Source organism: Vibrio sp. PSi01 (assembly GCF_054960695.1).
Genome location: NZ_JBHNYN010000014.1, coordinates 1 through 57,671 on the forward strand (window position 1 = coordinate 1; position 57,671 = coordinate 57,671).

The 57,671-nt window shown below is 45.1% G+C and carries 39 protein-coding genes and 1 pseudogene (1 of these 40 running past the window's edge); 17 read left to right on the forward strand and 23 right to left on the reverse strand.

The window, feature by feature from the left end:
• Window positions 1-685: 685 nt before the first annotated feature.
• On the reverse strand, window positions 686-1,600 hold the full coding sequence (locus ACFI6G_RS16685) for a Tim44 domain-containing protein (RefSeq protein WP_010439568.1): 915 nt from the start codon (window positions 1,598-1,600) through the stop codon (window positions 686-688).
• Between the two features lie 196 nt (window positions 1,601-1,796).
• Between ACFI6G_RS16685 and ACFI6G_RS16690 the strand changes: the two genes are divergently transcribed.
• The 3 genes from ACFI6G_RS16690 to ACFI6G_RS16700 all read left to right on the forward strand — a co-directional run bounded on the left by ACFI6G_RS16690 (window position 1,797) and on the right by ACFI6G_RS16700 (window position 5,459).
• Window positions 1,797-2,387, forward strand: a complete 591-nt coding sequence (locus ACFI6G_RS16690) for a TetR/AcrR family transcriptional regulator (protein WP_010439565.1) — start codon at window positions 1,797-1,799, stop codon at window positions 2,385-2,387.
• 17 nt (window positions 2,388-2,404) lie between these two features.
• A complete protein-coding gene (locus ACFI6G_RS16695) occupies window positions 2,405-4,279 on the forward strand; it encodes an MFS transporter (protein WP_102282546.1) in 1,875 nt (624 codons plus the stop codon).
• 259 nt (window positions 4,280-4,538) lie between these two features.
• Window positions 4,539-5,459 (forward strand): YeiH family protein, encoded by a 921-nt coding sequence (locus ACFI6G_RS16700; RefSeq protein WP_010439560.1) that lies wholly within the window; start codon window positions 4,539-4,541, stop codon window positions 5,457-5,459.
• 214 nt (window positions 5,460-5,673) lie between these two features.
• Here ACFI6G_RS16700 and ACFI6G_RS16705 read toward each other — a convergent pair whose 3' ends face one another.
• Together ACFI6G_RS16705 and ACFI6G_RS16710 are read right to left on the reverse strand one after the other, a co-directional pair.
• Entirely contained in the window at window positions 5,674-5,838 is a 165-nt protein-coding gene (locus tag ACFI6G_RS16705) for a hypothetical protein (protein WP_010439557.1), read from the reverse strand.
• A 106-nt stretch (window positions 5,839-5,944) separates the two neighbouring features.
• Complete coding sequence (locus ACFI6G_RS16710; protein WP_010439555.1) at window positions 5,945-6,823, reverse strand: LysR substrate-binding domain-containing protein; 879 nt, start codon at window positions 6,821-6,823, stop codon at window positions 5,945-5,947.
• A gap of 193 nt (window positions 6,824-7,016) precedes the next feature.
• Between ACFI6G_RS16710 and nagE the strand changes: the two genes are divergently transcribed.
• Window positions 7,017-8,462, forward strand: a complete 1,446-nt coding sequence (gene nagE / locus ACFI6G_RS16715; RefSeq protein WP_016800941.1) for an N-acetylglucosamine-specific PTS transporter subunit IIBC — start codon at window positions 7,017-7,019, stop codon at window positions 8,460-8,462.
• A gap of 146 nt (window positions 8,463-8,608) precedes the next feature.
• Here nagE and menE read toward each other — a convergent pair whose 3' ends face one another.
• The 6 genes from menE to ACFI6G_RS16745 form a co-directional block, all read right to left on the reverse strand.
• Window positions 8,609-10,042, reverse strand: a complete 1,434-nt coding sequence (gene menE / locus ACFI6G_RS16720; RefSeq protein WP_102370973.1) for an o-succinylbenzoate--CoA ligase — start codon at window positions 10,040-10,042, stop codon at window positions 8,609-8,611.
• Between the two features lie 89 nt (window positions 10,043-10,131).
• Window positions 10,132-11,139 (reverse strand): o-succinylbenzoate synthase, encoded by a 1,008-nt coding sequence (gene menC / locus ACFI6G_RS16725; RefSeq protein WP_102370972.1) that lies wholly within the window; start codon window positions 11,137-11,139, stop codon window positions 10,132-10,134.
• Between the two features lie 72 nt (window positions 11,140-11,211).
• A complete protein-coding gene (menB, locus tag ACFI6G_RS16730) occupies window positions 11,212-12,078 on the reverse strand; it encodes a 1,4-dihydroxy-2-naphthoyl-CoA synthase (protein ID WP_010439547.1) in 867 nt (288 codons plus the stop codon).
• 102 nt (window positions 12,079-12,180) lie between these two features.
• A complete protein-coding gene (gene menH / locus ACFI6G_RS16735) occupies window positions 12,181-12,981 on the reverse strand; it encodes a 2-succinyl-6-hydroxy-2,4-cyclohexadiene-1-carboxylate synthase (RefSeq protein ID WP_010439545.1) in 801 nt (266 codons plus the stop codon).
• Window positions 12,982-12,990: 9 nt separating this feature from the next.
• The gene (gene menD, locus ACFI6G_RS16740) at window positions 12,991-14,715 is read right to left on the reverse strand and encodes a 2-succinyl-5-enolpyruvyl-6-hydroxy-3-cyclohexene-1-carboxylic-acid synthase (RefSeq protein WP_016767087.1); all 1,725 of its coding nucleotides are present in this window, start codon (window positions 14,713-14,715) and stop codon (window positions 12,991-12,993) included.
• The gene (locus tag ACFI6G_RS16745) at window positions 14,712-16,019 is read right to left on the reverse strand and encodes an isochorismate synthase (protein WP_016767086.1); all 1,308 of its coding nucleotides are present in this window, start codon (window positions 16,017-16,019) and stop codon (window positions 14,712-14,714) included. The genes menD and ACFI6G_RS16745 overlap by 4 nt, the downstream gene beginning before the upstream one ends.
• A gap of 296 nt (window positions 16,020-16,315) precedes the next feature.
• Here ACFI6G_RS16745 and ACFI6G_RS16750 point away from each other — a divergent pair, with 296 nt between their 5' ends.
• The 3 genes from ACFI6G_RS16750 to ACFI6G_RS16760 all read left to right on the forward strand — a co-directional run bounded on the left by ACFI6G_RS16750 (window position 16,316) and on the right by ACFI6G_RS16760 (window position 19,700).
• Window positions 16,316-17,548 carry a pyridoxal phosphate-dependent aminotransferase gene (locus ACFI6G_RS16750; RefSeq protein WP_016767085.1) on the forward strand — a complete coding sequence of 411 codons (1,233 nt, stop codon included), beginning with the start codon at window positions 16,316-16,318 and terminating at the stop codon, window positions 17,546-17,548.
• Window positions 17,549-17,717: 169 nt separating this feature from the next.
• The gene (gene yfbR / locus ACFI6G_RS16755; RefSeq protein ID WP_010439536.1) at window positions 17,718-18,302 is read left to right on the forward strand and encodes a 5'-deoxynucleotidase; all 585 of its coding nucleotides are present in this window, start codon (window positions 17,718-17,720) and stop codon (window positions 18,300-18,302) included.
• Between the two features lie 54 nt (window positions 18,303-18,356).
• Entirely contained in the window at window positions 18,357-19,700 is a 1,344-nt protein-coding gene (locus tag ACFI6G_RS16760; protein WP_102341070.1) for an anti-phage deoxyguanosine triphosphatase, read from the forward strand.
• 32 nt (window positions 19,701-19,732) lie between these two features.
• Here ACFI6G_RS16760 and ACFI6G_RS16765 read toward each other — a convergent pair whose 3' ends face one another.
• Window positions 19,733-20,332, reverse strand: a complete 600-nt coding sequence (locus ACFI6G_RS16765) for a tRNA-uridine aminocarboxypropyltransferase (protein WP_010439531.1) — start codon at window positions 20,330-20,332, stop codon at window positions 19,733-19,735.
• 9 nt (window positions 20,333-20,341) lie between these two features.
• Between ACFI6G_RS16765 and rrtA the strand changes: the two genes are divergently transcribed.
• A complete protein-coding gene (gene rrtA, locus ACFI6G_RS16770) occupies window positions 20,342-20,878 on the forward strand; it encodes a rhombosortase (RefSeq protein WP_102269979.1) in 537 nt (178 codons plus the stop codon).
• Window positions 20,879-20,897: 19 nt separating this feature from the next.
• Here rrtA and ACFI6G_RS16775 read toward each other — a convergent pair whose 3' ends face one another.
• The 8 genes and pseudogenes from ACFI6G_RS16775 to ACFI6G_RS16810 form a co-directional block, all read right to left on the reverse strand.
• Window positions 20,898-21,197: a ComEA family DNA-binding protein gene (locus ACFI6G_RS16775; RefSeq protein ID WP_010439527.1), complete on the reverse strand. Its 300-nt coding sequence runs from the start codon at window positions 21,195-21,197 to the stop codon at window positions 20,898-20,900.
• Between the two features lie 244 nt (window positions 21,198-21,441).
• Window positions 21,442-23,307: a peptidylprolyl isomerase gene (ppiD, locus tag ACFI6G_RS16780; protein ID WP_046209524.1), complete on the reverse strand. Its 1,866-nt coding sequence runs from the start codon at window positions 23,305-23,307 to the stop codon at window positions 21,442-21,444.
• A 221-nt stretch (window positions 23,308-23,528) separates the two neighbouring features.
• The gene (locus tag ACFI6G_RS16785; protein WP_012604504.1) at window positions 23,529-23,822 is read right to left on the reverse strand and encodes an HU family DNA-binding protein; all 294 of its coding nucleotides are present in this window, start codon (window positions 23,820-23,822) and stop codon (window positions 23,529-23,531) included.
• A 170-nt stretch (window positions 23,823-23,992) separates the two neighbouring features.
• Complete coding sequence (gene lon, locus ACFI6G_RS16790) at window positions 23,993-26,344, reverse strand: endopeptidase La (RefSeq protein WP_010439506.1); 2,352 nt, start codon at window positions 26,342-26,344, stop codon at window positions 23,993-23,995.
• A gap of 132 nt (window positions 26,345-26,476) precedes the next feature.
• Window positions 26,477-27,757: an ATP-dependent protease ATP-binding subunit ClpX gene (gene clpX / locus ACFI6G_RS16795; protein ID WP_010439502.1), complete on the reverse strand. Its 1,281-nt coding sequence runs from the start codon at window positions 27,755-27,757 to the stop codon at window positions 26,477-26,479.
• An 81-nt stretch (window positions 27,758-27,838) separates the two neighbouring features.
• The gene (clpP, locus tag ACFI6G_RS16800) at window positions 27,839-28,465 is read right to left on the reverse strand and encodes an ATP-dependent Clp endopeptidase proteolytic subunit ClpP (protein ID WP_004736080.1); all 627 of its coding nucleotides are present in this window, start codon (window positions 28,463-28,465) and stop codon (window positions 27,839-27,841) included.
• 105 nt (window positions 28,466-28,570) lie between these two features.
• A complete protein-coding gene (gene tig / locus ACFI6G_RS16805; protein ID WP_010439497.1) occupies window positions 28,571-29,869 on the reverse strand; it encodes a trigger factor in 1,299 nt (432 codons plus the stop codon).
• A gap of 294 nt (window positions 29,870-30,163) precedes the next feature.
• Window positions 30,164-30,346: pseudogene (locus ACFI6G_RS16810) on the reverse strand (hypothetical protein); the annotation flags it as partial.
• A gap of 162 nt (window positions 30,347-30,508) precedes the next feature.
• Between ACFI6G_RS16810 and ACFI6G_RS16815 the strand changes: the two are divergent.
• The 3 genes from ACFI6G_RS16815 (at window position 30,509) to ACFI6G_RS16825 (ending at window position 34,054) form a co-directional block, all read left to right on the forward strand.
• Window positions 30,509-32,341 carry a sensor histidine kinase gene (locus ACFI6G_RS16815; RefSeq protein WP_016784701.1) on the forward strand — a complete coding sequence of 611 codons (1,833 nt, stop codon included), beginning with the start codon at window positions 30,509-30,511 and terminating at the stop codon, window positions 32,339-32,341.
• Between the two features lie 111 nt (window positions 32,342-32,452).
• The gene (locus tag ACFI6G_RS16820; protein ID WP_010439492.1) at window positions 32,453-33,802 is read left to right on the forward strand and encodes a sigma-54-dependent transcriptional regulator; all 1,350 of its coding nucleotides are present in this window, start codon (window positions 32,453-32,455) and stop codon (window positions 33,800-33,802) included.
• Between the two features lie 78 nt (window positions 33,803-33,880).
• Window positions 33,881-34,054, forward strand: a complete 174-nt coding sequence (locus ACFI6G_RS16825; RefSeq protein WP_016767079.1) for a hypothetical protein — start codon at window positions 33,881-33,883, stop codon at window positions 34,052-34,054.
• A 33-nt stretch (window positions 34,055-34,087) separates the two neighbouring features.
• Here the strand turns inward: ACFI6G_RS16825 and ACFI6G_RS16830 are convergent, their stop codons facing one another.
• The 3 genes from ACFI6G_RS16830 to ACFI6G_RS16840 form a co-directional block, all read right to left on the reverse strand.
• Window positions 34,088-35,449 carry a TRAP transporter large permease gene (locus ACFI6G_RS16830; protein ID WP_004736074.1) on the reverse strand — a complete coding sequence of 454 codons (1,362 nt, stop codon included), beginning with the start codon at window positions 35,447-35,449 and terminating at the stop codon, window positions 34,088-34,090.
• Between the two features lie 2 nt (window positions 35,450-35,451).
• Complete coding sequence (locus tag ACFI6G_RS16835; RefSeq protein ID WP_016789153.1) at window positions 35,452-36,207, reverse strand: TRAP transporter small permease; 756 nt, start codon at window positions 36,205-36,207, stop codon at window positions 35,452-35,454.
• 65 nt (window positions 36,208-36,272) lie between these two features.
• Window positions 36,273-37,268, reverse strand: coding sequence for a TRAP transporter substrate-binding protein (locus tag ACFI6G_RS16840; protein ID WP_016788636.1), 996 nt, complete (start codon window positions 37,266-37,268; stop codon window positions 36,273-36,275).
• Window positions 37,269-37,624: 356 nt separating this feature from the next.
• Here ACFI6G_RS16840 and ACFI6G_RS16845 point away from each other — a divergent pair, with 356 nt between their 5' ends.
• Complete coding sequence (locus ACFI6G_RS16845) at window positions 37,625-38,032, forward strand: thioesterase family protein (RefSeq protein WP_016767075.1); 408 nt, start codon at window positions 37,625-37,627, stop codon at window positions 38,030-38,032.
• Window positions 38,033-38,052: 20 nt separating this feature from the next.
• Here ACFI6G_RS16845 and ACFI6G_RS16850 read toward each other — a convergent pair whose 3' ends face one another.
• Window positions 38,053-38,886 (reverse strand): 4'-phosphopantetheinyl transferase family protein, encoded by an 834-nt coding sequence (locus ACFI6G_RS16850; RefSeq protein ID WP_016789154.1) that lies wholly within the window; start codon window positions 38,884-38,886, stop codon window positions 38,053-38,055.
• A 529-nt stretch (window positions 38,887-39,415) separates the two neighbouring features.
• Between ACFI6G_RS16850 and ACFI6G_RS16855 the strand changes: the two genes are divergently transcribed.
• From ACFI6G_RS16855 to pfaD, 5 genes are read left to right on the forward strand one after another with little or no spacing between them, the layout of a single operon-like run.
• Window positions 39,416-39,607, forward strand: a complete 192-nt coding sequence (locus ACFI6G_RS16855) for a hypothetical protein (RefSeq protein WP_022570833.1) — start codon at window positions 39,416-39,418, stop codon at window positions 39,605-39,607.
• Entirely contained in the window at window positions 39,607-47,442 is a 7,836-nt protein-coding gene (locus ACFI6G_RS16860) for a phosphopantetheine-binding protein (RefSeq protein WP_462710357.1), read from the forward strand. Before ACFI6G_RS16855 ends, ACFI6G_RS16860 begins: the two co-directional genes overlap by 1 nt.
• On the forward strand, window positions 47,442-49,484 hold the full coding sequence (locus tag ACFI6G_RS16865) for a PfaB family protein (RefSeq protein ID WP_016789156.1): 2,043 nt from the start codon (window positions 47,442-47,444) through the stop codon (window positions 49,482-49,484). Before ACFI6G_RS16860 ends, ACFI6G_RS16865 begins: the two co-directional genes overlap by 1 nt.
• Window positions 49,481-55,429, forward strand: a complete 5,949-nt coding sequence (locus ACFI6G_RS16870; protein WP_462710358.1) for a hotdog fold thioesterase — start codon at window positions 49,481-49,483, stop codon at window positions 55,427-55,429. Before ACFI6G_RS16865 ends, ACFI6G_RS16870 begins: the two co-directional genes overlap by 4 nt.
• Window positions 55,430-55,459: 30 nt before the next feature.
• Window positions 55,460-57,097 (forward strand): eicosapentaenoate synthase subunit PfaD, encoded by a 1,638-nt coding sequence (gene pfaD, locus ACFI6G_RS16875; protein ID WP_010439468.1) that lies wholly within the window; start codon window positions 55,460-55,462, stop codon window positions 57,095-57,097.
• A gap of 97 nt (window positions 57,098-57,194) precedes the next feature.
• On the opposite strand, the gene hflX is transcribed toward pfaD, so the two are convergent.
• Window positions 57,195-57,671, reverse strand: partial view of a GTPase HflX gene (gene hflX / locus ACFI6G_RS16880; protein WP_010439465.1) — the final stretch only. It continues 891 nt past the right edge of the window; the window shows 477 of its 1,368 coding nt (coding positions 892-1,368); its start codon lies beyond the right edge, outside the window; the stop codon is at window positions 57,195-57,197.

Genomic DNA, 57,671 nt, shown 5'->3' on the forward strand with positions numbered 1-57,671 from the left:
GCCGGCACTGCCTTCGATGGTTCGAATCCGTCTCCCTCCACCATATTCTCCTTAATTGGAAAATCGAAAAGCCAACTCATTGAGTTGGCTTTTTTCGTTTCCGAGCTTTATATCTTTCTAAACGCATCTTTCTAAACATTGCCCTCAACTTCCTAAACACTAACCCACTACTACAAAAAACTTGATCAGTCTGACTCATTCGGACATCAGTGCTCCCATACTTAAGCATGACGCTCACAAACCAGATAAGCAGCGCAACCTAAGTAGTTTGTAGAAACTTGCTCTTTGCATTTACTCTCAATGTCCTGTTTCTGATGCACCGTGATCTCAGGCGCCAATACGGATTTAAAGAACTTTGTCATTACTCATTACATCCAGATGAAATCAGTTAGTTAGTTAGTCTCAGGTTAATCCAATATTTGAATAAGATACATCTCTTATATTTGTCTTGATGACACTCTTCCTCTACTCATGTTATTTCTCTGTTCCGCATGTTTCGTCATATTGGTATTGCTCCGTGAATCTAAAACTCTCCCCCTCTCAAAAAAAGCTTAAAGCCAATTTCCCAGACGCAACTTACAGATACATATTATTAGGCGCAAAAAAGCCCCTACAGATTTCTCCGTAGGGGCTTTCAATAATCAAAGTAATATCTAGTTAACTCATTTTTAGTTAACTATCGAGATTAACCTTGAATACCAACAATTAGCCAAGGCGCATTGTCAGTAGTTAGATCGCGTTCTAAATGCCAGATATCAGTGATATCTTCTTCGATGCCATCCGCTGTATCACGGTAACGACCACTAAACTGAAGGCTTAGCTGTGCTTTGCTACCATCGTGGTCTGCACGAACGATTTCAGCATCAACGTACATTACGTCTGTGTGCTGATCACCCTCTAGCTTGTTACGCTCAGCTTTCAGATCTTCAAATAAGCTTGGAGATACGTACTCTTCAATCGTGTTAAGCTCGTTGTGGTTCCATGCACCTTGCAGTGTACGGTAGTGCTCACGAGAGCCATTGATGAAGGCCGCTTGATCAAAACCCGGTGGGTAATTATGCGGAACATCGCTTTGAGCACCAAAGCCAAAGCCGCCAGCAGCACCTTGTGGTTGAGATTGAGGTTGTGCTTGCTCGAAGTTATGAACATTTGGCTGTTGCTTAGGTTGCTCATACTTGTTCTGACCCATACCACCGAATGCTGGCTGTTGGCCACGTCCATTCTGCTGATTCATTGAGCCCTGCTTGGCCCCCAACATTCCACGCAGGAATTTAAACGCTAGGAAAGCGATTAGACCCATAATCAGAATATCCATAAACTGGATACCTTCAAATGCGCCGCCAAAGAATGCAGCTAAAAGACCACCGGCAAGTAAACCACCTAGTAGACCGCCCATAAGGCCTTTCTTGCTAGAGTTAGCTGCTGTGTTCTTACCCGTCTGATCTTGTCGGATCGAGTTAGTGTTTTGTTGTTTTGGTGCTGGAGCCGTTTTGAAGCTTTTGCCAAATGACTTACCACCACCAAACTTTTTCGCTTCCGCGATTGGCGTCACCGCGACTGTTACCAACAGGATCGCGACTAGTGAGAAAAATCGTTTCATTATTATCCTTTATAGGGTTCTTTATCTTTCGACACCTTAATCATACTCGTTAACAAAGAACAATGAAATATTCACGGCGTTTACACATGTATCATAATATTGCTGCTATTAATTGGTTACTTAATTAGCGAAGGGATTGACGGCAATCGGGGGCAGCATTAAAATATTGAACGATGTTCATTTATAGAAAGTACTCATGGCAAGAAGAAACGATCATACTCGCGAACAATTAGTGCAATTAACTTTAAAGACAGTGACCGACTTCTTAGCTGAGCACTCCTACCACGAGTTAAGTCTACGTAAAATTGCCAATATGATTGGCTACGTTCCTAGTACCCTAGTTAATGTATTTGGTAACTACAACCTATTGCTCTTGCATGTTGTTGCGCAAACCCTAGACGAACTCGCTGCCGAATCCGCATCTGTCGTAGAACAATCGAGCAATCCTCAACAAGCATTGTTTAACCTTGCTTACTGTTATCACGACTACGCACAAAAGCACCCTCACCGCTGGCAGCTTATCTTCGAACACAACATGAATGGCGAAAACCTTCCTGAGTGGCAATCGAACCGAATCGATCGAATGACTGGCATGTTAGAACAATTACTTATAGCGATCGCACCAGAGCACACAGAAAGCGAAGTGGTTAAAGCGAGCCGTGTATTATGGTCAGGTGTGCATGGAATTACGCTACTTAGCGTTGATGACAAGTTTTTCGCGTCAGAGCCTATTGATGGTAAAGAGTTGATTAATAACCTAATCTCAAATTACTTGACCAACTGGTAATCATCCAAGGAAAGACAATGAACAACAGCAGCCACTCTTCGCTGTTAACGCAAAAAAGGTTCCTACCCTATTTTATCACCCAGTTTCTAGGAGCCTTTAATGACAACATATTCAAAAATGTGCTGTTGTTGTTTGTTGCCTTTGCGAGCATAGACACTCTTCCTATTTCCAGTAATTTATTCATTAACTTAGCTGCTGGCCTTTTTATTCTGCCCTTCTTCTTATTTTCTGCTTTAGCTGGCGTACTGGCTGATAAATACGAAAAATCTTGGTTTATCCGTAAAGTTAAGCTCCTTGAAGTACTAATAATGTCATTGGGTGCGGTCGGATTTATCTACGAAAGCTACGGTATACTGCTTTTGCTTCTGTTTCTAATGGGAACACAAAGTGCTTTCTTTGGCCCGGTGAAATATGCCCTGCTTCCTCAACAGTTAGAGACAAAAGAACTAGTAACCGGCAATGCGTTAGTCGAAACAGGCACATTCTTAGCGATCCTGATTGGCACTCTAGGCGCGGGGGTTATCGCGTCAGAAGAGAGCTCAAAGCTTATTGCCGCTGTGTGTATTGTTTTGTTTGCTGTTCTTGGGTACGTATCAAGCTGCTTTATTCCTGAAGCGCCAAGCAATGCTCCAGATCTAAAAGTGAAATGGCAGCCAGTGAAACTAACTCGCACCACACTGGCTATTGCTAAAAAAGATCGCCCTACTTTCCAAGCATTAATGTCTATTAGTTGGTTTTGGTTCCTTGGTGCAGCTTACCTAACTCAGTTCCCCAATTTCACCAAGCTGCATTTAAATGGCACAGAAAGCTCCGTTGCGTTTTTACTGGCGCTGTTTTCGGTAGGTATTGCGATAGGGTCTTTGGCTTGCGATAAACTATCTAATCATCGAATTGAAATCGGTATCGTGCCAATAGGCAGCCTTGGTATCTCAATATTTGGCTTGTTGATGGCAATATCGATTCCCGAATCACTGCCTGATTTTAGCTCTTTCCACCAATTCGTGACGTATTCTGAGCTGTGGCCACTATTTTTTCACCTCTTATTATTAGGTATATCAGGTGGTATCTTCATCGTTCCGCTTTATTCCTTAATGCAGTTGCGTGCCAAACCAAACGAGCGTGCACAGGTGATCGCAGGGCTCAACATCTACAACTCACTATTCATGGTGGGAAGCGCCGTTCTCGGTATCATCTGCCTAACTGTTCTTGAACTTTCGATTCCGCAACTGTTTGTATTACTCGCACTGTTTAACACGTTAGTTGTGTTTTACCTTTTCTATCAAGTACCTATCTATGCGTTCCGTTTTTTCACATGGGTAGTCACTCACACCATGTACCGTGTAAAGCATAAGAACCTACATCACCTACCAGAGAAAGGTGGAGCACTCATCGTATGTAACCATGTGAGCTATATGGATGCATTATTATTGAGTGCCGTTTGTCCTCGCCTTATCCGTTTTGTAATGGAAGAAGACTATGCAAAGCTTCCACCATTGCGACGCTTCTTGAGACGAGCTGGAGTTATTCCTATCTCATCAACAAATCGTAGTTCGATGCGTAATGCCTTCAAAGATGTTGAAGATGTACTGCGTGAAGGGCATATCGTCTGTATTTTCCCAGAAGGAAAGCTTACTTCAGACGGAGAAGTCGCCGAATTCATGCGTGGTATGGAACTCATCATCAGACGCTCTCCAGTCCCTGTCATTCCAATGGCACTTAAAGGATTGTGGGGCAGCTACTTCAGCCGTTTCAAAGGAAGAGCGTGCAAAGGCTTACCAACCCGTTTTTGGACGAAGCTAGAGATAGAAGCTGGCGAACCTATTCTACCGAAAGATGCAAATTGCGAGACACTCCGCCAGGCTGTTACAGATCTTCGAGGCTCAAACCGCTAAGTTAAGTAAACTAAGCAGCGATTAGTTGAATGATTAAATAGTTAATATCGCTAAATAACGAGTTCTCTAGACAACATTTATGAAGCCGCATCCAACCGAGTAACATCCAGCCGCATCTATATCGATGGAAGAGTATATCCATGAACAAGCGTTAAGTTTTACTTAACGTTTGTTCAATTCATTTAGACTTACTTACCATTGAGTTAAGCGTATAGTCTTCCAATACGCTGCCATAACCATAAATGACAACCTAAATATAATGAATTTAAAAAAGTCTGTTCCATTTTATATTGCTGCTCTATTTTGCTTAACCCCTTGGGTAAGCTCACCGACTGCGCTTGTTATTGGCTTCCTATTGGCGAGTCTAGGCTTGGTACCTGAGCACTTAGAAGTCGGCAAGTTAACGAAGAAGCTATTGGCCTACTCGATTGTTGGTTTAGGTTTTGGCATCCAGTTTGAAAAGGCACTGGCGGTAACAGGTGATGGCATTGGCTTGATTGTCACAACGATCATTGGCACGTTGGTCATTGGGTGGTTCTTAGCAAAACGTATGGGATTGGATCGCACCACGGGCTACCTTATCTCTTCTGGTACCGCTATTTGTGGTGGTAGCGCTATCGCAGCGGTCGCTCCTGCAATCAAAGCAGACGATGAGCAAATTGGCTTGGCATTAGCCACTGTGTTCGTATTGAACTCAGTCGCTCTGTTCTTATTCCCTATGATTGGCCATGCTCTTGAGCTAAGCCAGCAAACTTTCGGTACATGGGCGGCAATCGCAATTCATGATACTTCTTCGGTTGTCGGTGCAGCATCGGCGTATGGCGAAGAGGCACTCACGACAGCAACAACACTCAAGCTAGCTCGTGCACTTTGGATCATCCCAATCGCGCTGATCAGTGCAATGATTTTTAAGAACGATCAAAAGAAAATTACAGTCCCTTATTTCATTTTCTTCTATTGTGCCGCTATCGCCGTTAGCGACTTATTGCCGCAATTTGAGATGGTCTACCAGGGAATTTTTGATATATCTAAACGTGCACTCGTAGTGTGCCTGTTCTTGATCGGTTGTGGTATCTCAGTTGAGAAGCTCAAAGCAGCAGGACCAAAACCGTTAATGTTTGGTATTACGATGTGGGTAATGATTTCTACTGGGTCATTAGCGTGGTTAACACTCGTCTAATGCGAAGGGAAACGCTATCTATTGGTTAGCTTGCAACAAGCTAACGAGAAAAATAAAAAGGCAAAGCTCCAATGGGCTTTGCCTTTATCGTTTATTTCCTAAGTATCTATGGTTGCTTAAACATCTTTTGTTAATTAGGCACCTGTTGTTAATTAAGCATCCATTGTTGCTTAAGGATCTAATGTTACTTAAGTATCTGTGCTCGAAGCAGTCACTAATCAAACAGGGGCTTATCACTCTTTTTGCTCTCTTTTTTCATCAAAACAAGCACTACAACCAATACAAATGCGGTAAGCTCAGCTAATGATCGAGTCAATCCCGACGATGTTACTGCTTGGCCTATCTGCAGTAAGACCGCAACAATGAGGGCGATTTTCATAATAAGACCTTATTCTATAATCCGTTCTTTATAGGGCTTATTATGATGGATGGTTATAAAGATAATAAATTCTGTTTTGAACTATCTAATTGCTAAATTAACTAAACTAGTCCGATTGACCCTCTAACCACTTAATAAAAGTTCTGACCTTAGGCCGTTTTTCAGTGCCTAACGGACAGATTAAATCATATCCTTTGTCTGTATCCATACTCGGATAAGGCGTGATCAGTTCACCCGTCTCTATATATTGCTTAACAAAGTGATAGCGTCCCATCGCAACACCAATATTGTACAGTGCACTCTTTACACCCATATCTCGATGACTCACGCAATAAAACTGATCATACAGATCAACATCCAAACCGTTGTGCTTAATCCATCGTTGCCAAACATCGGACCCCAATGCATGTATAAAATTAATCCTATGTAACGACTCTACTCCATCATCAAAGATATTGTGTTCAGCAGCATAACTCGGTGTACATACCGGTATGTACTTTTCACCAAACAAGCGTTGTCGGTGCATATCTTTGAGGTCTTCAGCACCATAATAAATAGCAACATCTAAGTGGTTTTGATGAAAATCCTGCTCCTCTTGCGAGAAAATGTTGAGATTAAACTTAGGGTATCTCTGTTTAAAATCAGCCAGTCTTGGCAATAACCAACTGTTAGCAAATGCAGGGCTCGTACCAATATTGATCTGTCCGTACAAGTCTGTGTTAGTAATGTCTTCAATCTCACCAAAAATAGAACTTAACGACTTCGACAAGGTTCGTTTAAAACGCTGACCTTCTTCAGTTAACGCAAGCTTACGAGTTCCTCGCACAAACAAATTAAAACCGAGTTCTCCTTCTAATACTTTAATCCGATGGCTTACTGCACCTTGCGTGAGATGTAATTTTTTCGCCGCCAGTGTGAAGCTCATGTTCTCGGCAGCGACATTAAAAGTATGAAGGTTTCTCAGTAAAGATTGATGGTTAGCCATACGAACTCATGCATTAAAAATTTTAATTCATACTACTACCCGTTTCGTTTGTTTGCATCAAGAAATAAGTTTCTAATACCCACAGTTGCTTAAAATCCTGCTTCGATCAACATTTGGTTCCACGCTTTGACGATCAGGAACATTAAAAAAATTAATTACAAACTTAGGGGTACATATGAATATACTCGGGTATATGCAAAAAGTAGGTAAGGCATTAATGGTTCCAGTCGCCACACTGCCAGCTGCAGCAATCCTTATGGGGATCGGCTATTGGTTGGATCCTGTGGGATGGGGTTCAGAAAGTATTTTAGCCGCATTCTTGATCAAATCTGGCGGTGCTATCATCGACAACATGGCGGTTTTATTCGCGGTAGGTGTCGCATTTGGCTTAAGTCGAGATAAAAATGGCTCTGCCGCATTATCTGGTTTTGTGATGTTCCTTGTCGTCACCACACTTCTTGCTCCGGGCTCTGTTGCTCAATTAATGAATGTTGAACTCAGTGAAGTGCCTGCGGCATTTGGCAAAATCAGCAACCAATTCGTGGGCATCGTTGTTGGTATCATTTCTGCTGAAATCTATAATCGTTATTCAACCGTAGAACTTCCTCAAGCATTAGCCTTCTTCAGCGGTAAACGTTTGGTTCCTATCCTGACTTCAATCGCAGGTATGGCTCTCTCTTTTGCTCTGTTATACATCTGGCCAGCTGTGTACGACTCTTTAATCGTTTTGGGTATTAAACTCGAAGGTATGGGGGCTGTGGGAGCTGGTCTATTTGGCTTCTTCAACCGTCTGTTCCTATCAGTTGGTATGCACCACGCTCTTTATCCTGTGTTCTGGTTCGACGTTGTAGGCATTAATGATATTCCAACCTTCTTAGGCGGCGCACAATCTATCGCTAACGGTACGGGCATTCCGGGTAAAACAGGCATGTACCAAGCGGGCTTCTTCCCAATCATGATGTTTGGCTTACCCGCTGCGGCATTAGCGATGTACCACTGCTCCGATGCGGAAAACAAGAACCAAGTATTTGCAATCATGCTTGCAGCGGCCATGGCTTCATTCTTCACCGGTATCACAGAGCCGCTAGAGTTCAGTTTCATGTTCCTAGCACCAGTATTGTTCCTATTGCACGCAGTATTGACAGGTCTATCGCTTTACATTTCAGCAAGTATGGAATGGATGGCAGGGTTCGGCTTCTCTGCTGGTTTCGTTGACCTAGTACTATCAAGCCAAAACCCACTAGCAACTAACTGGTACATGCTCTTAGTTCAAGGTGTTGTATTCTTCGCGCTTTACTACTGCATTTTCCGCTTCGCTATCATTAAATTCAACCTGCGAACCCCGGGACGTGGTGAAGAGATGGAAGCAGAAAAAGAGCTAGAAACTCCAGAAGCACTGGCTAACCTAACCAATGGCTACATTGAAGCCGTCGGCGGTGCAGACAACATTCTAGAAGTAGATAACTGTATTACTCGCCTACGCTTAACTGTAAAAGACTCAGGGGCAGCTGATAGTGACAAACTGAAGAAACTAGGTGCGGCAGGTGTGGTACCTGTTGGTAAAGGTGGCCTACAAGTTATCATTGGCCTAGGTAAGGTCGATAAGGTCGCTGAACAAATGAAGAAGGCTCTTGCTTAAGTTAAGCAACCAGATGGAAAGATAAAAAACCTTAATGACCAGATGAAATACTAAGAATTTGTGACGGCTTCACCACCGTCACAACCCCCTGAAGCGCAATTACGACTAGTCACCGTGTATTGCGCTTCATTTTATTGTTCTCAGTTCTATTTAGAACGTATCTGCTGTAACCACTGTGCCAACACTGTGCGCGAAACCTTAATACCTTGCTGTTCTTGCTCTGGCATATGGTAGTACTCGACAGGAAATTTGAACCGTTCAAGACGGCCATTTAATTGCTCGGCAAACCATTCTTTGGGTGGTAAATCCGTACAATCTAGAATAGCGACAGGTCGAAATCCGAATTCATCGTCTTCAATTGGAACGATAAACGCCTGATTGATTGCAGATAATTGATTAAGTGCTCGCTCAATTTCTTCACAGTGAATATTCTCACCTCCAGAAATAAATTGATTATCTGCACGGCCAATAATCGACACTTGTTCGCCAACCCACTCACCAAGATCTTTACTGTCGAACCAACCTTGGTCATCCACCAGTGGCGTTAAGTCACCTTGATAGTAATAACCAGAAGCAAGTGTATTACCGCCAATATAGATACGTTGATCTTCAATCTTCAATTGGCGTTGGTCGAGAACAAAGCCTGCCGTTTTGGTGCCATCGATGGGTTTCGCGGTCACTGTCGAAGCCGCTTCTGTCATGCCATATCCAAGCCAAGTTTCGATACCCATTTGTTGAGCTTCAAGCCCTAGCGCTTCTGGGATATGGCTCCCACCTAACAACACATGAGTTAAATTAAGTGCTTGTTTACTCTTCAGTAATCGATGTAGCTGAGTAGCCACTAATGAGGCATGACTGCAACCTTCGATGTCTGTCTCAAGCTTACCTGACCCTATTTTGATGCAGCCACCAGCCGCCAACCAACGATGGACAATCGCTAATCCCGATACGTGGTACATCGGCAAGCTAAGTAGCCATGTATCAGCTTGTTCAAAGTGGAAAACGTCGAGTAAGCCCTGAGCTGAACATAAGTGTTGCTGCAACGTGTGCGCCACCGCCTTCGGGTTTCCGGTAGAGCCAGAAGTGAATACGATGCTCGCTAAAGATTGAGGACCAAAGTGTACGTTTTCCGGTGTTTTTGGTTTGTCATCATCATCGACCTTAACTTCGTTCAAGCAAGGCAACGTTACCAATATAGTCTTGAGTTCAACAGCATCAAAATGATCTAGCCCACAGCTATCTAATAACCACAGGTATCGCCTATCTGATTGGCCATAAAGGGATTCAAGCTTCTGCGTTAAACGAGCTTTCGGCTGAGGCATGGTAAACGCACAAACCACACCTAAATTTAAGGCCGCAAGATACACTGGAATCACTTCAGCTTGGTTCTTACCGGCAATCGTCAGTACATCACCTTTAGATAGGCCTTGTTGAGACAACTGTTGTTGGTACTCACTCACTAACGTTGATACTTGCAGCCAAGTGCAATTTCGGTCAGGAGTCACTAACGCTGTTTGATGTGGGTTCTGTTGCGCCCACTGTACCCAGAACGGGTGATGAATAGATTGTGGGCGCATCATAGAATAACCGAAAAATAAATGAAGAACCGACCGAGCTAATTAAATCGCCATTCAACTAGCTCGTAAAACGTACCGCACAATAGCTTTGTCTAAGAAGACCAAATCAATTGCTGCTGCTCAAGAGTTAAAACTGGAAGCTCACAACCTGGCCAAGAGACTTCTAGTTGCTGCTGATACAAGCCAATCGTATCAAGTCCCGGTACTTCGTTTGGTAGATACTGCTGGGCCAAACGAGCAATCTGCGTCAGACCTAGACTAGACTCTATACTTGAACTCAATATAGGTTTAATCCCAAGTTGCTGTGCTCGCTCAATGATTGCTACACAACGCTCTACAGAACCAATAAGAGTTGGCTTGATCACTACAGCTTTAACACCAGTTAGGTCACTTAGATCAAACTCTGGGCTTCTTACCGCTTCTTGTAATGTTTCATCCCACGCAATTGCCACACCATGGTCGATAGCAAATGCCAAGCTGTCTTCAGGTTTCAGGCAAGGCTCTTCAATAAAGCTAATGCGTTGACGCAACGACGGCGAAATGTACTTAATAAATTGCTTCGCTTTTTCTGGCTTCCACGCACGGTTAGCATCTAGCCTCAAACTTAAGTCAGGAATTGATTCAAGGAATAAGCTCACCAGCATGCCATCACGAATGGCTTCATAAAGGCCCACTTTTACCTTGGCAACCTTCTCGCCTTTCATCCCATTGAGAACAGGAATCAGCTCATCCGGATCTCCTGTGCACAAAGGCGCAGCTTGATAATTACCTTCAGCGTTGAGATCACCGCGTAACTCCATCATCGCCATTGAAAGGCCAAACGCGACAGAAGGATATAGCTCTTCAAACGACGTTTGAGGATTATTGTGGCTCCAAAGCTCTAATTCGTGTTGAAGCTGGATGCCAGCTTGTTCGACATCTTCTTGGCTAAAGCCCGGTAACGGAGCAACTTCGCCAAAACCCGATTTACCATCGCACTCAAGTTGGATGATATAACCCATTCTTTCGCTCAACTTATTATCACGAAGTATCACACCGCTATCCATAGGCAATTGATAACGATAGAGTTTAGCTTGGCGCTGAGAATTCACTGAGTTCATTAGATTTCCTAAAAAACGAGAGCATTAAACAAAACGAGCCGCTATTAGCGACTCATTCTGAAGAGGAAAAGACTATGGATTACGCGGGAATTTGTCGAAATCAGGTCGACGTTTCTCGTTGAATGCGTTTCGGCCTTCTTGACCTTCCTCTGTCATGTAAAACATCATTGTTGCGTTACCAGCTAGCTCTTGAAGCCCAGCTTGGCCATCACAGTCCGCATTGAGTGCCGCTTTTAGACAACGCAGCGCCATTGGGCTGTGTTGAAGTACTTCACGACACCAACGAACGGTTTCTTTTTCTAGATCAGCAACAGGTACAACTGTGTTTACTAGGCCCATGTCCAATGCTTCTTGAGCATCGTAGAAACGACACAAAAACCAAATTTCACGCGCTTTCTTCTGGCCAACGATACGAGCCATGTAAGAAGCACCCCAGCCGCCGTCGAATGAACCCACTTTAGGACCCGTCTGACCGAACTGCGCGTTTTCAGCTGCAATAGTCAGGTCTGCCATCATGTGAAGAACGTGACCGCCACCTACTGCCCAGCCGGATACCGCTGCGATAACCGGTTTTGGACAAGTACGAATTTGGCGTTGAAAATCCAATACGTTCAAGTGGTGAGTACCTGAATCATCTTGATAGCCGCCGTAATCACCACGGATACTTTGGTCACCACCAGAACAGAACGCTTTCTCACCAAGACCTGTCAAAATGATTACGCCAACCTTCTCGTCGTAACGAGCGTCAGCCAGTGCATTGATCATCTCTTTTACGGTTTGTGGACGGAACGCATTGTGCACTTGAGGACGCGCAATCGTGATTTTCGCAATACCGTCGTCAGATTTGTGGTACTGAATATCTTCAAATTGACTGCTTTCATCGCGCCAGTTAACGGCTGCGTAAAGTTCTTCTTCTGTGATGCCTACTGTTTTAGCCATGGTGATTCCCATTGTTCTATTAGAGACCACGACTATCGAATAGTCGTGACGGTGTTGCTTTGCTTTTGATAGTGCTTTATACGAGATAATTGCTCAGTCAAATTAGCGACGACTGGCGATGCATTCAATAATCAGGTTCGAAAACAGCTCTGGTTGTTCAAAATGAACATTATGACCCGCGTAATCAACCTGACTATATTCAAAGCCACTATTATCAGCTAGCTCCATGAATTTACGATCTTTTTCACCACACACATAATGCAATTGATGCTCATGAGATTTTAATGTGGCACGTAAATCTGGTTGCTTAGCTAATGAAGTCGATAACAACATATTTGCTACGGATACTCCAAGGTTACCACTACGCTTTATGACCAAAGTTTGTCTTTGCTCATGATTTAGTGAAGAAAAGACGCTTTGTTGATACCAATCGTCTAAAACATCTTCAATCGACTGCTGTGCAAAGCGAACCGCCCATTGCGTATCATGTACTAACCTTTGCGCTCTTTCTTCATCACACTCCAAACCAAAATTGCCACCTTCGATGATAACTTTTTCTAGGTTAAGTGTTTCAAAGCAAGGGCTTGTCACCCCATACATAGCGAGCCTACCTCCCATCGAGTAACCAATAACCACGATAGGATAGTCTGCAGGAAGATCGTTAAGAGCAAGCTGAGAAGTAATGCATTGAACGATTTTCTTGCAGCAATGGTCAAAGCCTACCGGGTCGATAAAGCGACTTTGTCCGTGCCCGGGCAAATCTATGCAAAGACGAGGAAAGTCCTCTAGGAATGGATGACATGCGCTCCAATCATCCCCGCTTCCGAGTAAACCATGTAAAAAAACAAGCAAAGGTTTATCAGAAGATACTTTTGAAGCTGGGTAATAATTGGAGTAAAGCATGTAAAGTCCTTAGGCTAGTGCCTCGGTGAGCATTGAACTGAATTGTTTCAGTAAAGTAGACGCTTGTTCGGGAGGCGTCTTAACTTCCACGATCAAGGTACCTTGACCTTGTTCGAAATGTTGTTCGATGATTGTTTGATACCCATTCAAGGTTTCAGGCGCAGCATAACCGAGCTGGAATTGCGCAGCGGCATGTTCAAAACCGAAACCATGAGGCATTTGATATAGAGATTGTTTTTGTTGCTCAGGAACGGGCAACAAGTCAAAGATCGCGCCACCGTTATTATTGGTCACAACAATAACCATCGGCGTTACATTGTGAGTAAGCAGAGCCAGTGAGTTGAGGTCATACAACAAAGAAGTATCACCAATCAACATCAATAAGGGATTCTGGTTGGCTTTCACTACACCCGCAGCTGTAGCCACCAAGCCATCAATGCCCGATGCACCACGATTACTGTAAACTTGATTCGCAGATATTGATGACAGCATATCCACCAGCCTTACCATCAAGCTGTTTCCCACAAACAACTCTCTGTCTTTAAGTCTAGTCGACAAATCAACGGCAACGCTCAGCTCGGTCAGTTGGTCGTTGTTAGATATCTGTGCCAGCGCCAATTGTTGAACGGTATTCGCGATTTCTACCAAAGGTGCCGCCCAACCTGCATGTTGACCTAACAAGGTAGGTAAATGCTGCTCGGACACCCACGATTCTATATCTGCACCAATGTGAGTTTGAGGCAGATGATCTTGATTGATACGGTGTGTATCTGGTGACACAACAATGTATTGAGATGCATCGAACAATACAGCTTGCCACTTAAGCCATTGGTTGAGCCGCTTGGATACAATGCGCTCACCGAACTGAAGGATGAAATCACATTGGTTAAGTTGTTCTTTCGCTACGTCAATCTGCATCCACAGATCATAATGCTTCCAATCACTTGTGATACCTGATTGAGGGTCGCAGAATACCGGCCATCCCAAAGTAGAAGCGAACTGCTGTACTTTCTTCGCCGCTTTTTTGTCAATAGAGCCAATAATCACGACACCTTTGCGTGTCACATAATCGCCAGGCGCGACTGGGTGAACATTAAAATGATTTGGCAGACAAGTATTAGAATAAGGGCTTGTTGAAGTGTTCCACCCCACTACACTCTTTGTGTAGTCAGCATATATCTCAGCACTGTTGGCTGAATAAAGTGGCTCTGGAAACGGGCAGTTGATGTGAATGGCTCCGCCGACACTGCGTTGTTTAGCGAGTGCTTTATCAACGGATGTCAGAAGCCAATTCAAAGAAATTCGTGTCGTTGGGCTTGGGAGATTTAAGGCCGTTTCAACATGGGAAGAAAAAATCCCCTGTTGTTGAATAGCTTGGTTGGCACCACAATCGACTAAATCAATTGGCCGATCAGAAGTTAGCAAAATAAGCTTCTCTCGTGTCAGCCCAGATTCAGCCGTCGCTGGCAGCAAGTTTGCAACAGCAGTACCAGAAGTAACAATCACTGCAACTGGCTTATCGCTGGCTTTTGCTAAGCCCAGCGCAAGAAAACCAAGACCACGTTCATCAAAATGCGTGTGTAAGGTTAACTTAGGATTAGCTTCAGCTTCGAGAGTTAACGGTGTTGAGCGAGAGCCCGGCGCAACACAAACATGTTCAACACCGTTGCGTGCTAGCTCTTCAAGTAGCGTGTTACACCAAACTCTATTTAATACGGCTTGGTCGTGATTCATGACGCCACACCCAAGGGTGGGTGGTCTGAAATCAAACTCAGGAGAGTCGACATCTTCTTGTTCAACTCTTGCCACTCATGTTCGGCAACCGATCCTGGCACGATCCCCGCGCCCGCAAACAGTTGTACTTGATCGTTTACAACCAAAGCACTTCGAATCGCGACACAAAATTCTGCTCGTCGATGGCTGATATAACCAACTGAACCCGCATACCAACCCCTCGCAAATGGTTCATGTTCAAGAATGAAGTCCATCGCCTCTTTACGCGGTAAACCAGCAACCGCCGCAGTCGGCTGCAATGCAGCAAGCAACTGCACACCGTTGATACCATTATTAAGTTGAGCGTGAATATTACGCTTCAAATGCTGCACCTTACGCAGACGCACAAGACGGGCATCTTTTTCAACATGCACCGTTTGGGAATGAGGCGTCAAACGCTCAATGATATCGTCGACTACATATTGGTTTTCATTGAGGTTTTTGCTGTCTTGAGAAAGCCAATTGGCTAGCTCCATATCCTCGGTTGCGTTCTCCCCACGACCAATAGTTCCAGCAAGTGCTTCGGTATCAAGCTCCGTACCATGTCGGCTATATAAACGCTCTGGCGTCGAACCGATAAAGCTGTGTTTCGAATCCAACACCAACATAAAGTGAAAGCTGTGATGATTCTGCAGATAACTGGCTTTAAGTAATTGCGCAGCACAAATCGGCGCATCAAGCTGCAACGTGGTTTTACGAGCCAAAACGACTTTCTTGTACTCTTCATCGCTGATGCCCTTCAGGACTTTATCGACCAAGCTGTCCCACTGTTCTCTTTCTGGAACATGTTGAATCTGTTCGATATGCGCAGATAAAGGAGCCAATATCGCCGCTTCAACCGAAAGCTTGTTCAAAGCATTAATAGCAGCGACACGATCAGGAGACAAATTAACGGCTAACGACCATGTATCGTCAAAACGGATCAATTCAACCTGAGGAAGGAAGAAAAACGATTCCATACAACGACGGTTCTTTGCGGTATGTCCATCAAACGAACGTCCGCCCCAAATTCGTTGGTCTTCGCCAAGAATAGCGTATGCCGGAGCGGGATCGGAAAAAGTATGCAGTTGACCGAGTGCGACGACCTCTTCACGAGTGTCACGCGACTGCCAGTAGAACTTAGGAAAGAGCGGTTGAGCATGAAGCCATTCAATGAATGCAAACGATGGTTTTTGCGTTAGAACTTCAACACAACGAACTTCGCTTGCTTGGGCATTTTGTACTCGCTCAATCAAAGCGGAGATAGTTTGCTGGAAATGTGACAAATCGACCTCGTTCACATCTAAATTATTATTATATTAGTTTGATACTTTATGGGCAGCACCCACTTAGATCAAGAATGTATAAAATCTTTTGAACATTCCTGTGATTCTAAGCGATTCAGCGTATTTATTCATCTTAGCGAACAACCACAAAAGCGATTAATTAAAATTTAGATAATAGCGACAAAAAAAAGACCAAACGTGACACTGAAATGCGACATTCATCAGATTTTTATTCTATCAAACCCCATTTTGCGGTACTTTAATAAAGTATTTAAATTAATTTCAGGAAATCGGCAATGCAAAATATCGGGATGTCGTCAAAACTCAACAGCGTATGCTACGAAATCAGGGGGCCTGTACTCAAACATGCTAAGCGCATGGAAGAAGAAGGGCATAAAATACTGAAACTTAATATTGGTAACCCCGCCCCATTTGGTTTTGACGCCCCTGATGAAATCCTTGTTGACGTTATCCGCAACCTGCCGACATCTCAGGGTTACTGCGACTCAAAAGGCATCTATTCAGCCCGCAAAGCGGTTGTTCAGCATTATCAAAAAAAAGGTCTGCGTAACCTCGATGTAGAGGACGTTTACATTGGTAACGGCGCGTCAGAGCTTATCGTTATGTCTATGCAGGCGCTACTTGATAATGGTGATGAAATCTTAGTTCCCGCTCCGGACTACCCACTATGGACAGCATCTGTTGCGCTTTCTGGTGGTACACCGGTTCATTACCTATGTGATGAAGATGCCGATTGGTATCCAGACCTAGATGATATGCGTGCGAAGATCTCACCAAAAACTCGCGGTATCGTTCTTATCAACCCGAACAACCCAACGGGCGCGGTATACAGTCGTGATTTCTTATTACAAGTTGTTGAGATTGCTCGTGAACACGGTTTGATTATTTTTGCCGACGAAATCTACGACAAAGTACTTTACGACGGTGCTGTACACACATCAGTGGCTACACTTGCTGAAGATGTATTAATGGTCACTTTCAACGGCCTATCTAAAGCTTATCGCGTATGTGGTTTCCGTGGTGGTTGGATGTTCTTAACCGGTCCAAAACACATCGCGAAAGGCTACGTTGAAGGGCTTGAGATGCTCGCCTCTATGCGTTTGTGTGCCAACGTACCAATGCAGCATGCAATACAAACCGCATTAGGTGGCTATCAAAGCATCAACGAACTGATTCTTCCGGGTGGTCGATTGCTTGAACAGCGTGATCGTGCATGGGAACTGATCAACAAAATCCCTGGCGTTTCTTGTGTGAAACCAAAAGGCGCGATGTACCTGTTCCCTAAGATCGACACCAACATGTACAACATCAAAGACGATCAGAAATTCGTGCTCGATTTCCTTAAGCAAGAGAAGGTGCTATTAGTTCAAGGTACTGGCTTCAACTGGCCGAAACCGGATCACTTCCGCATCGTGACTCTACCGCACATCGAAGATCTAGAAATCGCGATTGGTCGTCTAGAGCGCTTCTTGCAGACTTACAGCCAAGATGACATCACTAGTGATTAATGAACCCAAAGAAAAATGACTACAATTTACTGTTTTAAAAGACTTTAATTTGTATTCATTCGCTTCTATGCTTAAGAGGCTCCTGTTTAGGAGCCTTTTTTGTACCCGCTGTCTCGCACTATTTGTGAGAAAACTATTGCGAGTGGAGCACAGTTTAGAAAGGACGATTATGAAACAAAGCCATTTCTTTGCCCATCTAGCACGCATGAAGCTTATCCAGCGTTGGCCTCTCATGCGTTCAATCTCAAGCGAAAACATTTCAGAGCATAGCCTACAGGTTGCGTTCGTCGCGCACGCCTTGGCATTGATCAAAAACAAAAAGTTTGATGGTCAACTCAACGCAGAGCACATTGCACTGCTTGGCATGTACCACGATACCAGTGAAGTGCTCACTGGTGATTTGCCCACGCCGGTTAAGTACTACAACCCGGACATCGCCCAAGAGTACAAAAAGATAGAAGCAGCAGCAGAGCAAAGACTGCTTTCGATGTTGCCAGAAGAATTCCAAGATGACTTCGCCCCTTTCTTAATCTCTGGAACGGCAAGCAAAGAAGAACAAAGCATCGTCAAGCAAGCAGACACCATCTGTGCTTATCTAAAATGCCTTGAAGAACTCAGCGCGGGCAACCACGAATACGAGCAAGCCAAACGTAGATTGGAAGAGACTCTCGAACAACGTAAAAGCCCAGAAATGGATTACTTTCTCACCACCTTTGCACCGAGTTTTGAATTATCACTGGACGAAATCAGCTAGCTAGGTATAACTTGAGTGTAATTAGCTAAACAAATCAAATTGATAGGTGCTATTTTGACTTCTCTACTCGAACCACCATTTGAACTCGAACAAGAATGGCAACATAGAAACGACGATGAACATAAAATAAGACGTGATGACCATCGTAGTCCGTATCAACGCGATCGTGCGCGGGTGCTTCACTCTGCGGCTTTCCGTCGCCTACAAGCCAAAACTCAGGTACACGGTACCACCGTCAACGACTTCCACCGCACTCGCCTTACTCACTCTCTTGAGGCCGCTCAGCTTGGGACAGGTATCGTCGCTCAACTGAAGAAAAAGCAGCCAGAGTTTCGAGTTCTATTACCCTCGGACAGTTTGATTGACTCACTGTGTTTGGCGCACGATATTGGCCACCCACCTTATGGGCATGGCGGTGAAGTCGCACTCAACTACATGATGCGCGACCACGGTGGTTTTGAGGGTAATGCCCAAACGTTTCGCATTGTCACTCAGTTAGAACCTTATACCGAACATCACGGTATGAACCTATCTCGACGCACTTTGCTGGGGTTGATCAAATACCCTTCACTGCTTAGCGAAGTTCAAGCCAAGACTCAATCTCAACCTGTTAAACACCAACGACAGCTCCGAGCGCGAGATTGGATGCCAGCAAAAGGTATTTATGACCACGATGAAGAGTTATTCAACTGGGTACTTGAGCCACTTTCGAGTAACGACCGACAGCTTATAAAGCAAAAAAGAAAGTCGCACACCGAGCCACTTGAGCACAACAAGACTAAATATAAGTCGCTCGACTGTTCCATCATGGAGTTAGCTGACGACATCGCATATGGCGTACACGATTTGGAAGATGCGATTGTGCTAGGTTCAGTGACTAAAGCTCAATGGGTCGATTCTGCATACCCTCAGCTCAGAGAAATGGCTGACCCTTGGATTTGTAAGCACTTAGATTCAATTACAGAGATGCTATTCTCGGGCGAACAGTATCGTAGAAAAGATGCGATTGGTGGGATAGTCAACGCACTGTTGACCAGTATTTCGATTAAACGCGTTGATGAAAGCTTTGAGAACGTACTTTTGGCTTACAATGCAGTGCTTGAACCAAGCATGGACGGCACGCTCGATAAGCTGAAACACTTTGTCAGCGAGTTCGTTATTCAAGTGCCTCAGGTTCAGGTCATCGAATACAAGGGCCAGCAGATCATCATGGATATGTTTGAAGCATTCAGTGCTGACCCTGAACGTTTGTTACCACTGCCAATCAAGAAGCAATGGCTACAACATCAAGACGATTCAAGAAAGATGCGCGTGATTGCCGATTACATTTCGTCAATGACTGATGATCTTGCGCAGAAAATACATCAGCAATTATTTTCAGCTCATACAGAGTTTTAAGTGCTCAATCACTTAAATATCGGGGGAACAGCTTAATCTAAATAGTTTTTCTCGAAGACACCTGGTGGCATTTGATTGATTTGAAACTGAATCATTTGGTCAAATGCCGTTAACAGAGGGCTAAAGTCTCGGTCATTTTCTAACAAGCGCAACAGATGATAACCCGCTTCTACTGTGGATAGACTGTTTTCACTGGGTGCTTTGCGAATTCGATAGTTACCCTTGAGGTCTTTCGGCAAGTGAACCGTTTTTAACGCATGCAAGTTACTCGATACCTGCCACATTTTGAACGCCTTCTTCCACGTCCCATCCAATAAAATTACACGTAGCTTTTTATTTGAATAAGTTACCGACTTAACAGGAACAGAATGTTCACTCGGGTATAAAATCACGTGCTGATAATGTTCATCGGCCAGCAATATGTTCAGTTGCTCGTTGTTAGAAAAGTCTTCACCGACAAACGTCACACTGTTATTTAGAGATAACGAGAGGATACGCGCAGTTCCCATCGGACGATGCTCTTCTGATGGGTGTTGAAGAATGATAAGCTCAACATTTGATTCGAGTGGTGTAACCCACTGACAAATACAAGCTTTCAAAGCCTTGCTGCATTGGGGGCAATAACGAGACATGGATTTAATGTGTACCCTGTATTAATTTTCACTTCACTTTTATGCGTCTTATTCCAATTTGAGCCAATACAAGCTTGGGTCGTTTGGGATAGCAATGCGATTGCCGAGGGGCAATGGTGGCGAATCCTAACAGGAAACTTTTCACATACCAACTACTCGCACCTTCTGATGAACCTAGCAGGCTTATGGATCATCAGCTATCTGTTTCAACCGAGTAAAAAACCGCTTGCTCTTGCTATGCTTGTGATTAGTTTAGTGACTGGGGTCGCTTTGTTGTTTTCGAGTATTCAGATCTATGTTGGCCTATCTGGCACTTTGCATGGGTTATTTGGCTTATTCGCTCTCAATGAAGCGCTGAGCGGCAGGAGGTCCAGCTGGCTCCTAGTGTTGGGATTAATAACTAAGATCGCTTGGGAGCAGCTTATTGGCCCTTCGAGCACGACTGGCGAACTGATTAATGCTCGAGTAGCCATTGAAGCCCACCTAGCAGGTGCTATCGCTGGAGGCTTCATGGCTATGGCGTTATGGCTATCGAATAAAAAGTAACCCTCAATAACCCGCCAAATTAAAGTTGAATTCGCTCACGATTCTTTTCAACCGTAGCCTCGCCAATACCTTTCACATTGACCAAGTCACTGGGTTTTGTAAATGCACCATGCTTATCCCGATAATCGACAATCTCTTGGGCTTTTTTGTCACCCACACCAACAAGTAATGCTGATAATTCCTCAGCCGTAGCTTTATTGATGTTTACGGTGATTTCAATGCCGTCGTACAACTCTGCCTTAGTCGGACTATCAGCAAACACTCCAGCACTCAGAGTAATTAGAAATGAAAGAAGTAATGTTGAATATATTGTTCGCATAAACCGTTCCTTTGTTCAAAAAAGGTAACTTATGCATTTACCGCGGCAGATAACACAATCACCAGATAAAAATAAAGCGGGTCACCTAAGTGACCCGCTTTGTTATACATCTTGTTTTCATCAGATTGTTTGTTAGCTCACAAATCTGATTTATCGGATAAACCTAACTTGCAAAGCAAAAGCCTTGTTTTGACTGACAGTAGTAAGAGACCAAAGTCATCTTGCTAGCCAGTTTAAGCTAACCTTAATGACCTTGACCTACTACGTAGTATTCAACATCTGCGTTTTCACGAAGTACGTTTAGTACGTTGGTCAGGTCTTGTTGGTTGCCAACTCGTTCCAGTTGAGCACCAATTTGAGTGCTGTAAGCTGGGTCGATTTCAGCCGTTACTTTAGAAAGTTCTACAACAACGATGTTACCGTCTTGGTCTTTAGATTGGCCAAACACCGCTTGACCGCCTTCAGGCTTCGCTAGAGCGAATACAGAAGCTGCCAATGGAGAGTTACGGTCAATTGTTTCAAGTTCAGTGAACTCAAGGTTGTTATCCGCTAATACTGCTTCATTGCCTTGCTTAAGTTCGTTCACTAGAGAAACACCTAACTCAACCGCTTGCTGCTCGGCTTGTACAGCAGACAGCGCAGCCACAACTTGATCCTTCACTTGTTCTAGAGGAAGAACTGTTTCGTCACGAGTCTCTTCTACACGAACAACAATCACGTGTTCAGGAGCCACTTCGATAACTTCAGAGTTTAGGCCGTCTTCTTTCACTTCTGGGCTCAAGATAGCTTGCATAACAGCAGGCGTCATCAATACTTCTGGTGCATCTACTTGAGAGATGAAATCAGTCGTTGTGATCTTAGCGTTAATTGCTTCTGCAGAGTCATCTAGAGAGTCAGGGAATTCAAACGCTACTTTCTCTAATTCAGTTTGCTGTTCGTAGAACTGGTCTACTGCGTGCTGGTCTAGAAGCTCTGTCTTAATCTCTGCCGCTACTTCAGAGTAAGGCTGAGCTTGAGATGCTTTCAGTTCGTCTAGCTTGATGATGTGGTAGCCAAAATCAGATTTAACTAAACCCGTTGTATCACCAATATTCTGAAGAGCAAAAGCGGCTTCTTCGAATGCTGGGTCCATAACATCACGTTCGATCCAACCTAGGTCACCACCAACTTCAGCACTGCCGAAGTCATCAGATTTTTCTTCCGCTAACGTTGCGAAATCAGCGCCTGCGTTGAGTTCGTCCAGGATGGACTGCGCTTTCGCTTCATCGTCGCCTTGAACTAGGATGTGACTAACTTTACGCTGCTCTGAAGTTGAGTACTTATCTAGATGCTCTTCATAGTATTTCTGAGCTTCTTCATCACTCACTTTAAGCTGCGACTTAAGTGCTTCGGCTGAAAGTTCGATGTAAGACACCTTAGCTTGCTCTGGACGAGTGTAAGCTAATGGGTTTTCAGAGTAGTACTGTTCAATCTGCTCGTCGGTAAGCTCAATGTCTTTCGCTAAATCAGCAACAGAAAGCGTCACAGTACGAATATCACGAGTTTGAGCAATCAGTTTGCTTTGAGTATCGATTTCGCCTTGAAGAACAAATTCACTGCCTTGAAGTGCAGTAACAAGTTGATTACGCATTAGGTCACGACGCATGTATTCAGCGAAGCTTTCTGCGCTGAAACCTGCACGACGTAGTGCTGATTGGTAAACTTCTTGATCGAATTGGCCAGCCGTTTGGAACTGAGGCATTTCTAGAATCATGGTACGGATTTGAGAATCGCTGATTCGTAGACCTAAAGACTCAGCTTGCTGCTCAAGTAGAACATCGTTGATCATGCGATCAAGGACTGATTTACGGAAAGACTCTACGTATGCAGGGTCTGCAAGCATTTGAGCGAAGTAATCGCCAAGTTGAGATTGCATGCGATTACGTTCGTTTTGGTAAGCTTGTTCAAACTCGCCACGAGCAATTTCTGTGTTGCCAACTTTAGCTGCTGCGTTGTTACCGCCACCGGTGATGTAGCTGCCTACACCTGCGAATACGAATGACAGGATAATCAACCCAAGGATAATTTTTACCGCGATGCTATTCACGCCTTCGCGTAATCGATCCATCATAATTTAAGTGCTCTCCGGATATGAAGCATTGGCTTCAAAATAAAAATCTATTCACGCGATATTATCAGAAAAAGAAATGCGCATCAGTAGGATGCGCATAATTTAAATAAGTTCAATGTGCTTTGCACACATACTGCCTAAGAATGAAACATCATTGTTCAAACAGTAAACGCATGTTAATGCTTTCCCCTCTTCACATTCGAGGTTCCAGCAAACAAAAATTAGTTACATGCGTCTTTAAGTGCTTTACCCGCCTTGAAGCCAGGTACTTTAGCTTCTGCGATTTGGATCTCTTCACCAGTTTTTGGGTTACGACCTGTACGAGCAGCACGAGTACGAACACTGAAAGTACCAAAGCCAACAAGTGCAACTTGGTCACCTGATTGTAGCGTTGTGCCAACTGCTTCGATGAAAGCGTCTAGAGCGCGACCAGCTGAAGCTTTAGAGATGTCTGCGTTTTCTGCGATTGATTCTACTAGTTGTGTTTTATTCACTGTTTTTCCCCTATGTGTCATCTGTGACTAAATCTCGATGACTGTACGTTCCATTTTGGTTTTTATTTCGCCGCAAGCCTTATTGCAAAAGGGATTGCCGCTTTAGCGAATAACTTAGCGTCCAAAAAAAACGCTGACAAGCCTTTTCGAGCCTATCAGCGTAATTCTTTACTTATTTTTGCTACGCATCACTATTTTTTCACGTCAAACTCGACCCCTGACGGATCTCGTTCTAGCGCAACCTTAAGAACTTCATCAATCCATTGGACTGGAATCACCTTCAAGTCAGCAATAACGTTGTCTGGAATCTCTTCCAAATCACGCTCATTGTCTTTAGGAATCAAGACTGTTTTGATGCCACCACGGTGAGCTGCAAGCAGTTTTTCTTTCAAACCGCCGATAGGTAAAACTTCACCTCGTAGGGTAATTTCACCAGTCATACCCACCTCAGCTTTTACAGGATTACCCGTTAAGCTAGAAACAAGTGCAGTACACATTGCAATACCCGCGCTTGGGCCATCTTTCGGTGTCGCACCTTCAGGCACGTGAACGTGAATATCGCGTTTCTCGTAAAAATCAGTGTTGATACCTAGATTTTCAGCACGAGAGCGAACCACGGTCATTGCCGCCTGAATCGACTCTTTCATCACATCACCCAATGAGCCGGTTTGCGTTAGCTTACCTTTACCTGGCATTGATTCAGTTTCGATTGTCAGTAGGTCACCACCCACTTGAGTCCACGCTAGACCAGTTACCTGACCAATACGATTGCTCTCATCCGCTTTACCAAAGTCATGACGTTGAACGCCTAAGTACTCTTTCAGGTTATCAATGTTAACCGTTACAGACTTAAGGTCGCTGTCTAGCAAAATGTTTTTAACTGCTTTACGACAGATCTTAGAGATTTCACGCTCTAGGCTACGTACACCTGCTTCACGCGTGTAATAACGAATAATGCCGATGATTGCAGAGTCTTCAATCTCAATTTCATGAGGCTTAAGACCGTTGCGTTGAACTTGCTTGTCCAATAGGTGGCTCTTAGCAATATTCAGCTTTTCATCTTCTGTATAACCAGACAAACGAATCACTTCCATACGGTCCAGAAGAGGGCCAGGAATGTCCATCGAGTTCGACGTCGCAACAAACATAACATCTGACAGATCGTAATCGACTTCTAGATAATGATCGTTAAATGCGTTGTTTTGCTCAGGATCTAGTACTTCTAGAAGCGCTGAAGATGGGTCGCCACGCATATCAGAAGACATCTTGTCGATTTCATCTAATAGGAACAGTGGGTTTTTAACGCCAACTTTAGACATCTTCTGGATAAGTTTACCCGGAAGAGAACCGATGTACGTACGACGGTGACCACGAATCTCAGCTTCATCACGAACGCCGCCTAGCGCCATACGAGTGTACTTACGACCCGTTGCCGCAGCAATAGAACGACCTAGAGAGGTTTTACCAACGCCAGGAGGACCAACAAGACAAAGGATTGGACCTTTCAGTTTGTTGATACGGTTTTGTACAGCCAAGTATTCAAGAATACGTTCTTTAACCCGCTCTAAGCCGTAGTGATCTTCATTTAAGATCTCTTCCGCTTTCGCTAAATTCTTTTTAACTTTTGAACGCTTAGCCCAAGGAACGCCTACCATCCAATCGATGTAGCTACGTACTACTGTTGCTTCAGCAGACATTGGCGACATCATTTTCAGTTTTTGCAGTTCTTGCTCTGTTTTCTCACGAGCTTCTTGAGGCATCTTAGAATCTTCGATTTTCTTCTTCAGAGTCTCGAATTCATCCGGTGCGTCGTCCATCTCGCCAAGTTCTTTCTGAATCGCTTTCATTTGCTCATTCAGATAGTACTCGCGCTGAGATTTCTCCATTTGTTTCTTAACGCGGCCACGAATGCGTTTTTCAACTTGTAGGATGTCAATTTCTGACTCCATTTGGCCCATCAAGAATTCCAGACGTTCAGTGACATCTAAAATTTCTAGAACGTGCTGCTTGTCTACCAATTTAAGTGGCATGTGCGCAGCAATCGTATCAGCAAGGCGAGCAGCCTCATCAATACCGTTCAGAGACGTTAGAACCTCTGGTGGAATCTTTTTGTTTAGCTTAATAAAGCCTTCGAATTGATTGATCGCACTACGAACAACCACTTCTTGTTCTTTTTCGTCAAGTTCTGAAGTAACAACGTATTCGGCATCCGCTAAGAAAAATTCACTTTCTTTGAATTGGTGGATTTTTGCACGCTGCTGACCTTCGACAAGTACTTTAACCGTACCATCAGGGAGCTTTAGTAACTGAAGAATGGTAGCGACTGTACCTACGTTAAATAGGTCGTCGATTGAAGGCTCATCAGTGTCCGCTTCTTTCTGCGCTACAAGTAGTACTTGTTTGTTAGCTTCCATTGCCGACTCAAGGCAAGTAATCGATTTTTCACGACCAACAAACAATGGAATAACCATGTGTGGGTAAACCACTACATCACGTAGAGGTAGCACGGGGATTTCGATACGCTCGGAACGTTCCAAGTTCATATATTTCTCTCTTCCGCTTTAACTTATAAAGCAGTATATGGGGCTTAAACGACTGGATTCAATGGAAGAATAAAAAAAAGGAGGTAATTGCTTACCTCCTTTTTCAATTTGAGCGTGTGGTCTAAAAAAGACCTACTCTGCAGCAGCTGCTTGATTATCTGAGTTACTGTAAATCAACAGTGGTTCTGACTCACCATTAATTACCGACTCATCAATCACAACTTTGCTTACATCAGTTGAAGATGGCAGTTCGTACATAGTTTCCAGTAGAACACCCTCCAAAATAGAGCGTAGACCACGAGCACCTGTTTTACGGTTCATTGCTTTCTTAGCAATGGCACGTAGTGCGTCTTCGCGGAATTCTAACTCTGTATCCTCAAGTTCAAATAATGCAGCGTACTGTTTTGTCAGTGCATTCTTTGGTTCACAAAGGATTTGGATTAGCGCTTCTTCATCAAGCTCTGTCAGTGTTGTTGTAACAGGTAGACGACCAATGAATTCTGGAATTAGACCATACTTCACTAGATCTTCAGGTTCTACTTGAGTGAACAGTTCACCGATAGTTTTGGTTTCGTCTTTAGAACGCACTTCTGCGCCAAAGCCGATACCGGAACCTGTTTCTACACGTTGCTCAATCACCTTATCTAGGCCTGCAAACGCACCACCACAGATAAATAGGATCTTAGATGTATCCACTTGCAAGAACTCTTGCTGTGGATGCTTACGACCACCTTGAGGTGGAACTGAAGCAACGGTGCCTTCAACAAGTTTTAGCAGAGCCTGCTGTACACCTTCACCAGACACGTCACGCGTGATGGATGGGTTTTCAGCTTTACGAGAAATCTTGTCGATTTCATCGATGTAAACAATGCCACGTTCCGCTTTCGCTACGTCATAATCACATTTTTGAAGCAACTTCTGGATGATGTTTTCAACATCTTCGCCCACGTAACCTGCTTCGGTTAGTGTCGTTGCATCTGCCATTGTGAAAGGAACGTCTAGGAAACGAGCCAATGTTTCAGCAAGGAGTGTTTTACCACTACCAGTAGGGCCGATAAGAAGAATGTTACTCTTACCTAGCTCTACGCCTTCAGCTGTCGTATCACCATTACGCAAACGCTTGTAGTGGTTATATACCGCAACTGCTAGCACTTTTTTCGCGTATTCTTGACCGATTACATAGTCGTCAAGATGCTCACGAATCTCACGCGGCGTTGGCAGCGATTCCGATTCTTTCTTAGGAAGAACATCTTTAATTTCTTCACGAATAATGTCGTTACAAAGATCGACACATTCATCACAAATGTAAACAGAAGGACCTGCGATTAACTTGCGAACTTCGTGCTGGCTTTTGCCACAGAAAGAGCAGTAAAGCAGTTTACCGCTACCACCCTCTTTGCTTTTGTCTGTCATTCGCTAACCTCTTAGCCTTTACTCTCTATGTTTGAGTGTATAACAATTTGAATCACTTTGCGTTAAACAATTGCCTTGCAATTATTGACCGCGGTGATTAAGAACCGAATCCACCAAACCGTATTCTACTGCTTGATCAGCAGACATGAAATTATCACGATCTGTATCACGCTCAACAACTTCTAGAGGCTGGCCTGTATGCTCTGCCAATAGTTTGTTTAGCTTTTGTTTGATCGTTAGGATCTCTTGCGCGTGAATTTGAATATCAGACGCTTGGCCTTGGAAGCCGCCAAGTGGCTGGTGAATCATTACACGTGAGTTTGGAAGTACGTGACGCTTACCTGGAGTACCACCCGCTAGTAAGAACGCACCCATAGAGCAAGCTTGACCCATACATACTGTGCTCACGTTTGGCTTGATGAACTGCATTGTGTCGTAGATCGACATGCCCGCTGTTACGCTACCGCCAGGTGAGTTGATGTAAAGATAGATATCTTTGTCTGGGTTTTCTGATTCCAAGAAAAGCAGTTGAGCCACGACAAGATTTGCCATGTGGTCTTCCACTTGACCGGTTAAGAAAATGATACGTTCTTTTAATAGACGAGAATAAATATCGTAAGAACGTTCACCACGGGAAGTCTGTTCAACCACCATAGGAACTAGTGCGTCCATAATCGATGGCATTGTATTTTTTTCTTGGTAGCTCATATTCTTATGTCCCTAAAATAAATGGCCCGAATGATTAAATCATACGGACCATTGTTAGCAGAATTGTTGACCGTACGTCAACCTTCTACGTCAGATATTACTATATTAAGCAGGTTGCTGATTCATTAGCTCGTTGAAGCTAACTTCTTTATCAGAAACTTGAGCTTTAGCGATGATTGCATCAATAGCTTGCTCTTCTAAAGCGACATTGCGCATGTTGTTCATCATTTGCTCGTTTTGCTCGTAGTAAGCAATAACTTCTGTTGGATCTTCGTATGCTGTAGCCATCTCTTCGATGATAGCTTTAACTTTCTCATCATCAGCTTTTAGCTCTTCAGTCTTGATTACTTCACCAAGAAGAAGACCTACAACTACGCGACGTTTAGCTTGCTCTTCGAACAACTCACGAGGAAGTTGGTCAGCAGCTTCAGTGTTACCACCGAAACGTTGAGCAGCTTGTTGACGTAGAACACCGATCTCTTGATCGATTAGAGCAGAAGGTACGTCGATGTTGTTTTCGTTAACTAGACCGTCGATAGCTTGCTCTTTGATGCGGTTCTTAACAGCTTGCTTAAGCTCGCGCTCCATGTTCTTACGAACTTCAGCTTTAAGGCCTTCAATGCCGTCAGCAGCACCAAACTTAGAAACGAATTCTTCGTTAAGCTCTGGAAGTTCACGAGCTTCAACTTTGTTCAGCTTGATAGAAAACTTAGCTTCTTTACCTTTTAGGTTTTCAGCGTGGTAATCTTCTGGGAAGTTTACGTCGATTTCGAATTCCATACCTGCTGTTTTACCAACGATACCGTCTTCAAAACCAGGAATCATGCGACCAGCACCCATTTCTAGTGGGAAGTTCTCAGCTTTACCGCCTTCGAACTCTTCACCGTCGATAGAACCAACGAAATCGATAGTTGCACGAGAACCAGCGTCAGCAGCAGCTTCAACTTCAGTCCAAGTTGCTTGTTGCTTACGTAGAGTTTCGATCATCTCTTCAACGTCAGCTTCTTTAACTTCTACTGCTGGTTTCTCAACAGTGATGTTTTCTAGACCTTTCAGCTCAACTTCTGGGTAAACTTCAAAAGTTGCATTGAATACTAGGTCAGCGCCTTCGTTGTTTTCAACTGGTGCGAAAGTAGGTGCGCCAGCTGGGTTGATTTTCTCTTTAACGATCGCTTCGATGAAGTGACGTTGCATTACTTCGCCCATCACGTCTTGACGTACTGCTTTGCCGTACATTTTAGCAACCATCTTCATTGGCACTTTGCCTTTACGGAAACCATCGAAACGACGATTTTTCGCGATGTTGCGTAGTTCAGCTGTAACTGCATCTTCGATGTTAGCAGCAGGAACAGTAATATTAAGACGGCGCTCTAGGCCTTCTAGCGTTTCAACAGTAACTTGCATTATATAAACCTCAAAACTGGCTCAGTAATCTGAGCATATGAGCCGTAACTTAGCTTTAATTCAAAAGCCGACGTTGTTGGCTGCATCCTTGTGTAGTGCTCTATCCGAACACCTAATTTAAAATCGAGCATTGATGTTTGAATTGATTATTCAACTAAACACCAGACTAATCAGCGATATCTTCGTTCTTCACACGCCGACTAAAACGCAACAAAGCTTGTTTTCAGAAACAAGAAAGGTATCTCCGATTAGCCTCAGGACAGAAATTTTAGACGCGACATTCTAGCGATCTGTTTAATCTCTGTCGAGCCGTTCGCCTCTGCTTGATGATGAATGCTCTAAATTCGTCCAACTAAATGATAAAAAAACGATCAAAACATCACTTAGCACAACAGAAATGGGGACAATAGCGACTTTTTCAAGGGAATCGAGGCCTTTTTTTGCTAAAAACCTTAAAAAGAGATCTTGCTCTTGTTTTACCCCTCAGAGTCGATAACTTTTTCAACAATCTCCGTTACAAAGCCTTAACCTACCACCATCTGTTATCTCTCTATTTTAAGAAAAAACTACCGCTAGTTGCTGTCATAAACGAGAAAACACAGGTGTATTTGTTTACCTAGAATTTAGCGGAGAGCGTTCATGTTTCGAGCTTTAAGAATCCCTTTACTACTGCTCATCACCTATGTCTTGCTGATGGTTCTCGGTGGTCACTGGGTATGGAGCACAAGCCATCAAAGTTTGTTAAATGATCACCAGTCTAAGTTAGATCGATTTTCCGTTCATATTTCTAGCCAATTGGATAAGTTTGCCCATATCCCAGAACTGCTCTCAAAAGATAAAGAACTAGTCGATGCCCTACACTCACCAAGTAATTCCGCGCAAATCGAGCTGACTAATCGCTATCTAGAGCACGTAAACACAGTAATTCAAGCGTCCGACACTTACCTACTCGACAGTATCGGTACCACCATAGCTGCTAGTAACTGGAACCTGAAACACTCTTTCGTTGGACGTAACTTTGCTTTTCGTCCCTACTATCAACAAGCAATTCTCGGCAATGAAAACCAGTACTTTGCTTTAGGTTCTACCTCGGGAAAGCGAGGCTATTATTATTCTTACCCTGTCTCCTACGCGGCCGAAATCATTGGCGTGATTGTCGTAAAAATGGATTTATCACTGATTGAAGCAAGTTGGAAAGGAAAGCAGAGTTTTTTTGTTGCCGACGATAAAGACCAGATTGTTTTTATGTCGAGCAAGCCTGAATGGTTGTTCAAAAGCCTTCAACCTTTAGATAAAGCGCAAAAAACTCGCATTCAAGAAAGCAGACAATACCTTGATACCAAGATCGAGAGCCTTCACTTTTCAGGAGACTTAGAAAGCGCCACCAGCAGCATTCAATCACCACACCAGCTCGTAAAAGAACGTTTTTTTACTTCATCACGCTTCCTCGATGACCCGAAACTAACTGTCAGAGTATTTTCTCCAACACACTTAGTTTGGTGGGATCTCATCGCTTACCTTGTGGTGCTGAGTTTAGTGTTTGCCATTATCTATCTCACGATGCAACTCAACCATCACCGCCAACAAAAGCGTACGCAAATCGATAGGCTACAATCTGAAGCCAAACAAAAACTCGAGTTTCAAGTCCTCGAAAGAACCTCTGAGCTCCATATCGAGATCAAACAGCGTATCGAAACAGAACGGGTGCTCAGGCAAACACAAGATGAGCTTATCCAAGCCGCTAAACTAGCGGTATTGGGTCAAATGTCAGCGAGCATCAGTCACGAACTGAATAACCCACTCGCTGCGATTCGCAGTTATGCCGATAACGGCCGACTGTTTCTTGCAAAAGAAAAGACCGAGCGTGTTGATGACAACCTATCTCGAATTTCATCACTCACCGATCGTATGGCGAAAATTAGCCACCAGCTTCGCTCCTTCGCAAAAAAGTCCACGGCGGAAGAGCTACACACATTGCAGATATTGCCTGTTCTTCATTCCTCTAAAGAGCTGATGAAACCGCAATTGAAAACTGAGCGAGTCAAAGTAAATGAGCTCCCTGAAACCTTCAATGCTTGCGTGCTCGCCAATGCGATTCAACTGGAACAGGTAATCATTAACCTACTGACCAATGCAGTTCAAGCTATGGAAAATCAAGAAGATAAACAATTGGCTATCCTGTTAGAGATTAGGGAATCAAATAATGAACAATCAAAAACTCTGTTGATTCACGTTGATGATAATGGCCCCGGCTTTATGTCACCTTCGACGGGAGGTTTTTTTGAACCCTTCCATACCACCAAAAAAAATGGTCTTGGACTCGGGCTATCGATTTCTCAACAAATAATCGGTGGAATTAACGGAAAACTGTTGACCGATAGCAGCCCACAAGGTGGCGCTCGTTTTAGTATCGAACTCCCAATTGTGCCTGATGAGCACCGTGCACGAACAGAACGCGCGCAAGCAGATTAAGGCTAACTCATTAAATTAGCTAACTTCACAAGCAAACAAGCAAACAAGCAAACAAGCAAACAAGCAAACAAACTCAACGATAATTAGAACAAAAGAGTAAAGGAATAAACTATGTGTCACGTCTATTTCATTGATGATGAATCCGATCTAAGAATGGCCATTGAGCAAAGCTTTGAACTTGCCGAGATTGACGCCGAATTCTTTCCCGATGCAGAATCTGCGCTGATCGCCATCCAGAAAAATGGTCTTCCCCACGTGATCATTACCGATATCTGTTTGCCGGGTATTTCTGGGCATGACCTACTCAGCACGGTCATGCATAAAGACAAAGAAATCCCGGTCATCATGATCACTGGTCATGGTGATATCTCAATGGCCGTTCAAGCTATCCATAACGGTGCCTATGATTTCATTGAAAAGCCCTTTGCGAATGAACGCTTAATTGAGACGACCAAACGCGCCATCGAAAAACGCCAGTTAACTCTCGAAAACCAAGAACTCAAGCGCTCATTGAAGGCGAGTAAAGCACTAGGACCGAGAATCATTGGTGACACACAATCTATGACAGAGCTACGTTCTATCATCACTCATGTTGCCGATACCAACGCCGATATTTTATTGTTTGGCGAAACGGGGACGGGCAAAGAGCTAGTTGCTCGTTCTCTGCATGAACAAAGCAGTCGCCGAGAGCAAAACTTTGTTGCGGTCAACTGTGGCGCCGTTCCTGAAAACCTGATTGAAAGTGAGCTCTATGGTCATGAAAAAGGTGCTTTTACGGGAGCCGAAAACAAACGTGTAGGTAAGTTCGAGTTTGCGCAAGGCGGCACCCTATTCTTAGATGAAATAGAATCCATGCCAATGCAGGCGCAAATACGACTATTGCGCGTATTACAAGAGCGAGTCATTGAAAGAGTCGGCTCGAACGGATTAGTACCGCTCGATATTCGCGTGATTGCTGCAACTAAAGTCGACCTAAAAAAAGCTTCTGAGGAAGGAGCTTTCCGCCAAGATCTCTATTATCGGCTCAATGTAGTTACTTTAGACTTGCCGCCATTAAGAAGTCGCCAAGAAGATATACCTGCACTCTTTCACCATTTCTTGCTCGTCGCGGCGGCTCGTTATGGCAAAACAGCCCCTGCACTTCCACAAACAGAACTGCACGCACTTTTAGCTCATGATTGGCCCGGAAATGTACGAGAATTACGTAATACTGCCGAGCGTTTTGTACTTTTAGGCAAGCTTTCTCATTTATCAGACAACACCGTTGAATCAAACCAGCATTTATCGCTAGCTGAGTTGGTCTCTGACTTTGAGAAAAGCACTCTAAAGCAAGCACTTATTGAGTGTAACGGCAGTATAAAAGAGACCATGGAAAGGCTTCAACTTCCGCGCAAAACCCTCTATGACAAGATGCAAAAACATCAACTTGCGAAAGAGTCATACCGACAGAGCGAAAACTAAATTAGATATGCGAGCAAGATCACCTATACTTAAACCGCTAACAGGATGTTATGCAATAAAGTTGATAGGAAAATGGTTATGGGTGAGAAAACAAAAGTTCCATCAATTACCGACACAATGGAGATCGACGGTGTTTATTATATCGATCAACATGTCGACTTAAACACGCCGGAACTAGAAGCAAAAAGAGCCCTCTATCAACAGAGCGACTCTTACTTGAACTTCGGTAGGAATATTGATGAGGAGGTTTAATACCTCCTCACCTTTTTAAAATGACATAACATCCTACTTAGTGATGATTTCTGGCCCCATCAACGTGGTTGGTAACCATGTTGATACCCAAGGTACGTAAGTTACGATAATCAGGAATAAGAACATCACGCCTACCCAAGGCAATGCCGCTTTCACCACGTTCATCATCGACATCTTGGCGACACCTGCTGTCACAAACAGATTAAGCCCCACAGGCGGCGTTATCATCCCTATCTCCATGTTCACCACCATCATGATACCTAGGTGAATAGGGTCGATGCCAAGTGCAATTGCAATTGGGAATACCAAAGGTGCTACGATGATCAGCAAGCCTGATGGCTCCATGAACTGCCCACCAATCAAGAGTAGAACGTTCACCACAATCAAGAAGGTGATCGGACCTAAGCCTGCAGAAAGCATAGACTCAGTGATCATCTGAGGAATGCGTTCCTCTGTCAGTACATGCTTAAGAATCAGAGCATTGGCAATGATAAACAGCAGCATGATCGTCAACTTGCCGGCATCATAGAGCGTGTCTTTGGTATCTTTATGGAAGAAGGTTTGGAACACCTTAACCAAAGCAGGCTTTGTATTCTTCTTGTCAGCGAAAGGCCCCATATCTTTATAGATAAAGTTGGCAATAAAGAACGCGTATACCGCTGCAACAGCCGCCGCTTCCGTCGGTGTAAAGATACCGCCGTAGATACCACCCAAAATGATGACAATCAGTAGCAGACCCCAACTTGCGTCTTTTGCTGCTGCGAACATCTCACCCCAGCCCACAAAAGGCTGTGCAGGAATCTTCTTAATACGTGCTGCAATGTAGATAGCAATCATCAACATCACACCTGCCAACAGGCCAGGAATCACGCCACCGAGGAACATACGACCTACAGATACATCCGTCGCCGCAGCGTAAACTACCATCACGATTGACGGTGGAATCAAGATACCCAAAGTACCCGCATTACAGATAACCCCTGCCGCGAACTCTTTTGTGTAGCCGTTTTTGATCATACCAGCGATAACAATACTACCGATTGCCACTACCGTTGCTGGAGACGATCCAGATAACGCTGCGAACATCATACATGCCACAACCGACGCCATCGCTAAACCGCCGCGGAACCAGCCGACCATTGCGATAGCAAAACGGATAATACGTTTCGCCACACCACCTGTAGACATGAAACTAGAGGCCAAGATAAAGAAAGGGATCGCTAAGAGTGTGTAGTGGCCTGCAAATGCATTAAACAGCGTTTGTGCAACCGAAGCTAGTGACGCATCAGAGTGCATCAACAAGAATATGACGCTCGATAAACCAAGGGAAATCGCAATTGGTACACCGACCAACATGAAAGCAATTACCATTAAAAATAGAAATAACATTGCCATGATTAGTCTTCCTTACCGTTAGATTTTGTACCCGACTCATTCGCCTTGTTTTGCTTAGTCGAATCCAATACCGCTGTCGCGTCTTCATCAGAACCCGCCAACACATCAGCTTTCAATGCATCCAGCTCTTCTTCGGCTTCATGGCCTGCAATCATGCGGTCAAGCTTGCCCGTCGCCACTTGATAAGCGATTTGGATGAATCGGAACGTCAGCATTGCCATACCAATAGGTAGTGCCATGTAAGGAATAAAACGTGGCAGTTTCTCGTATCGCTCACCTTCATTCATCCAGTCAGAAAGAAACTGAAGCATCTCGGGCATTGGAATATCATCGGTCTCATACCATGCACGATCGGTCGCGAACGGGTACCAATAATTCCAAGAACCGATAAGAAGTAGGATTGAAAAGGCCAGGCAGCTTGTAACGGCAATTAACGCATACATTTTACGTAGCTTTTCTGGGGCAAGGTTAATGATGACATCAACGCCAATGTGGAAGTGTTTTTTAACGCCATAAGATGCGCCCACTAACACCATCCAAGCGAACATGAACACTGTCAGTTCTAGTGCCCACAAGATATTGCCATTGAATGCGTATCTGAATACCACGTTGGCAAAAGTAAGTAGCGTCATTGCGCCAAGGAAAAATGCGATTAATGACTCTTCAATCACATCCGTAACTCTTCCGACTTTGGAAAAAAGAGAGGTTTCCAGTGCTGATTCGCTAGAATTTGGTTGTTCCATTTGAGGCTTTTCCATAATTGACTCCGCTTATAATTGTTTTAATAAGGAGTGGCGAAATGCACGCCACTCCCTTAGCGGTGTTATTGGTTTGAAGCTAACGCTGCATCGATAAGATCTGAACCGATGTCTTTTTCAAACTTCTTCCATACTGGTTGAAGTGCAGCTACCCATGCTTCACGCTGTTCAGGCGTAAGTGTACGAACCTCACCACCGGCTTCGATGATGTTATTCTTGTTCGCTAGGTTAACTTTTGAAGATTCTGCATTACGTGTTTCAGATACTTCTTGAACGATAGTACCAAGCTGTGTACGTACATCTTCAGGTAGGTCTTTCCAGAAGTCGTTTGACGTTACAACTAGGTAATCCAAGATACCGTGATTGGTTTCAGTTACGCCGTCTTGTACTTCAAAGAACTTCTTACCGTAGATGTTTGACCATGTGTTCTCTTGGCCATCGATAACCTTAGTTTGCAGGCCGCCGTATACTTCTTTAAAAGACATCTTCTGTGGATTAGCGCCTAGTTGTTCAAACTGAGCCACCAATACGTCTGATGCTTGAACACGGAATTTCAAACCTTTCGCGTCTTCAGGGCTAATAAGAGGTTTGTTCGCCGACATCTGTTTCATACCATTGTGCCAAAACGCTAGACCCTGTAGGCCACGACGCTTCATTGCATTTTTCAGCTTTTCACCAGATTCTGAGTTTTGGAAACGATCAACGGCTTCTACGTCTTCAAATAAAAAAGGAAGGTCAAAAATGCGGTATTTCTTAGTGAACTTCTCAAATTTAGACAGCGATGGCGCCGCCATTTGAACATCACCATTTAACAGGGCTTCCAGTACCTTATTATCATCGTAAAGTGTTGAGTTAGGGAAAACTTGCATACAAGCTTTGCCATTCATTTCCGTGTTTACTCGCTCTTCCAGTAAAGAAGCGGCGATGCCTTTCGGGTGCTTATCGGTATTGGTTACATGACTGAATTTAATCACGATTTCACCAGGGTCACAGTTTGCAGCAGCATTAAAACTGGTGAGCGCCAGAGCAGATACAGACAGTAGGGTAAGAGGCTTAAACATTATTATTCTCCTTAGTAAACAAAGCAGCCCTTCAATGGGAACTGCGTGCTTTCACTAAGGCAATTAGCGCGCCACGTTGAAACAAAACATTAACAAGCCTTTAACTACAAGGCTTCATCATAGTTGCCAACATCAGTCGCCAGTTGTTTGCAAAATTTAATGGGTGGGAAATGACACATAGAATATTTGTAAATGGGTGGGAGTTGACCAACGTATCACTAATGGATACAGCCGAATGAGGTCTGACCAAGAGCCACATTGCCGATGATGCCTTGAAGTAATTTCAACCTATCCTGTAGAGTGCTGCACAACTTAGCCAGATTTACCACTCCACTACTTAACAAGAGTTGATACCAATGAGTCAGATCTACCATCACCCAGTACAAATTTACTATGAAGATACCGATCACTCAGGTGTGGTTTATCACCCGAACTTTCTTAAATACTTCGAGCGTGCGCGCGAACATGTCTTGGGTAGCGATAAACTGGCAGAATTGTGGAATGAGCAAGGATTAGGTTTTGCGGTCTATAAAGCCAACATGACTTTTCAAGATGGAGTTGAGTTCGCTGAGATCTGCGACATCCGAACCTCTTTTGAACTCGATGGAAAATACAAAACGCTATGGCGACAAGAAGTGTGGCGCAAAGATGCAACTAAGCCTGCGGTGATTGGTGATATCGAAATGGTTTGCCTAGATAAAGACAAGCAACTGCAGCCCGTACCTGCCGAAGTATTAAAAGCGATGCTTGGCGAAACGAGCTAACTTCGTCTCACCAAACTAACTTAAAAGAGATGAGACAACGAAAAGGTTCTCATCTCTATCTGCATGGGTAGCAAATTTCCACCAAGGGTCACGGCAAAACGGTACTGGTCATCTAATCGCCCTAGGCAACATTGCCAACTTGTAGAAACATCGCTTTGTTCAGCAGAATCCAAATCCAACCTGATTCCATTATGTAGCCTAATTTCGCGATACAATCTAATTTCATCTTGCAAGTTTGGTTGAAAATCCGAAGCGTGAATTGGAAATGTTTGCTCCGTCAGATTGGAGAATTCGAACGAAAAGCTTCGCAACGATGTGGCTAACCCATGACCCGTCGCTTTGATGTACGACTCTTTCAACGCCCACAGATCGAAAAAACGCTCTCTCTGTTCTTCTTTGCTGAGCTCAAGTAAATCCGCCAATTCTTTATCTGAAAAGTAGTGCTTCATGATCGAGTCGATATTGGTCGAACTTCTTGCGTGTTCAATATCAACACCCAATTGAACTTGCTTCCCTTCTATCTGGCAAACTGCAATCAACAAATGTTCTTTGCTATGACTAATATTGAAATTTAACCCCGTCTTGAGTTGCTGTTCGGCGACTAAACTTGGCTTTCCTTTCTCGCCATATTCAAACCGCCACTCTTCTGGCTTCAAATCAGAATAGCAAGACAACACCTTTCTTAGATAGTTACGAACGTACAAAGCTTGAACCTGAGATGAGGGCATTCGATAGCGATCAACTTTGGCTATCTCATCCATCGTGAGCCTCTGTTTTAAGTACGACACGCTATCGATATCATCATGTAAATCACTCAGGGAGCAAAGCCACAAATCCACAATCGGTATTCCCATATCTCTAGCACTCATTTATTAAAATCACTCTCATCAAGCTATCAAAAAAACATTAAAACGAACAAATTTAACTCACCTATGATTTGCTATAAACATAGAGAAATCGGGAAGGAAACATCCTTCATATGAGAGCTTGGAACTTGATTTTAAAATAATAACAAATTAAAACATAGATCACACTCAGCCTTGTTAAACAGTCATCTATTAAACCTTACTTACAAAAACCTGACATAGATCTCACTAGGCCAAAAAATAGAGTATAAACACTAAAAAACAATTCATACCCATTAAATATCAATAAGTTAAATACAATAAAAATACAAAAATCAAAAACACATTCGATTCATCTGGTCTGAACAGATCATAGTGGCCGCTGGGAGCATTGTATCAACTACTCACCTCGGGTAGCCTGCTCAACCATTAAACAAATTCACACGTTTTTTTTGCGGATACCTGCTTTGCACAAAAGCAGTACTTTGGACAGGATTTTAATGGACATGACCCTCACATTCGAATGCTCTCTTCGCACATGAAACACCTCCCCTACTCTCGTAAGTCAACGCACTTCGAAAAACGAATTTCTATCTGGTTGCCGCCACTCAGCAACCTGAATTTTCAGCTGCGCTTCCCTAAGTCTGTTTCAGATTTTCTTTCTATAGCTTTAAAAGCGCAGCCTCAAAACACGACATCACTTTCTGTGATTTCTAGTGGAGACTCATAATGAGCCAACCCGAGACAAATACACCGGAACCAGTCGACGATTCTCGACTGAATAAACGCCTTAAAGATATGCCTGTCGCTATCGTTGGTATGGCGAGCATGTTTGCAAACTCTCGCTACCTGAATAAATTTTGGGATCTTATCAGCGAAAAGATCGATGCGATTACTGAAGTACCAGATACGCACTGGCGTCCAGAAGATTACTACGATTCAGATCGTACTACGCCAGACAAGTCTTACTGTAAGCGCGGTGGTTTCATCCCAGAAGTAGACTTCAACCCAATGGAGTTCGGTCTTCCGCCAAATATCCTAGAACTGACAGATACTTCACAGCTGCTTTCTTTGATCGTTGCAAAAGAAGTACTTGAAGATGCCAAACTGCCTGAAGGCTACGATCGCGATAAGATCGGTATCACGCTCGGTGTTGGTGGTGGTCAGAAGATCGCTCAAAGCCTAAATGCTCGTCTTCAGTACCCTGTTTTGAAAAAAGTCTTCAAGAGCAGTGGTATCAGCGACGACGACAGCGAAATGCTGATCAAAAAATTCCAAGACCAATACATCCACTGGGAAGAGAACTCATTCCCTGGTTCATTGGGTAACGTAATTTCAGGTCGTATTGCTAACCGCTTTGACCTTGGTGGCATCAACTGTGTCGTAGACGCTGCGTGTGCAGGTTCTCTAGCCGCAATGCGTATGGCTCTAAGTGAGCTAGTTGAAGGCCGCAGTGAAATGATGATCACAGGTGGTGTGTGTACTGATAACTCACCAACCATGTACATGAGCTTCTCTAAAACACCAGCATTCACTACTAATGAAACAATTCAACCTTTCGATATCGACTCAAAAGGGATGATGATTGGTGAAGGCATTGGCATGGTTGCTCTTAAGCGTCTTGAAGATGCAGAGCGCGACGGCGACAGAATTTACTCAGTGATTAAAGGTGTCGGTTCTTCTTCGGATGGTAAGTTCAAGAGTATTTACGCACCTCGCCCTGAAGGACAAGCAAAAGCACTAAAACGTGCTTACGATGATGCTGGTTTCGCACCGCACACACTTGGCCTTTTAGAAGCGCACGGTACAGGCACTGCTGCAGGTGATGTGGCTGAATTTGGTGGCTTAAACTCGGTATTCAGTGAGAACAATGAAGAGAAGCAACACATTGCGTTAGGCTCTGTGAAATCTCAAATTGGTCACACTAAATCAACCGCGGGTACTGCAGGTTTAATTAAAGCTGCATTAGCACTGCACCACAAAGTACTGCCGCCAACGATCAACGTATCGGCTCCGAATCCTAAGCTGGATATCGAGAACTCACCGTTCTACCTAAACACACAAACTCGTCCTTGGATGAAACGTGTCGACGGCACACCACGCCGTGCAGGTATCAGCTCATTTGGTTTTGGTGGTACTAACTTCCACGTGGTATTGGAAGAGTACACACCTGAGCACGCTCGCGGTGACAAATACCGTCAACGCCAAGTACCGCAAACTCTGTTATTCAGCGCAGAATCTCGTCAAGCATTGATCAATGAGCTCAAGCAGGTTTCAACACAAGCTGCAGACGCTGCGTTCAAGCTAGAAGCGCTTGCTGAGCAGCACGCTCTACGCGAAGTAGACGCTAAGCACGCTCGCCTTGGTTTAGTTGTAACTGACCAAGCAGACCTTCAAGCGCAACTGACTCAAGCAGTTTCTATGCTTGAGAGCCAAACCAAAACACATTGGCAGATGCCAAACGGTACTAGCTACCGTGAGTCGGCACTGATTGCAGAAAATAGTGCAGGTAAAGTGGCAGCGCTATTTGCAGGTCAAGGTTCGCAATACCTCAACATGGGTCGCGAACTTGCGTGTCACTACCCAGAGATGCGTCAACAGCTTGCTCAAGCGGATCAAGTATTTGGTCAGCACAAGAAAACGGCTCTGTCGCAAATTCTGTTCCCAATTCCAACCTTCACACCAGAAGCAACCAAAGCTCAAGAAGCGGTGTTAACCAACACGGCCAATGCTCAAAGTGCGATTGGTACTGTGTCTATGGGTCAGTTCGACATCATGACTCAAGCTGGCTTCAAAGCAGACATGGTCGCAGGCCACAGCTTTGGTGAGCTAAGCGCGTTATGTGCATCGGGTGTTATCTCGCAAGACGATTACTACCAGCTAGCTTTCGCTCGTGGCGATGCTATGGCGGCGACACCAGAACAAGGCGACAGCGGTACTATGTTTGCGGTCATCTTAGACGCAGACAAACTTCCAGCCGTTGAAAGCTGCATCAGCCAATTCGAAGGCGTGAGCATTGCCAACTACAACGCTCCGACTCAACTGGTTATTGCAGGTCCAACTGCGACGGTTCAACAAGCAGCACAAGCGCTAACAGAACAAGGCTTCAAAGCGATTGCTCTGCCAGTATCTGGCGCTTTCCACACACCACTTGTTGCTCACGCTCAAAAACCATTTGCTGCTGCAATTGATAAAGCTTCATTCAGCGCTCCAACGCTGCCGCTTTACTCGAACGCAACGGGCAAACTGCACAGCAAAGACGCGAAAGCGATTAAGAAAGCGTTCAAGCAACACATGCTGCAATCGGTTCGTTTCAGCGAGCAAATTGAAGCGATGTATGAAGCCGGTGCGCGTGTATTCGTTGAGTTCGGTCCGAAAAACATTCTTCAAAAGCTGGTTGAGAAAACATTGGCTGATAAGAACGAAGAGCTTTACGCAATCAGCATCAACCCAAGCCCTAAAGGCGACAGTGACCAACAGCTTCGTTTAGCTGCAGTTCAACTGTGCGTGGCAGGTGTTTCATTAGACAACATTGACCCTTACCAAGCTGACATTGCTGAACCTGCGAAGGCATCACCAATGAACATCAAGCTGAATGCAACCAACTACATCAGCCCTGCTACTCGTAAGAAAATGGATCAATCATTGGCTTCGGGCAACGTCACCGAAAAGACTGAGATTGTTGAAGTGAAAGTTGAAGTCGAGAAAATCGTGGAAAAAGAAGTGATCAAAACAGAAATCGTTGAAGTACCTGTGGCTGCTCCTCAAGCTTCAAATGTACAACAGTCAGCTGCTCTAGCACCAAGCGCACAAGTAGCAACAACAGCTCAGCAGCCTCAAGTGGTTCAAACAGCCCCGTCTAACGTAACGGTTGATGAATCTTCATTGCAGTCGTTCTTCAATGCTCAACAACAAGCAGCAGAAGTACATCAGCAGTTCTTGGCGATTCCTCAGCAATACGGTGACACATTCAACACCTTAATGTCTGAGCAAGCGAAAATGGCAACGGCAGGCGTAGCAATTCCTGAGAACCTTCAGCGTTCTATGGAAATGTTCCACCAGCACCAAGCTGAAACGCTAAAAGCTCACGCTCATTACCTAGAAATGCAAGCGCACAGCAACAACTCAGCACTTAATATGCTGACGCAAGGTTCAGTACAAACGGCACAACCAACCTTCGTTGCGCCAGTAAATGCTCAACCAGCGATTCAAGCTCCAACTACTCCAGCAGCTATCGTTCAACAGCCTGTAGCTCAAGTACAAGCGACTCCTGTACAAGCTCAGTCTGTTCAAGCTGCTCCGGTTCAAAATACAACAACTCAGAAAGCTCCACTACAGAAAGCCGTTCCTGCTCCACAAGTAGCCGCTCAAGCAGCAGCACCGGTCGCAGCTCAGCCTGTGCCAGTTAAAGCACAACCGTCTCCTGTAGCTGCACCTGTAGCAGTACAAACAGCCGATGCTGAAAAAGTGATGCTAGAAGTGGTCGCTGAGAAAACGGGTTACCCAACGGAAATGCTTGATCTAGAAATGGACATGGAAGCAGACCTTGGTATCGACTCAATCAAGCGCGTAGAGATCCTTGGTACCGTTCAAGACGAAATGCCGAATCTACCTGAGCTGAACCCTGAAGATTTAGCTGAGTGTCGTACTCTTGGTGAAATCGTTACTTACATGAACAGCAAGATGCCAACATCAGCGCCTGTTGCAGCACAGTCAAGCGCAGCCGCTCCTGTTCAAGCCGCTAACGGTCTTGATGCGAAAGTCGTTCAACAAACCATGCTAGAAGTGGTTGCTGAGAAGACAGGTTACCCAACGGAAATGCTTGATCTAGAAATGGATATGGAAGCAGACCTTGGTATCGATTCAATCAAGCGTGTTGAGATTCTTGGTACGGTTCAAGATGAACTGCCTACTCTTCCAGAGCTAAATCCTGAAGACTTAGCTGAGTGTCGCACTCTTGGCGAGATTGTTGACTACATGAACAGCAAGCTTCCAGCTTCGGCTCCCGTGTCTTCACAAGCAGCAGTAGTTGCTCCGGCAACAGCTAGCAATGGTCTAGATGCGGCTGTCGTTCAAAAAACCATGTTAGAAGTAGTAGCAGAGAAGACGGGCTACCCGACTGAAATGCTAGACCTAGCAATGGACATGGAAGCTGACCTTGGTATCGACTCAATCAAACGTGTTGAAATTCTAGGTACGGTTCAAGACGAGCTACCGACTCTTCCAGAGCTAAACCCTGAAGATCTCGCAGAGTGTCGTACTCTAGGTGAAATTGTTGACTACATGAACAGCAAGCTTCCTGCTTCTGCTCCAGTAGCGGCTCAAGTATCAGCACCAGTACAAGCAATATCAAACGGTTTAAACGCAGAACAAGTTCAAGGCACAATGCTGAGCGTAGTAGCGGATAAAACGGGCTACCCAACAGAAATGCTAGACCTAGCAATGGACATGGAAGCTGACCTTGGCATCGACTCAATCAAACGTGTTGAGATCCTTGGTACGGTTCAAGACCAGCTACCAACATTGCCAGAGCTGAATCCTGATGACCTAGCTGAGTGTCGTACTCTGGGTGAAATCGTTGACTACATGAACAGCAAGTTAGCTCCTAGTTCGGAAGCAGCGACAGTAGCTCCTGCTGCAGAAGTAGAGGCAATTGTAGAAAGCGCAAGCAACGACCTAAACCCAGCTCACGTTCAATCAACAATGATGGAAGTGGTTGCCGACAAAACAGGCTACCCAGCAGAAATGCTCGACCTAGCGATGGACATGGAAGCAGACCTTGGTATCGACTCAATCAAACGCGTTGAGATCTTGGGTACGGTTCAAGACCAGCTACCAACGCTGCCAGAGCTAAACCCTGAAGACTTAGCTGAGTGTCGGACTCTTGGTGAAATCGTTACCTACATGCAAAGCAAGCTATCCGCTGCTGCACCTGTAGCGACTGCTAAAGCTGAATCAGTAACGCCTATCGCAGAAACAGCGACAGCGGAACTTCCTCCACACAATGAGGTAGCGCTAAAAAAGCTACCAGCGGCAGATAAACTCGTCGATTGTTTCTCAAAAGACGCTTGTGTCGTGATCACAGATGATGGTCACAACGCTGGTGTTCTAGCAGAAAAGTTGACCGCTAACGGCATTCAAGTTGCTGTAGTGCGTAGTGCTCTTTCTGCCGCGTCACCTTTAAACAGTGAAATCGCAAGCTACACACTCAACAGCGTCGATGATGCTGGTGTGACAGCTGTGATTAACGACATCGAAGCAGACCTTAAAACGTCGAACAAAGTGATTGCTGGCTTCATTCATTTACAAGCTATCGTTGATGCTAAACAAAGCAACGAGCAAGCGGTTAACTTGAATGTAGACTCAAGAGCTTCACTGACGACAGCGTTCTTATTCGCCAAGCACCTAAATGGCCAACTGAATGCCGTTTCTGGTCGTAGCGTGTTCTTCACACTAAGCCGTATCGATGGTGGCTTTGGTTACCTAGATGCTAAGCAATTAGCGAATGCAGAACTTAACCAAGCGGCGCTGTCTGGTCTCACTAAGACACTGAGCCATGAATGGTCAAACGTGTTCTGCCGTGCATTGGATGCTGACGCTTCTATTGATGCTCGTCACCTAGCTGAAGCTATCACAGGCGAACTGTTCGATATCGATACCAACACCGTTGAAATCGGCCTTAGCCATGCGGAAAACGGTGAATCTGGTCGTGCAACACTGATTGCGACAACACCAGGCGCTGCACAAACTAAAAACACAGGCGCTCAACTCACCAAGAGCGACAAAGTTCTGGTGACGGGTGGCGCTAAAGGCGTGACGTTTGAATGTGCACTGACGCTTGCTAAGCAATGTAAGTCTCACTTCATTCTTGCAGGTCGTAGTAAGCATATTACTTCAGCTGAGCTACCTCAGTGGGCACAAGGCAAGCAAGAGAAAGAGCTAAAACCAGCGGCTATCGCTCACCTACAAGCGACGGGTGATAAGCCAACGCCGAAAAAAGTTGATGCCTTGCTAAAACCGGTATTGAGCAGCCTTGAAATAAACGCAGCACTTGCCGCTTTCAACGAGATTGGCGCGAGTGCTGAATACCTAAGCCTAGATGTATCGAACCATGAGTCAGTAGCAAAAACGCTGGCGAATTTCGAAGGCATCACAGGTCTTATCCACGGTGCAGGCGTACTAGCTGACAAGCACATTCAAGATAAAACACTTGATGAACTGAACATGGTTTACGGCACGAAAGTGGGCGGACTAGAAGCGGTTCTTGGTGGTCTTGATAGCAGCAAGCTAAAACTGATTGCGATGTTCTCTTCGGCGGCGGGTTTCTACGGAAACACAGGCCAAAGTGATTACTCGATGTCTAACGAGATCCTAAACAAAGCGGCTCTGCAGCTGTCTGCTCGTAACCCTCAAGCAAAAGTGATGAGCTTCAACTGGGGACCGTGGGACGGTGGCATGGTAAACGCAGCACTGAAACGTATGTTTACAGAGCGCGGTGTGTACGTGATTCCTCTTCAGGCGGGTGCAGAGCTATTTAGTTCTCAACTACTGAACGAAACTGGCATTCAATTGCTGGTTGGTACGAGCATGCAAGGTTCTGACAACAAGGAAGCTGCTGTAAAAAAGCTTAATGCGGAGTCTGTGCATCTTGCAAAGAGTCCGCTGAATACAAACATCACTGTGACACGTCATCTTGATCCAAAGGCATTGCCTTTCATTCAAGATCACTGCATTGCCGGTAACCCAGTGTTACCGACAGTGTGTGCCATCCAATGGATGCGTGAAGTCGCAGAGCAACTGTTAGGGGTGAACGTTAGCGTTCACAACTACAAACTGCTGAAAGGTGTGATTTTTGATACCGATGAAGTGCAAGAGCTGAAACTGGTTCTTTCTTCTGATGCTAAATCAAAAGATCAGCTAAAAGCGGTGATCAGTTGCCAAGGGCGACCACAGTATCAAGCTCAGTTGCAAGTTGCCTCTATGCAAGTGTCTGAAGATGTTCAACAAGCGTCAGTAAAACGCTTTGAGGCCAACACTTCAGCACCTGTAACAACGGCACAAGTTCTATACAGTGACGGCACTCTGTTTCACGGACCAAGACTGCAAGGTATTACCTCAGTTGAACGCTTTGACTACTTAGGCTTATTGGCTCAATGCCAGTTGCCTCAGATTGAAAACAGCGACTGCGGATCATTTATTCCTAAGCAAGGTTTTGGCGATAGCCAGCCATTTGCTGAAGATTATCTGTTGCAAGCCATGTTGGTGTGGGCTCGATTGAAATACGGCGCGGCAAGCCTACCGTCTGCAATCGGTGAGTTTATTTGTTACGCACCGATGCACAATGGTGACCAAGGTTGGCTAGAGCTGAGCGTGATAAAAAGCACGGCTCGTTCGCTGCAAGCTGATATCTCGCTTTACCACCAAGATGGTCGTTTAAGCGCAGTAATGAAAGGTGCAAAAGTCACCATCAGCAAGAGCTTAAACGACGCATTTTTGCCGAAGTCTAGCTCAGCAGTATCGAAGAAAGAAGCGACTAAGAACCCAGAAAAGGAGCAATTGTCATAGTGACTGTTCCTTCTAATAAAGCGATGCCATTACGCATCGCTCTTTTAGCTCAGCCAGCAAATGCGGCTGAGCTTTCTGCCGACTTATTCCCCTCGTTCCCAGACATAATGACTGTTGTGGTTGATGGCAATTTTAATCAAGCACTTACTCAAGCGATTGAGGCAGTCAATCAAGGCAGTATGGTTAAGCTTTGTTTGGATTCTCACTCACCATCATTGTTGATGTTGAGTGCGCTGATCGCTGCTCAGAATAAGATTCACCCACACGCGAATTTAGCGGGCTTTGTCGAAGCTCTCGATCTAAATAATGGAGATAGCGTTCAGCTTGCTCTAGAGATGTCACGCCGCCCCGCTTCAGACTTAAGCCATCAACAACAATATTCTGCACTTTCTGCTTCGCAGCAGTTTGATGAGTTGGTGAATATAGTTGAGGCGATATCGAGCCGTTCATTACCTAACCATTACTGGTTCACTGAGCCGAACAAAGCACGTGTTGCTGCGTTAACCTTCAGCGAAAAAAACAAGAAATCCACCAGCCTGATATTGACTCAAGCAACCGGTTTGCAAGAACCAAAGCCACTGCTATCCAGCGAACGTTTGATGTTTGTGGTTTCTGGCAATGACCAAGTTGAATTGGTTTCTAAGTTAACCTCGTTAAGAGAAGAGCTTAAATGCATTAGCGATTCTGCGGACAGCGAACTTGCTATCGCCAACTTGATGCATTCAAACCTAAGCCACTTCCAAAGCGTTCAGCACAATGCTGGCGTTGGTGCGAACATCGTGATTCAAGCGGCTTCAATTGAGGCTGCAATACAAGAGATCACTGCGCTAGAAAATGCGTTGCCAAAAGTAATGGCTGACAATAGCCAATACAAAACGCCAGCGGGCAGTTGTTTCTCACCGAAGCCTCAAAGCAAAGGTGGCGTTACATTTGTTTACCCTGGTGTTGGCACGGTTTATCCCGGTATGTTGCGCGAATTTCACCACCATTTCCCACAGTTATTTGCTCGCTTAGAACGCGAAGGTAACTTGAAAGAGATGCTACAGGCTGAAAAAACCTACGCTGACGACGCGCAAGAAATGTCGCTCAGTGAACTGGCAATTGCCGGTGTCGGCAGTAGTTATCTGTTAACACAACTGCTATGTGATGAATTCAAAGTACAGCCAGATTTCGCTTTGGGTTACTCCAAGGGTGAAGCCTCCATGTGGGCGAGCTTAAATGTTTGGAAAAACCCACATGCGCTGATTGAGATGACTCAAACTAGCCCTATTTTCACGACGGCTATTTCTGGTGAACTCACCGCAGTGCGTCAAGATTGGCAGCTGAACGACGACGAAAGCATCCAATGGAACAGCTTTGTGGTTCGCAGTGATGCGCAAGCGATTGAGGCTCTGTTACCAGAGTTTCCGCGTGCTTATCTCGCTATCATCCAAGGTGATACTTGCGTGCTAGCAGGTTGTGAAAGCTCATGTCGTGCATTGCTCAAGAAACTGGGTAAACGTGGCATTGCCGCTAACCGTGTTACTGCAATGCACACCACGCCAGCGTTGAGCCAGCATAGCCAAGTGCAAGAGTTTTACACGCAACCACTGTTCGACGAGTTGCCAAAGCATATCCGCTTTATCAGCGCAGCAGGTCTACCGACTGGCGCACCAATCAATATCGACAGCGACAGCATCGCCCTTTCGATTGCCGACACTTTCTGTTCAACGCTGGATTTCACCGCGTTGATCCAGAGTGCACGTCAACAAGGTGCTCGCCTGTTTGTAGAAGTCGGTGCCGATCGTCAAACTAGCACATTGATCGACAAGATCAATCGTAGCGACAACGTAGCCGACCAATACTGCACAATCGCTTCCAATGCCAAAGGTGGTGACGATATTGTCACGCTCATCAAGTGCATTGGTCAGCTCATTACTCATCAAATTCCATTGTCTGTCGAGCCAATTATTCAAGGGCTAGAACAACAGGTCACCGCCGCTAAGCAATTAAGTGGTGTATCTCAAGGCAGCGCAGTGAATCATCAAGGAGAGCTAGTATGAGTTCTCAATCGAAGCCATCTCAAGATCAAGCTCAGGCTCAAGCTAAGAATAAGCAGCAAGTGAAGTGCAATAAGATCGCGATTGTTGGTATTGCTAACCAATACCCAGAAGCGGATACACCAAAAGACTTTTGGCAAAACTTGCTGAATAAAAAAGATTCTCGGACCACATTAAGCGCTGAAAAGTTAGGTGCTAAGCCTGAAAGCTATCAGGGTGTGCAAGGTGAATCAGACCGCTTTTACTGTGACAAAGGCGGCTACATCGAAAACTTCAATTTCGATAGCAATGGCTACCGCTTAACAGCAGAATCGTTCAACGGTGTTGACCAGAGTTTCCTATGGGCTTTGGATACCAGCCGTAAGGCGTTAGTCGACGCAGGCATTGATCTGAATTCCGATGTTTTAGAGCGTACCGGCGTGATCATGGGTGCCCTTTCGTTCCCAACTACACGCTCAAACGACCTGTTTCTGCCGATGTATCACTCGGTGGTCGAAAAAGCACTGAAAGATAAATTAGCTAATGACCAGTTTTCACTGCTACCAACCAATGAAACCGCGCAAGACCTCAACTCTATCAATGGTGCTGCAGCACATAATGCCTCTAAATTAGTGGCTGATGCATTGGGTCTAGGCAACGTGCAACTTAGCCTAGACGCGGCATGTGCAAGCTCAGTGTATTCATTGAAGTTAGCCTGTGATTACTTGAATACGGGCAAGGCCGACATGATGTTGGCAGGCGCGGTATCCGGTGCTGACCCATTCTTTATCAACATGGGTTTTTCCATTTTCCACGCTTACCCTGACCACGGTGTGTCGGTTCCGTTTGATAGCAACAGTAAAGGTCTATTTGCTGGCGAAGGTGCCGGTGTTTTAGTCCTAAAACGCTTAGCTGATGCAGAGCGTGATGGCGACAACATTTACGCAGTCGTCAGCGGTATTGGCTTGTCGAACGATGGTCGTGGTCAGTTCGTATTAAGCCCAAATAGCAAAGGGCAAGTCCAAGCCTTTGAACGCGCTTACGAAGCATCAAACCTAACACCAGACAGCATTGAGGTGATTGAGTGTCACGCAACCGGCACACCATTAGGTGACAAGGTTGAGTTAACCTCAATGGAGCGTTTCTTTGCTGACAAATTGAATGGTTCTAATCCGCCATTGATTGGCTCTGCGAAGTCCAACCTCGGTCACTTGCTGACTGCAGCCGGCATGCCGGGGATCATGAAGATGATCTTTGCGATGAAAGAAGGAGTGCTTCCTCCAAGTATTAATTTGGACAAGCCACTATCGTCGCCAGAAGGTTTATTTGGTTCACAGACCCTGCCAACGCAGGTTCAACCTTGGCCAAGTAAAGCGGGCAACCCAGAGCGCTGTGCGGGTGTTTCTGTATTTGGTTTCGGTGGTTGTAATGCTCACTTACTGCTTGAAGCGTATTCAGACACCAGTCATGTAAACCAGACTCTAGAGTCAGCGTCTCCAAGCCTACAGCCGTCTAATTTAAGCATTACTGGTCTCGCGTCTCACTTCGGTTCTCTGCAAAGTATCAAGACGCTAAGCACTGCGATTGAGACCAACAACGATGCTTTCATTGCTTTGCCTAAGAAACGCTGGAAAGGCTTAGACCAACATCTAGAACTACTGAATCAGTTTGGTTTACATGGTATTCCAAACGGAGCGTACATCGATCAATTCGATCTCGATTTCCTACGCTTCAAAGTGCCGCCGAATGAAGATGACCGTTTGATCTCTCAGCAGTTGCTACTGATGAAAGTTGCAGACGAAGCCATCAAAGACGCCAAGCTCGTGGCAGGCCAAAAGGTTGCAGTACTGGTAGCGATGGAAACAGAGCTTGAAATGCACCAATTCCGTGGACGCGTAAACCTGCATAGCCAATTGGCTGACAGCTTTACCAACATGGGGATTGAGCTAACACAAGATGAATACCAATCGCTAGAAACCATCGCGATGGACAGTGTGATGGACGCAGCCAAGCTGAACCAATACACCAGTTTCATTGGTAACATCATGGCTTCGCGTATCTCTTCACTGTGGGACTTTAACGGCCCTGCCTTTACGATTTCAGCCGCTGAACAGTCGGTTGCTCGTTGTATCGATGTCGCGCAAAACCTAATGTCGCAAGAATCAATGGACGCAGTCGTGATTGCAGCCGTTGACCTTAGTGGCAGTGCAGAACATGTGATTCTGAAGAACAGCGTCAGCCCAGTGTCACTTGCTCCAAAATTCGGACAACCGCAAGACGGTAGTTGGAATGTGGGCGAAGGCGCAGGTGCAATTGTTCTTGTTGAAGAAAGCCGAGTAGCGCGCAACCAAGACGCTGCTTACGGCAGCATCAACGCATTGGCCTTTGGTTCAAGCGAGAATAACAACGCCGTGGCTGATGAGTTATTGACTCAAGTCGGTATGAGCTCGAACGATGTTTCTCTGCTTGAGCTTAACCATGCACCTGAATCTTCATTACATCAGTCTTCGTCATATCAGTCTTCGTCTCTAAGTTTAGCGAGCACAAGGACGACTCAAGCGAGTCTACGTGTTGGGCACTGCTCCGCAGCTTCTGGCATGGCAAGCCTGCTACACGGTCTGCTCAACCTGAACCTTGAGTCTCTGAATCCAAATGTCAGCTCTAAGAACGCGATTGTTGCCAACATCAGCGAAGGACAATGTTCACAGCTGCTAATAAGCCAGTCGAGTGTTGAATCTCAATCACTATCGGTTCGTTTAAGCAGTGAACTGGCGAGTGATGCTAAACGTCAATTGGTTAAGCAAGTGACTCTCGGTGGTCGCGATATCTATCAACATATTGCCCAAACCCCAGTGACTAACTTAGCAACGATTCAACAGAAAGCTTCTGGTAAACAAGCAGCAAGAGTGGCGTCGGTTCCAACGACAGCAAGCATTCAAGCAGCTCTTGTGCAAAAAGAGTTAGAGAAGAAAGCATTAGCGCAGAACGCGGTAGAGCCAGCAATCGAAACTCCTACATCAGTATCCCCTACTCTGGCGCCAACTCGCCACAGTCAGCTAACAGGTAACCACAGCAATATGACTCATGTCCTATCCGCTAAAAATGGCGTATCAAACATCAACGCTAATACGGATGCAGCATCACAGCCGTCTGTAACACCACACAACCAAGCTTTTGCTCAAAACCAGCAAGCAGCGCAGCAAGTGCACAAAGCATTCTTGCACACTCGTGCCCAAGGCATGCAGATGGCTGATGCACTATTAAAAGCACAGCTAAACGCCGTTACGTCTGGTTTAGAGAACAATGCCATTTCTCAACAAACGAATGGTCAACAAACATCAGTTCAGCCTGTTCAAGCTCAACCAGCTCAGGTTCAGTCAACACCAGTAAAACCTATCCGTAAGCCATGTATCTGGGATTATGATGATCTGGTTGAATACGCTGAAGGCGACATCGCCAACGTATTTGGCCCTGATTACGCGATCATCGATAGCTACTCGCGCCGCGTTCGCTTGCCAACTACCGACTACCTATTGGTATCTCGTGTAACCAAGCTCAACGCGACCGTCAACGAGTACAAGCCAAGCACAATGACTACCGAATACGACATTCCTGTTGATGCGCCGTATCTTGTTGATGGCCAGATCCCTTGGGCTGTTGCGGTAGAATCTGGTCAGTGTGACCTAATGCTGATCAGCTACTTAGGCATTGATTTTGAAAACAAAGGCGAGCGTGTTTATCGCCTGCTTGATTGTACGCTGACCTTCCTTGGCGACTTGCCTCGTGGTGGCGATACGCTGCGTTACGATATCTCAATCAACAACTTTGCTCGCAATGGCGATACGTTGCTGTTCTTCTTCTCGTACGAGTGTTTCGTTGGCGACAAGATGATCCTGAAAATGGACAACGGTTGTGCGGGCTTCTTCACTGATGAAGAGCTAGCAGACGGCAAGGGTGTGATTCACACTGAAGATGAAATCAAGGCGCGTAAGCTGGCAACTAAGCAACGCTTCGACCCTATGCTGCACTGCCCTAAAACTCAGTTTAACCACCAAGAGCTGCGCCACCTACTGACTGCAAACATCGCAGAGTGTTTTGGCCCAACTCACCAATCCAATAGCCACCAGCCTTCTTTGTGCTTCAGCTCAGAGAAGTTCATGATGATCGAAAAGGTTAGCCGTGTTGAACCACAAGGTGGCACATGGGGACTTGGTCTGATTGAAGGTCACAAACAGCTAGAGCCTGAGCACTGGTACTTCCCTTGTCACTTCAAAGATGACTCAGTAATGGCTGGATCTTTGATGGCAGAAGGTTGTGGTCAACTACTGCAATTCTTCATGATGCACCTTGGCATGCACACGCTTGTTCAAAATGGCCGTTTCCAACCGCTTGAAAATGCCCCTCAACAAGTACGTTGCCGTGGTCAAGTTCTACCACAATCGGCAGAACTGACTTACCGCATGGAAGTGACTGAGATTGGTCTAAGCCCTCGCCCATACGCGAAAGCTAACATCGATATTTTGCTCAACGGCAAAGTGATTGTTGATTTCCAAAACTTGGGTGTGATGATCAAAGAAGACGACGAATGTACCCGTTACCAGCCTTCTTTAGAGACGACTGAAACGGTTATCACAACACCTGCGTTGCAGAATGAAGTTCAGCACATTGCTCAAACGCCAGCAGTGAACCAACAGGCTTCAGCGAATGCACCACTCATGGCGCAAATTGAAGACCTAGCAACAGCGCCAAATAAAGGTGTGGTTCCTCTTCAACACGTTGAAGCTCCGGTAACGCCTGATTACCCAAACCGCACACCTGATACGGTTCCATTCACGCCTTATCACATGTTCGAATTCGCGACTGGTGATATTGAGAAATGTTTCGGTCCTGATTTCTCTATCTACCGTGGCATGATTCCACCACGTACTCCGTGTGGCGACCTACAGCTAACCACTCGTGTTGTTGAGATCGATGGCAAGCGTGGTGACTTCAAAAAGCCTTCATCATGTATCGCTGAATACGAAGTGCCAGAAAACGCATGGTACTTTGATGAAAACAGCCATCACACCTTGATGCCTTACTCGGTATTGATGGAAATTTCATTGCAGCCAAACGGCTTCATCTCAGGCTACATGGGCACCACTCTGGGCTTCCCAGGTGAAGAACTGTTTTTCCGTAACCTAGACGGCAGCGGCAAAATGCTGCGTAACGTCGATTTACGTGGCAAAACGATCACCAACGATTCTCGCCTGCTTTCAACCGTAATGATGGGCACCAACATCGTACAGAGCTTTAGCTTCGAACTGAGCACCGATGGCGTGCCGTTCTACCAAGGTACAGCGGTATTTGGTTACTTCAAAGGTGCAGCACTGAAAGACCAACTTGGTTTGGACAACGGTAAGGTGACCCACCCTTGGCACGTTGATAACAACCGTACACCGGATGTAAACATCAATCTGTTAGACAAAACGACGCGTTACTTCAATGCACCCGTTTCGGCTACTGGCCAAGTGCAAGAGCACTACAAATTGGCTGGCGGTCGCTTGAACTTTATCGATACGGTGCAGATCACCAGCGATGGTGGTAAAGACGGTCTGGGTTACCTATACGCTGAGCGTACGATTGACCCAAGCGATTGGTTCTTCCAGTTCCACTTCCACCAAGATCCGGTAATGCCAGGTTCTCTAGGTGTCGAAGCGATCATCGAACTGATGCAAACCTACGCTCTAAATAAAGATCTTGGTGCTGGCTTCCGCAATCCTAAGTTTGGTCAAATCCAATCTGAAGTGAAGTGGAAATACCGTGGTCAGATTAACCCTCTGAACAAACAGATGTCACTGGATGTACACATCACTGCAATCAAAGACGAAGACGGCAAACGCATCATCGTTGGCGACGCAAACCTGAGCAAAGATGGTTTGCGTATTTACGAAGTGAAAGACATCGCGATTTGTATCGAAGAAGCATAAGCCTGACAGAGAACTAGGAAAGAATTTAGTATGACAACTCAAACTACAATCAATAACGAAAAGCTATCTCCGTGGCCTTGGCAGATCGAAGAGAGCACAACTCGCTTTGATAACGCAGCAATGTCGACAATATTGAAAGACTTAAGCCTTGCTTGTTACGTCGTGAACCACCCAGAAAAAGGTTTAGGCGTAAGCCAAAAATCTGAGATTGCATCGGGCGATTCAGCAAGCTCAGCGAACAGCCAACCTGTTAGCGCCTTTGCTCCTGCTCTTGGTACACAAAGCCTAGGCGACGAAGATTTTCGTCGTTGTCATGGCGTGAAATACGCTTACTATGCCGGTGCAATGGCAAACGGTATTTCATCTGAAGAGTTGGTGATTGCGCTTGGTCAAGCTGGCATTCTTTGTTCATTTGGCGCCGCGGGCTTAATCCCGTCTCGCGTTGAGCAAGCGATCAACCGTATCCAAGCAGCACTGCCAAACGGCCCTTATGCGTTTAACCTGATTCATAGCCCAAGCGAACCCGCACTAGAGCGCGGCAGTGTAGAGCTGTTTTTGAAGCACAAAGTGAAAACGGTTGAGGCTTCTGCCTTCTTAGGTCTAACACCGCAAATCGTTCACTACCGTGCAGCTGGCCTTAGCCGTGATGCACAAGGTGAGATTCAGATTGGAAACAAGGTTATTGCTAAGGTAAGCCGTACTGAAGTCGCGAGTAAGTTCATGCAACCAGCTCCAGCTAAAATGCTGCAAGCTCTAGTTGATGAAGGTCGAATCACAGCAGAACAGATGGAACTGGCGCAGCTGGTTCCTATGGCTGATGACATTACCGCAGAAGCAGATTCTGGTGGTCACACCGATAACCGTCCACTGGTTACTCTACTGCCAACGATTCTTGCACTGAAAGAGCAAATCCAAGCACAGTACCAATTCAAAACTCCGCTACGTGTCGGTTGTGGTGGTGGCGTAGGTACGCCTGACGCTGCTCTAGCGACGTTTAACATGGGTGCTGCTTACATTGTTACCGGTTCAATCAACCAAGCGTGTGTTGAGGCTGGCGCGAGCGAACACACACGTAAGCTGCTTTCGACAACCGAAATGGCTGACGTGACTATGGCTCCGGCAGCAGACATGTTCGAAATGGGCGTGAAACTGCAAGTGGTTAAGCGTGGTACCTTGTTCCCAATGCGTGCAAACAAACTGTACGAACTTTACACTCGCTACGATTCAATTGAAGCGATTCCAGTAGAAGAGCGCCTGAAACTTGAGAAGCAAGTATTCCGTTCAACACTAGATGATATTTGGGCGGGGACTGTGGCGCACTTTAACGAGCGCGATCCTAAACAGATAGAACGCGCTGAAGGCAACCCAAAGCGTAAAATGGCGTTGATCTTCCGTTGGTACTTGGGTCTTTCTAGCCGTTGGTCAAACACCGGCGAACAAGGTCGTGAGATGGATTACCAAGTATGGGCTGGCCCTGCACTTGGCGCATTCAACGCATGGGCGAAAGACAGCTACCTAGATGATTACCAGCAGCGTAATGCAGTCGACCTAGCAAAACACCTAATGCACGGCGCAGCCTACTTGGCTCGTGTTAACCTGCTGACTTCGCAAGGTATCAAGCTTGATCCGGAACTAGCACGCTGGAAGCCGACGCAAAGAATGGCCTAGGCATTTCAATACAGCGTTAATTAAGCTCAACGAATAAAAAAAGCGACCTTAACGGGTCGCTTTTCTTTTGGTTATTCTTCTTAAACTAGCTAAGAGATTAAGATTTCTGCATACGCTTTTTCAGTCGAGCTAAGTCAATTTCACTAGAGCGAACAGTCAACTTAATACACTCGTAATCGTACTCTTCTTTAACCACACTCATGTTTGAGCGAATCTCACCGATGATGCCTTGGCCAGAATAAGGAATCGTGATCTCTTCTTCGATCATGCCCTCTTCTGCAACACCAACGATGTACTTGTGCAGTTTAGTGATATCTAGCGGATCACGAGTCGACGTTAGCATCGCATCTGGGAATTCTTCGATCAGCTCTAATTGCTGCTCTTCAGTCAATCTATCGCACTTATTCAGCACTAATAGTTTTTCGCTGCCTTCTACACCCACTTGAGCTAATACGTCGTGTACCACATCAAGCTGAGCTCGGAATGAAACGTCAGAAGCATCAACCACATAAAGCAGCAATGAAGCATCATGCGCTTCTGCTAGCGTTGAGTGGAATGAAGCAACCAGATCGTG

Bases quoted from the DNA above. Each gene is read 5' to 3' on its own strand.
- ACFI6G_RS16685 (WP_010439568.1), bottom strand. From the start codon at position 1,600: ATGAAACGATTTTTCTCACTAGTCGCGATCCTGTTGGTAACAGTCGCG.
- ACFI6G_RS16690 (WP_010439565.1), top strand. From the start codon at position 1,797: ATGGCAAGAAGAAACGATCATACTCGCGAACAATTAGTGCAATTAACT.
- ACFI6G_RS16695 (WP_102282546.1), top strand. From the start codon at position 2,405: ATGAACAACAGCAGCCACTCTTCGCTGTTAACGCAAAAAAGGTTCCTA.
- ACFI6G_RS16700 (WP_010439560.1), top strand. From the start codon at position 4,539: ATGAATTTAAAAAAGTCTGTTCCATTTTATATTGCTGCTCTATTTTGC.
- ACFI6G_RS16705 (WP_010439557.1), bottom strand. From the start codon at position 5,838: ATGAAAATCGCCCTCATTGTTGCGGTCTTACTGCAGATAGGCCAAGCA.
- ACFI6G_RS16710 (WP_010439555.1), bottom strand. From the start codon at position 6,823: ATGGCTAACCATCAATCTTTACTGAGAAACCTTCATACTTTTAATGTC.
- nagE (WP_016800941.1), top strand. From the start codon at position 7,017: ATGCAAAAAGTAGGTAAGGCATTAATGGTTCCAGTCGCCACACTGCCA.
- menE (WP_102370973.1), bottom strand. From the start codon at position 10,042: ATGATGCGCCCACAATCTATTCATCACCCGTTCTGGGTACAGTGGGCG.
- menC (WP_102370972.1), bottom strand. From the start codon at position 11,139: ATGAACTCAGTGAATTCTCAGCGCCAAGCTAAACTCTATCGTTATCAA.
- menB (WP_010439547.1), bottom strand. From the start codon at position 12,078: ATGGCTAAAACAGTAGGCATCACAGAAGAAGAACTTTACGCAGCCGTT.
- menH (WP_010439545.1), bottom strand. From the start codon at position 12,981: ATGCTTTACTCCAATTATTACCCAGCTTCAAAAGTATCTTCTGATAAA.
- menD (WP_016767087.1), bottom strand. From the start codon at position 14,715: ATGAATCACGACCAAGCCGTATTAAATAGAGTTTGGTGTAACACGCTA.
- ACFI6G_RS16750 (WP_016767085.1), top strand. From the start codon at position 16,316: ATGCAAAATATCGGGATGTCGTCAAAACTCAACAGCGTATGCTACGAA.
- yfbR (WP_010439536.1), top strand. From the start codon at position 17,718: ATGAAACAAAGCCATTTCTTTGCCCATCTAGCACGCATGAAGCTTATC.
- ACFI6G_RS16765 (WP_010439531.1), bottom strand. From the start codon at position 20,332: ATGTCTCGTTATTGCCCCCAATGCAGCAAGGCTTTGAAAGCTTGTATT.
- ACFI6G_RS16775 (WP_010439527.1), bottom strand. From the start codon at position 21,197: ATGCGAACAATATATTCAACATTACTTCTTTCATTTCTAATTACTCTG.
- ppiD (WP_046209524.1), bottom strand. From the start codon at position 23,307: ATGATGGATCGATTACGCGAAGGCGTGAATAGCATCGCGGTAAAAATT.
- ACFI6G_RS16785 (WP_012604504.1), bottom strand. From the start codon at position 23,822: ATGACACATAGGGGAAAAACAGTGAATAAAACACAACTAGTAGAATCA.
- lon (WP_010439506.1), bottom strand. From the start codon at position 26,344: ATGAACTTGGAACGTTCCGAGCGTATCGAAATCCCCGTGCTACCTCTA.
- clpX (WP_010439502.1), bottom strand. From the start codon at position 27,757: ATGACAGACAAAAGCAAAGAGGGTGGTAGCGGTAAACTGCTTTACTGC.
- clpP (WP_004736080.1), bottom strand. From the start codon at position 28,465: ATGAGCTACCAAGAAAAAAATACAATGCCATCGATTATGGACGCACTA.
- tig (WP_010439497.1), bottom strand. From the start codon at position 29,869: ATGCAAGTTACTGTTGAAACGCTAGAAGGCCTAGAGCGCCGTCTTAAT.
- ACFI6G_RS16815 (WP_016784701.1), top strand. From the start codon at position 30,509: ATGTTTCGAGCTTTAAGAATCCCTTTACTACTGCTCATCACCTATGTC.
- ACFI6G_RS16820 (WP_010439492.1), top strand. From the start codon at position 32,453: ATGTGTCACGTCTATTTCATTGATGATGAATCCGATCTAAGAATGGCC.
- ACFI6G_RS16825 (WP_016767079.1), top strand. From the start codon at position 33,881: ATGGGTGAGAAAACAAAAGTTCCATCAATTACCGACACAATGGAGATC.
- ACFI6G_RS16830 (WP_004736074.1), bottom strand. From the start codon at position 35,449: ATGGCAATGTTATTTCTATTTTTAATGGTAATTGCTTTCATGTTGGTC.
- ACFI6G_RS16835 (WP_016789153.1), bottom strand. From the start codon at position 36,207: ATGGAAAAGCCTCAAATGGAACAACCAAATTCTAGCGAATCAGCACTG.
- ACFI6G_RS16840 (WP_016788636.1), bottom strand. From the start codon at position 37,268: ATGTTTAAGCCTCTTACCCTACTGTCTGTATCTGCTCTGGCGCTCACC.
- ACFI6G_RS16845 (WP_016767075.1), top strand. From the start codon at position 37,625: ATGAGTCAGATCTACCATCACCCAGTACAAATTTACTATGAAGATACC.
- ACFI6G_RS16850 (WP_016789154.1), bottom strand. From the start codon at position 38,886: ATGGGAATACCGATTGTGGATTTGTGGCTTTGCTCCCTGAGTGATTTA.
- ACFI6G_RS16855 (WP_022570833.1), top strand. From the start codon at position 39,416: ATGAAACACCTCCCCTACTCTCGTAAGTCAACGCACTTCGAAAAACGA.
- ACFI6G_RS16860 (WP_462710357.1), top strand. From the start codon at position 39,607: ATGAGCCAACCCGAGACAAATACACCGGAACCAGTCGACGATTCTCGA.
- ACFI6G_RS16870 (WP_462710358.1), top strand. From the start codon at position 49,481: ATGAGTTCTCAATCGAAGCCATCTCAAGATCAAGCTCAGGCTCAAGCT.
- pfaD (WP_010439468.1), top strand. From the start codon at position 55,460: ATGACAACTCAAACTACAATCAATAACGAAAAGCTATCTCCGTGGCCT.